The organism is Pseudomonas sp. CFBP13528 (assembly GCF_005233615.1).
In the GTDB taxonomy this organism is placed as follows: domain Bacteria; phylum Pseudomonadota; class Gammaproteobacteria; order Pseudomonadales; family Pseudomonadaceae; genus Aquipseudomonas; species Aquipseudomonas fluorescens_AM.
The window spans coordinates 115,344-170,558 of the sequence record NZ_QGAJ01000010.1; the positions used below are offsets into that span (position 1 = coordinate 115,344).

The following is a 55,215-nucleotide window of genomic DNA, read 5'->3' on the forward strand; positions in this document are numbered from 1 at the left end:
CGCTCAACGGTGCAGCGCATCGTAGGAGCGCTGGAAGAGCAGGTAATGATTCGGAGTGAAGGAGCCGGAGGAATCAGTCTCGGGGCGGGTTTGTTAAGGCTTGTCGCGAATGCCCATGTCGACCGCATGACTGTCGTTCGCCCTTGGCTGCATAAGCTGAGCGAGGTGGTTCAAGAGACGGTTGTATTTTCGAGGCCTGCCGGCATCCAACTGATCGTTGAAGACCGTGTTGTTGCTGATCGTGAGTTACAGGTGGTGCCACGTCTTGGCCAGTTGGATACCCCGTTGTATGGGACATCTGCTGGACGGGCGCTCTTGGCTCTAGACAAAAATGAGGACTTAAGGCTCTGTTTGCAGCTGAAATCGCTACGAAGCAGGAGACGGCGGTATTGCTGACGCTGCTGAAACAGTTGGACAATATTCGCAAAATCGGGATTTCAAGCGATCACGGTGAACTCATCGAGGGCATCACCACGACAGCTGTCGCGCTGGATACAGTGTTAGGCCGTTTTGCAATCTCAATGCCAATCCCTACATTTCGTTTCGAAAGGGCTCGCGATACCTACATTGAGGAGTTATTGCGTTCCAAGGCTGGAGTGTTCAAAGAGATCGGTATAGTCGGCTAGCGCACAAGCGGGACGATCCTGACAAGGTATAGTCCGTCTGAATCTGAGGCGATGAATGCTTAACTCGTTGCCGGCGCCATCAAATTGCTAGTGCGTTGATGATGAAGGCAAGGGCCCCATGGGGCCCCGCAAAGTCAAGTCGTCGCGCGGTTAGGCCGACAGGTACTCGTCCACCGATTTGACAGTGGCGTAGCCGAACTCAAAGGCTGCCATCATCGTTGCATGTGCATGAGCGGCTGGAACGTTTACACCACCAAATTTGAGATCCAGGGTCGCGCAGGCATCGTGCAGCACAGTAACCGGATAACCCATATCCGCTGCCGCACGTACTACGGCGTCTATGCACATGTGGCTCATCGCGCCTATGACCACGATTTCCTGTACGCCTGAGCCATCCAGCTGCTGCTTTAGATCAGTTTCTCTGAAGGCGTTGATGTGTTTTTTTACGATTACAGTTTCATTACCTTGGGGAGCTACATCTGGTTGAATTTCCGCACCTGTGGATCCCTTTGCAAAGATCGGAGCGCCTTCAGCGGACTCATGCCGTATGTGGAAAACAGGAAATCCCGTATCACGGGCGTGGCTGATCACTCGGATAGCATTCTCGACAGCGGTGTCGATCCCGGTCAAAGGTAGCTTGCCAGTGGGTAGGTATTCGTTTTGCAGATCAACTACTACAAGGCCACGTTTCATGAACGATCTCCGGTCAATTTATCCGAGCTTAGGGAATGGGTGGCGAAGGCTCAGATCGGCAGGTATAGCACCTGCCTTATTCCGAACCCAAAAGGTTTGAGTCAGAACTCCAGTGAAGCGCCATCTTCCGGAATATCGACCCGGCTCTCGATACCTTGCTTTTTGACGTATGTGCGCAGCTCTTCACGAGTCAGGGACATGTGGTTAATTGCGTCCATGTGCACTGCGACGATTTTCGCGTCCTTCGCAGCCTTTGAGGCGCGTAAAACGTCTTCCTCGCCCATGATGATCGATCCCTTATAGCCGGTCATCATTGCTTTCCCGGCATTCAGTACGATGACTTCGGGATGATATTTCTCAATGGTCTGGTCGACCTCTTTACGCCAGACAGTGTCACCGGCCAGGTAAAGGGTCTTGTAGCCTGGAGCTTGAAAAACAACGCCCATTGCTTCGCCAAGAGGCTTCGCTAAAGCGGGTACTGCATACATTTCGTCGGTGCCATGCTGACCACCGGTCTTGGTGATTTTGACGCCGCCGAATTTAGCTTCGTCAGTCAGTACGCGCACATTCTTGAAGCCTTGGGAGCGAATCAACTTCGCATCGTCCTCATGCTGCGTGAACAGAGGGATGTCTTTCGGCAGTGCTTTTTGTGCGGCATCGTCCCAGTGGTCAAGATGCGTATGAGTGACGATGACAGCGTCTACACCAGAGATCACTTTTTCGGGCGACTCAGTCAGATCAACCAAGGGATTGCGCAGGTCACTACGGTAGGTATTTTCAAATCCTGGGTAGGTACCCTTTTTGGACAGCATCGGGTCGATCAGAAAGGTCGTGCCGCCGTAGGAGATTTTTACCGTTGCGTTCCGAACTTGCTGCAAGTCGACTTTATGGGCCGCGTCCGGGGAATTGAGAGTCTCGGAGCTCGCAAATGCCGATGAGGTTGCGGCAGTGCAGGCAAGGCCAAGGGCGATTGGAAGTGTTTTAAAGTTCATCTCGTTAATCCTGTTATTGCATCAGTGACTCCATTCTTGCCCAATACTCTGGGACTCAACAGTGGCCTGAATGACAGATTGCGATATAATCGGGCCATAAAACCTGCGCTGTTCTCGAATGTGAGGCTGACTGATGCAATCCACACGCGTTGCTGTTCTGGCTTTTGACGGAGTCAGCCTGTTTCATCTTTCCGTCCCTGGAATGGTGCTTGGAACAGCTCAATCTGCACCCGGTGAACCTCATTACGAGGTCAGTTACTGTGCAGAGGCTCCGGGAATGGTGATAAGCGACCAGGGCATAGGCTTAGCGGTCGATCATGGCCTGGAACTGATGGAGGCATCCGACGTAATTGTCATTCCGGCGTGGGGTGATCATTCGGTCGCAGCGTCTGCAAAGCTTGTGCAAGCCTTACAACGTGCAAATTTCCAGGAAAAGCTCATCGTCGGGCTATGTCTGGGAGCATTCGTGCTCGGCGATGCCGGGCTTCTTGATGGCAAAGAAGCAACCACTCACTGGGCAGTCAGAGACGAGTTTGGGCGACGGTTCCCAGAAGTTCGTTTCAGGCCTGAAGTGCTCTATGTCAGTGATGGCAACATCATTACCTCTGCAGGAACCGTTGCGGCAATAGATTGTTGCCTTCACTTGGTACGGCAGCGGCTCGGCGCCGATGTAGCGAATCGCACCGCAAAAATGCTGGTGACACCGCCGCACAGGCAGGGCGGCCAAGCTCAATACGTTGAGCATCCTGTGCCGCAGCTATCCAGCGAGACTCACTTGTCTGATGTGCTGGTATGGGCTCGTATGAATTTGGCCAGTGATCTGTCGCTCGACGTAATGGCGGACATGGCGAAAATGAGTAGGCGCACCTTCACTCGTCGATTCAGGGAATCGACTGGCAGTACCGTCTCAAAGTGGTTGAATGCTCAACGCGTTGTCAGAGCGCAGGAGCTGTTAGAAACGACTGACCTGCCTATCGAATGTGTAGCCGGTGAGGCAGGATTTGGAACGCCTTTATCGTTGAGGCAGCAATTCGCTGTGCACCTCGGCACGTCGCCTTCTGAGTATCGGCGAATGTTTTTCCGTGAAAAAAAATTGGAAGAAAAAAATAGCGAACTAGATGTTTTTCCAAGAATCAAGCTCGATATTACGCTTAATATATAAATACTAAGTTAGTATAGTATTCAGTCCGCCGCTTAATGTGAAAAACCTTTCAGAGAAGCGGCTTAAACCGCTCTCGATATTCCTTGGGCGTGACGGAGTATTTTTTTGTAAAGTTACGAATAAACGTTGACTCGTCACCTAGCCCACACTTATTGGCGATTGCTTTGAGTGGCGAGTTTGACGTCACAAGTAAGTGGCAAGCCGTTTCTAGGCGAATCTGCTCGACCATTTTACTCGGCGTGCTACCTGTGACTTCACTATATTTACGTGCAAAAGTTCTTTCACTCATGTTCATAAAATTTGCTAGTGAAGATATCGATAAATCGCTATTAAGATTGCTATTTAGCCAAGCGTGAAGATCTGAGAATTGACTGCTTTTTGACTGTAACGTCAAAGATGAGCTGAACTGATCTTGATCTCCTGGCCGTTTTAAAAAAACAACCAGATGTCGTGCTACTTCGAGTGCAGCAGAATGCCCCAAGTCGGCTTCAACCATTGATAACGCCAAATCGATCCCGGAAGTAACACCCGCTGAAGTCCATAAGTCCCCGTCATTAATAAATATAGGGCCGCGCCTTACGTTTACAAATGGAAAGTCTGTTTCCAATTTGTCATAGGCAGACCAATGAGTAGTAACGTGTCGCCCGTTTAGTTTTCCAGCTCTCGCTAGCGCAAATACCCCCGTGCAAACGGAAACTAGACGCTTTGCATTTTCAGCATGTCTTACAAAATGTGTAAAAAACTTTGGATGATCACAAAATTTGTGGATGCCAGGCCCGCCTGGGACGATCAGCGTGTGCGCTCCCGGTGTTTCCGCTCCCAAAACCGCAGCGTTTAATGAGAAATTAGAGAAAATCTCAGTGGTTCCACTTAAAGAAAGGATCGATAAGGAGTAGGGGGGATGATCCGGGTCTGCAAAGTGGTTAGCCGCAATAAAAACATCCAAAGGGCCTGCTAAGTCGAGAAGGCTAACTTCGGGATAAGTCATGAACTGAACAGATCTTACAAGCATTTGTGTTACACCTTCCGGGAGAGCACCTTGTGGGTTCTGGTGATTTTGGCAGAAATCATCAATTTTTTGTCATGTTTTTAACTTATTTTCGTCTATCGTAACTTTAACCTAGAACGCTGCAGCATAGCCCAATCTCACCTAGGGATAAATTTAGTAACTTGAACATCCTTGTGCGGTGTATTGGTAATTCGCACGGCCTAATTATTTTTTCGATTTGGAGATTGGTTTTATGTCGGGGCTTATGAAGAGCGCTATGGGGTTCGAAGTGAACATGGATGATGAATTTGCAGATAAGATTTGTAATATTCTTGGGCTGTTGGAGATTGGTTCTTCAGGTGTTGCAGGATGTGAGTTGAGGAAGGTCGCCGAATCGAATAGTTGGATAATCGAATTTTTTTGGCGCGACGAACAATCTATGCATGCTCATTTTCGATCATGTCAACTGCAAGAACTGATTAAGCTGTTGGCTTCTAGATCGCGTAAGATTGTATTCGAATGCGACAGTGAATGAGCCTAATACATATAGATTTCTCAGCCGATTAGTTACCAACCAGCTTTCTCTTAGTTAATCGGATTGCGGTGAGGAAGACGCGCATTCCTTGGAGCTGATGAGGCCTAATAGGCCTCAACAGAATTCCTCCTCAGAAGTCCAAAGTCACTCCGGTGTAAAGCGCACGGCCATCACCCGGGGAATGTAGGGATGCCTGGGCACCGTCCGGGTCATACCAAGCATATTCATAATAACGATTTGTAAGGTTTTTCAGCTGTAAGTCGACACTAACTGATCGTGTCACTTTGTATGTTGCGCCGAGGTTCATCAGCACGTAACCGCCATACGTCCCTTTTTTATTCTCCCGTTCTAGGTAGTAATTGGTCTGGCCGTTCATCCAGGCCGTCAGATGTAATGCTGGTGTCGCGTCGTAGCTGATTCCCGCGTTGTAGAGGTGATGCGGGATGTGGTCGATTTCCTGACCTTTGCTGTTAGGCAACGTGGCACTCGGCTGGAGTATTTTCGAATATTGCCAAGAGTAGGCCATCCAGATATTGGTGCGTTCGTTCGGATACAGGTTCATCTGCAAGTCGTAACCCCAGCGCCGTGTTTCACCAACATTATCGGATTCGCCGCTTGGGTCGTTCAGCCTTCGACTAACTTCCCCCGAGGCCTCTTGCTGCCAATAAGCAACGCGCCCGTCTACCCAGTCATCCGGCGTGAACTTGATTCCGGTTTCCCAGCCCTCGTTGATCGAGGGTGCCAGATCGGTATCCCGGGGAGGTATCTTGTAAGCCGCCGCCCCGGTGCCCACTTGAAAGGTACGTCCCCAGTTCGCATAGAAGCTGGCAACGTCCCAGGGAGAATAGACAACGCTGATCTTCGGCTGCTTGATCAGCCCGTAGTCGTTGATGTCGTAATCTGTGCCGGTCATTTCATTAGTGAAGTCGCCCTGGATCTTGTCGACCCTGTAGGCGGGTACGATCTTCAGAGACTCGAAAGGTTTGATCTCTGCCTGGACATAAGCGCCGTAGGTGTCGAAGTCGAACTGTTGGTCGCGGGTGGTAGCTAGACGTGTGCGGTCTCTAGTGCGATAGCGCTCACTTTTATTTTGCTGCTGCTGTACGTCTGCGCCTCCTTCCAAGGCGAAGTCGTAAAGCCAGCTGACTTGCGGTCGCCAGGTCACGGAGGTTAGCGCGCCATATTGCGTCTCGTAAGCGTCGCGTTCCTGTTGAGCGCTGGTGCTCCAGTATTGCGTCCAACGCCTGTCATCGAAGGTGTTGACGTAGGTCTTCGCTGACCAAGCGAGGTTATCAGCCAGGTCTGTATCAAAATGCAGACTGACTTGGTTCATGCGACGCGTACCCTTGTCAGTAGCGTTGAAGCTGTTGGTCATTTCCGGGTGATGACGTGCATCGTCTTCTCTTAGATAACCTGGCTCCTGAGCTTCAGTTTCGTAGTGACGAGCAATAAGGCCGATACGGTAGCTGTCATCGTCCGGCGTGTAGAACCATTTGCCAGACATTGAAAACTTGTCGGCTTCGGCATGATCCCGGTAGCCATCAGATTTTTGATAGGCGAAAAAGTAATTCTGAGTCCAGTTGCTGCTCTCAATTCCCTTGGCCAGCTGTGCTTCTTGGGTATTGAAGCTTCCATAACGCAGCCGCGCCTTGTTGTAGTCGCCACCTGTGCGGGTGAGCATGTTGACGTTGCCGGCAATGTTGTTCAGACCATAACGCGCATCGCTGGTGCCACGCACCACCTCAATGCTGTCCAGCTCCATGGGGAAAATCATGTCCATGAACGGCATATTGCCGTCGTTGCTGTTGCTCGGAATGCCGTCGATCAAAAGCTTTACGGCATTCACTTCGCCTTCACCGTTAAAGCCACGGAAGGAAATTTTCCCTGAGGTCGTGCCTTGGTTGAATTCAGTGAGCATGACACCCGGTGCGCGACTGAACAGTTCCCAGCTGTAATTTACTGGCATTTTTTCGAGGATGTCTCCTCCGAGAATATCCACCGAGCTGAGAACGTTGCTGGTACTCAAAGGGCCGCTTGCCGAGCCCTGAATGCTGACCGCACCTAGGGTCAGGGTTGAATTTTCGATTCTGCTGGCTTCAGCTAATGCCACTGACAGCGGGCTCAACGCGAGCACGCCTATTGAAAGCAGGGGCCAAAGGGGGCGGGACACAGACAATGCCTTTGCAGGGCGCAAAGTGGTTGAAGCAGGCATAGCACGCACTTCCTGATGATCAAGAAACTTTAAGGGCGTTCAGCGTCCATCGCAGGCCGCTAGAAGGATTTAAAGAGAGCAGCACCGCATGAGGTCAGCGGTGTTGTGATCAGGCGAAAGGGGATGCGCGTGGACTTAGGCTTGGCCAACGAACTCTCGGATGTAGCGTGGGCAACTCAGGATTTTCGAGGGCGGTATTGGGGGTGTACGGCGGTAGGTAGTGCCGGTAGTAGTTGGACGGTAACGCTGCAAGTCCCGCATGACCACAACAGCAGTCGCCGTGCTGCATGACAGGTTTCGATTGCGGCAGCTGCAGGGCATCAATTACTTTGCCGAGGTCTGCAGGAAGGGCGCTCAAGTTCCCACCTGAACAAAAACCACCCCAAAGCATCAGGCGCACGTCTGGTGCCTGTATCGCACGACTCATCGGCATAGCGAACAGATTGAGCAGGACAGCCAGACAGGCAATCCAGGGACGGATACGTTTCAACGAGCTCATAAATGAAATCGCCGCGAAGGGGCAACTATTTAGCCCGCTTTAAAGAGTGAAGTAAATTTTTCCTGGGTGCGCTATTTCGCCACAGGTCATATTGGATCGCAGGGAAGATCTCTGCGTCCAAACAAGACGCCTGCACCAACTGGTAAGCTCGCTCATCAACTTGTTGGATGATGGCTATGTCTCTACGCGCACTTCGAACACTGCTTGCTATTGCCCAACACGGTTCTTTCGTCAGAGCAGCGGACGCCGTTCATCTCACCCAGTCAGCGGTCAGCCTTCATGTTCGGTCGTTGGAGGAGGATTTCAACGCGCTCCTGTTTGACCGTTCACGACGGTTGCCGGTACTGACGGATGCGGGCCATATCGCCGTGGAGCGCGCGAGAGAAATTCTAGCCTTGTATGACGGCATCTCCTCTGAGCTTGGCGGCGACAGCGAGTTACGGGGCAGGCTTAGAATCGGCGCCATCCAAACAGCACTGGCAGGCGTTTTGCCCCTCGCACTGTCTGCATTGCGCGCCCTGCATCCGCACCTGCGCATCACTGTTGCGTCGGGCATGTCTGCTGAGTTGGCCACGCGCGTAGAAGCGGGCGAACTAGATGTTGCGATCACCACAGAGCCGGTGAAACCACACCCTTATGGCCTGGTGAGCACGGTGCTTTACGAGGAAGGTTTCTGGATCATCGCGCCTGTGTCACTCGCGCATGAGGACTTGCAGCTTCTTCTCAAAAGTCAGCCGTTTATTCGCTTTGATCGTCGTGCCTGGGCGGGTCGAACCATTGAGCGGGAGCTTCGCACTATGCGGATGCGGGTGCAGACCAGCATGGAGCTTGATAGCCAAGATGCGATTATCCAGATGGTTTCAAGCGGACTTGGAGTATCCATCATTCCTCTCGCTCAGCAACAAGTCGAAAGCCTGACCACACTCGCCTTTGAGCCGTTCGGCACGCCTCAAAAAACCAGGCGCGTTGTATTACTGGAGCGCGAAGAGCGTCCGCTTAGGCGATTGGCTTCAGCCCTGGCGAACGCCGTGAAAGCTTATTCTCCGCACACCGACCCATGAGTGATACTTGTTGTTTGCTGAATTTTAAATCGTTTTTATTTTAGAGTCCGACTTCTTATCGTGGTGCCCATCCAGACGCATTCTTGAGGGCGACATGAGCACTCCACCTACCGCAGACAATATCCTGCAGTCTCCTATCCTGATCATGGCAAAGCGAGCGGCGTTGATGCGAGCGCAGGGCAGGGATGTCATCGACCTGACATTGGGCGAGCCAGACTTCAACGCGCCGCCACACGTTCTTGAAGCTGCGCACGCTGCGCTCAGCGGTCGCCTGACCTACTCACCGTCTAACGGTATTGAACCACTTCGTCGCGCGATCCGAATGCGCATGAAAGAAATTCGAAACCTCGATTACGCCGATGATCAAGTGGCCGTCGGCTGTGGCGCCAAACAAATCATCTACAACGCTTTTCAAGCGACCCTCAAAAGTGGCGACGAGGTGATCGTGCCCGCGCCCTATTGGGCGAGTTATCCCGCCATGATCAAGATGTGCGGCGCGCGACCGCTGATTGTTTCGACTACAAGAGAACAAGGTTTTCGCCTCACTGCAGAGCATTTGGATGCAGCGCTTAGCCGGGCAACGTCGCCCAAGTGGATCGTCTTGAATGCGCCGGGCAACCCGTCAGGAGCGCTCTACTCACGTGAGCAACTGTTGGCCATCGCCGAAGTGCTGCGTCGATATCCAGGGGTGATGGTGCTATCAGATGACATTTATTCAGAAATTCGTTACACGGATGATCCCTACCAAACGTTGGCGGCGGTGGCGCCTGATTTGAGAGACCGTATCCTGATCGTGGATGGCGTATCTAAAGTTTACGCAATGACCGGCTGGCGAGTGGGGTGGGGGTGTGGGCCAACGTCATTGATCACGACGATCAGCTCGGTTCAATCACAGAACTGTACTCAGACCAGCACCCTGAGCCAGTTGGCGGCGGTTTCCGCATTGACTGGGCCTCAAGCGTTGGTGGGCGAGCGAAATGCAATTTATCGACAGCGACGTGATGCCGCGCTCCAAATCCTGCGGGCCTGCGAAGCTATTGATGTCGCATGTCCAGAAGGCGCGTTTTATCTTATTCCTAGGATCAAAACGATCAATGATGATCAGGCCTTCGCGCTCAAGCTCCTTGAGGCGGGCATAGCAACTGTTCCAGGTAGCGCTTTTGGGATGCCAGGACATCTCAGGCTTTCCTTTGCTACCGATGAGTCCATCCTGACCGCGGGCTGTGAACGTTTGGTGCAAAAAATCAAGGCGGGCGCATGACCCTTTCTTTGTTGATTGCCTTGTTACCCATCGCTTTTTTGATCGCGCTGGGCGCATGGCTCAAGCATCGTCAATTTCTAGCGGATACCTTCTGGGCGCAGGCAGAGCGCTTGGCATATTACGTATTGCTTCCTTCACTTTTCTTTCACGGACTGGCGACCGCCAAGCTTGATGGAGTGCCCATTCAAAGCATGGTCTCGGTGCTTATATTGTCGACTGTAGTCGTGTCGCTAATGCTATTGGGAGCAAGAGCGTTGATCACTCGGGACAATGCGACATTCACGTCAGTTTTTCAGGGTGGCATACGCTTCAACAATTACGTTGGCGTTTCTGCCGCGGCGGGTTTGTTTGGTGTGCAAGGCGTAGCGCTGGCAGCCGTCGCGAACGCTGCGATAGTGCCTACAGTTAACATCCTGTGCGTACTTGTTTTCGCAAGGTTCGGATCTAGCGGCAGAATGACATTTAGCAAAGTGCTCAAGCAGTTGGCACTGAACCCACTTGTACTCGCTTGCTTCGCCGGCGGGTTGATCCAGGTCTTAGGCTGGGGGCTACCAGTTGGTATCGAGCCGATGCTCAAAGCCTTGGGTCAAGCGTCACTGCCGCTCGGTTTACTCTGCGTGGGTGCCGCGCTTGAGTTCGGGAGCATTAAGCAATGGCTACGCCCGGTCGGCTATTCGTCTCTGGTGAAGTTCTTAGTCATGCCGCTCGTCACGCTTGGAGCTTGTCATCTGTTCAGGCTTGAAGGGAAAGCTGCCATTGCAGCACTCCTGTTCCAGGCGCTGCCGACCGCTTCATCCTCCTACATCATGGCTCGTCAGTTGGGCGGAGATGCGCCACTAATGGCTGGGATCATCGCTTGCCAAACCCTTCTCGCAGGCGTCGCTCTTCCCATTGTCATAGTGGTAATGACCCAATGGATTGACTTCTAGGCATTTACGAAAAGCGTTCAACGATGCCGTCCTGATGCGGGATGTTTCGCGCACCACTTTTGAGCCGTATCCGTTTTTTTCTTCTATTACGCCGAGATTGTGGCAGTAGTACGAATTCAGATTCTATCTCGAGCTTGGAGTCATCCGGGTCGCCGAGGGGGCTTCAGGATCATGTCCGCGATAGGTCGATGCTGATCCGCCTCCAACCGCCTACGCCATCTCCCGAACTCAGCCACATGGCGCATATCGAGATTAAAGAGGTTGACTGTCCTCCTGACCTCTAGAGAAAAAACCTCCGATAACCCCTATTTACAGGCAATTCTAGCGTCTTCTAAATCCCCAGAAAGGAATCGATCAGATCAAAGGATGACTGATTGCCTAGGCCTGTCTGTACAAGTATGTATTTGCGCGCTAGAGTCGACCATGTGTCTCGACACGTTTGTCCGCAACCTGGGGGCTGTGTGTTCAGCGTAATGCCACACGCGCTCCATAACTGTACTCGTGCGCCCCAAGCGCTTCTGTTGGTTATTAGGAATAAAAACAATGAAAAAATCTATTTTGACCTTATCAGTATTGGCTCTGTGCGCGGCGGCTGGTATTGCCGTTGCCAAGGAGTACAAGGAGTTGCGCTTTGGAGTCGACCCATCCTATGCACCCTTCGAATCCAAGGCCGCCGACGGCAGCCTTGTGGGCTTTGATATTGATCTGGGTAACGCGATTTGCGCTGAACTGAAGGTCAAGTGCAAATGGGTAGAAAGTGATTTCGACGGGATGATTCCTGGCCTCAGGGCCAATAAATTCGACGGCGTGATTTCTGCCATGACCGTGACTTCTTCGCGGGAAAAAGTCATCGATTTCTCCAACGAATTGTTCTCGGTGCCAACATCCTTCGTCTTTAAGAAAGGCTCGGCCTTGAGCGAAGACATCACGACGCTGGCTGGCAAAACCGTTGGCTATGAACAAGGCACCACCGAGGAGGCCTACGCCAAGGCCGTGCTGAACAAGGCCGGGGTAAAAACCCAGGCCTACGCCAACCAGGATCAGGTTTATGCTGACCTGGTCACGGGTCGCCTCGATGCCTCGATTCAGAACATGCTGCAAGCTGAAATGGGTTTCCTGAAGTCCCCGCAAGGCGCTGACTTTGAAGTGAGCAAGCCAGTCCATCACGAACTGCTGCCAGCAAAAACGGCGATCGGTCTGCTCAAAGGCAATGCCGAGCTTAAAGCCCTAGTGAACAAAGGCATACAGGCGCTCCACGACGACGGCACCTACGTGGCCATCCAAAAGAAACACTTCGGTGATCAGAATATTTACAGCGGCAAATAACGACGCTGCGCCCATTCACGGATGGGCGTTTTCCTGATTGACGAAGGGCTTCCCCATGTTAGAAAACCTATTGCAGATGCTGGGGCTGTCGGGCTTCAGCCTCAAGGGCTTTGGCCCACTTTTGCTGCAAGGCACCTGGATGACGGTCAAGTTATCCTTCCTTTGCTTGCTGCTAAGCGTGATTTTCGGCCTGATCGGTGCCAGTGCCAAGCTTTCAACGTCGGCGCTGTTGCGCGTCCCTGCACAGGCCTACACCACGCTGATTCGTGGAGTGCCGGATCTGGTTCTGATGCTGCTGATCTTCTACAGCTTACAGACCTGGCTCACCCAGCTGACCTCAGCCTTAGGGTGGGATTACATCGAGATCAATCCATTCAGTGCCGGCGTGATCACGCTGGGCTTTATCTATGGTGCGTATTTCACTGAGACTTTCCGAGGCGCCATCCTCGCCGTGCCGCGTGGCCAGATGGAAGCGGCCACTGCTTACGGCCTTACCCGCGCGCAGCGTTTCCGCTACGTACTGTTCCCGCAGATGATGCGTTTTGCCTTACCGGGTATCGGCAACAACTGGATGGTCATCCTCAAAGCCACCGCGTTGGTCTCGATTATTGGGTTGGCCGACCTGGTGAAAGTGGCTCAAGACGCCGGCAAGACCACCTATCAACTGTTCTTTTTCCTGGTGCTGGCGGCCTTGATCTATCTGGTCATCACCACTGCATCGAACTACGTCTTGCGCCGGCTGGAAATCCTCTATGCCGCAGGCACCCGGGAGGCCGTGCGATGATCGAACTTCTGCAGGAATACTGGAAGCCTTTCCTCTACAGCGATGGCTATCACATCACCGGGTTAGCGATGACCCTGTGGCTACTAAGTGCTTCGCTTTTCCTGGGCTTTTTGATGGCACTCCCGCTGTCGATTGCCAGGGTCTCAAGCAACGTATGGGTGCGCTGGCCGGTACAGTTCTACACTTATCTGTTTCGCGGTACGCCACTGTATATACAGCTACTGATCTGCTACACCGGTATCTACAGCCTTGCAGCGGTGCGCGCGCAACCCATGCTCGACGCATTCTTCCGCGATGCAATCAACTGCACCATTCTTGCCTTCGCTTTGAGCACTTGCGCCTACACCACGGAAATTTTCGCCGGGGCGATCCGTAACATGAATCACGGCGAGGTCGAAGCGGCCAAGGCATTCGGACTGCGCGGCTGGAAGTTGTATGCCTACATCATCATGCCATCTGCGCTGCGCCGATCGCTGCCGAACTACAGCAACGAAGTCATACTGATGCTGCACTCGACCACAGTCGCGTTCACTGCGACTGTGCCGGACATTCTCAAGGTCGCCCGGGATGCCAATTCGGCAACGTTCCTGACATTCCAGTCGTTCGGTATCGCCGCCGCGATTTACCTCGCAGTCACTTTCTCTCTGGTTGGCCTGTTCCGTCTGGCTGAACGCCGCTGGCTGTCTTTCCTCGGCCCGGCTCATTAATTCAGGGTGTTTGAACATGTACAAATTGACCGTTGAAAACCTGCATAAAAGCTATGGCAGCCACGAAGTACTCAAAGGCGTTTCCCTAAACGCCAAGACCGGCGATGTGATTAGCCTGATTGGCGCCAGCGGGTCGGGCAAGAGCACCTTCTTGCGTTGTATCAACTTTTTGGAAACGCCCAACGACGGCGCCATGGGCCTGGATAACCAGCCGATTCGCATGATGCATGACCGCCACGGCATGCATGTGGCCGACGCTTCTGAACTGCAGCGGCTGCGCACACGGCTTGCGATGGTGTTCCAGCACTTCAACCTCTGGAGCCACATGACCGTGCTCGACAACATCACGATGGCTCCACGCCGCGTCCTGGGTATCAGCAAGAAAGATGCTGAGGAGCGTGCTCGGCGGTATCTGGACAAGGTAGGTTTGCCGTCTCGCGTTGCCGACCAGTATCCGGCTTTTCTCTCTGGCGGGCAGCAGCAGCGGGTCGCTATCGCTCGGGCTTTGGCCATGGAGCCTGAGATCATGTTGTTCGACGAGCCGACTTCGGCGCTTGATCCAGAATTGGTCGGCGAGGTGCTCAAGGTTATCCAGGGTCTGGCCGAAGAAGGTCGAACCATGATCATGGTGACTCATGAGATGAGCTTCGCGCGCAAGGTGTCGAGTCAGGTGTTGTTCCTCCACCAAGGACTCGTGGAAGAGCAGGGCTTACCTAAAGATGTCTTGGGTAACCCCAAGAGCGAGCGCCTGCAGCAGTTCCTTAGCGGCAACCTCAAGTAACCGCTATGCCTTCGAGCGACTCTTCGGTCGCTCATTAGCTCCAAATTACCTTGCCCTTCGTCAGTGACCATGCTCGAGTAAAATTCGCTTGATTATGGTTGTATATACATGATTATATTTATGCGTGACCTGTAGCGTTAAACCAATAAATAGGCTGAGAAAGTCATTTCGAGAGGATTACCGGTGAGCAAGCCATCCCATTTCCGTAATGTCGAAATCCGCGCCGCGCGTGGTAACACGCTGACCGCCAAAAGCTGGCTGACCGAAGCTCCACTGCGCATGTTAATGAACAACCTCGACCCGGAAGTGGCCGAGAACCCAAAAGAACTGGTGGTGTATGGTGGCATCGGTCGTGCGGCGCGTAATTGGGAATGCTACGACAAGATCGTCGAAAGCCTTACCAATCTAAACGACGACGAGACCCTGCTGGTGCAATCCGGCAAGCCGGTCGGCGTGTTCAAGACCCACAGCAGCGCCCCGCGCGTGCTGATCGCCAACTCCAACCTAGTGCCGCACTGGGCCACTTGGGAACACTTCAACGAACTCGACGCCAAAGGCCTGGCCATGTATGGCCAGATGACCGCCGGCAGCTGGATCTACATCGGCAGTCAGGGCATCGTCCAGGGCACCTACGAAACCTTCGTAGAAGCCGGTCGCCAGCATTACAACGATAATCTGAAGGGTCGTTGGGTGCTGACCGCAGGCCTCGGCGGTATGGGTGGCGCCCAGCCACTGGCGGCAACCCTGGCCGGCGCCTGCTCGCTGAATATCGAATGCCAGCAAGTCAGTATCGATTTCCGCCTGAACAGCCGTTACGTCGACGAGCAAGCCACAGACCTCGATGACGCACTGGCCCGCATCGCCAAATACACCAAAGAAGGCAAGGCTATCTCCATCGCCCTGCTGGGTAACGCGGCGGAAATCCTGCCTGAACTGGTCAAGCGCGGCGTACGCCCGGACATGGTCACCGACCAGACCAGCGCCCACGACCCACTAAACGGTTACCTCCCGGCCGGATGGACTTGGGAAGAGTATCGCGCTCGCGCCAAAACCGAGCCTACCGCTGTAGTGAAAGCCGCCAAGCAATCGATGGCCGTACACGTCAAAGCGATGCTTGAATTCCAGAAAATGGGCATTCCAACTTTCGACTACGGCAACAACATCCGTCAGATGGCTCAGGAAGAAGGCGTGGAAAACGCATTCGACTTCCCGGGCTTCGTACCGGCCTACATCCGTCCGCTGTTCTGCCGTGGCATCGGCCCGTTCCGCTGGGCTGCGCTGTCGGGTAACGCTGAAGACATCTACAAAACTGACGCCAAGGTCAAAGAGCTGATCCCGGACGACGCGCACCTGCATAACTGGCTGGACATGGCGCGCGAGCGCATCAGCTTCCAGGGCATGCCGGCACGAATCTGTTGGGTAGGGCTGGGTCTGCGCGCCAAGCTGGGCCTGGCATTCAACGAAATGGTGCGTAGCGGTGAGTTGTCGGCGCCGATCGTCATCGGTCGCGACCATTTGGACTCCGGTTCCGTGGCCAGCCCAAACCGCGAAACCGAATCAATGCAGGACGGTTCCGACGCCGTGTCCGACTGGCCACTGCTCAACGCACTGCTGAACACCGCGAGCGGCGCGACCTGGGTTTCCCTGCACCACGGCGGCGGCGTCGGCATGGGCTTCTCTCAGCACTCGGGCATGGTGATTGTCTGCGACGGTACCGACGAAGCGGCTGAGCGCATTGCACGCGTGCTGCACAACGACCCGGCGACCGGCGTGATGCGTCACGCCGACGCGGGTTACCAGATCGCAATAGATTGTGCCAAAGAACAAGGCTTGAACCTGCCAATGATCACCTCTGTTAAAGGAGCAAAAGCATGAACACACTCAACATCATCCCTGGCCAACTGAGCCTTGCCCAACTGCGCGACGTCTACCAGCATCCGATCAACATCTCCCTCGATGACAGTGCTTCGGCCCAGATTGAAGCCAGCGTTGCTTGCGTGGAACAAATCCTCGCCGAGAACCGCACCGCCTATGGGATCAATACCGGTTTCGGCCTGCTGGCCTCGACCCGCATCGCTACCGAAGACCTGGAGAACCTCCAGCGCTCACTGGTTCTGTCCCACGCTGCCGGTGTTGGCGAACCGATCAGTGACGCGCTGGTCAGGCTGGTCATGGTGCTCAAGGTCAATAGCTTGAGCCGTGGTTTCTCCGGCATCCGCCGCACCGTCATCGAAGCACTGATCGCTTTGATCAACGCCGAGGTTTATCCGCACATTCCGTTGAAAGGTTCGGTCGGTGCATCCGGCGACCTCGCACCCTTGGCCCACATGTCGCTGGTGCTGTTGGGTGAAGGTAAGGCTCGTTACAAGGGCGAATGGCTGGAAGCAACCGAGGCGCTGAAAGTCGCCGGCCTGACGCCACTGACACTGGCTGCCAAGGAAGGGCTGGCGTTGCTCAACGGCACGCAGGTATCCACCGCTTATGCACTGCGTGGTTTGTTCGAGGGCGAAGATCTGTTCGCTGGCGCACTGGCGATCGGTGCTCTGACTGTTGAAGCGGTTCTGGGGTCGCGCTCGCCGTTCGACGCACGCATCCACGCCGCGCGTGGCCAGAAAGGCCAGATCGACAGTGCTACCGCCTACCGAGACTTGCTCGGCGAGCGCAGTGAAGTCTCCGACTCCCACCAGAACTGCGGCAAGGTTCAGGATCCGTACTCCCTGCGTTGCCAGCCGCAAGTCATGGGCGCTTGCCTGACCCAGTTCCGTCAAGCTGCGGAGGTATTGGTCGTCGAAGCTAATGCCGTCTCCGATAACCCATTGGTCTTCGCTGTCGAAGGCGATGTGATCTCCGGTGGCAACTTCCACGCCGAGCCTGTGGCCATGGCTGCTGACAACATGGCATTGGCGATAGCGGAAATCGGCTCGCTAAGCGAACGGCGTATTTCCCTGATGATGGACAAGCACATGTCGCAATTGCCGCCATTCCTGGTGGCCAACGGCGGTGTGAACTCCGGCTTCATGATTTCCCAAGTTACCGCAGCGGCGCTGGCCAGTGAGAACAAGGCACTTGCGCATCCACATTCGGTGGATAGCCTGCCAACTTCCGCGAATCAGGAGGATCACGTGTCAATGGCTCCTGCAGCGGGCAAGCGTTTATGGGAAATGGCTGAAAACACTCGCGGCGTCCTCGCTGTTGAGTGGCTCGCTGCGTGTCAGGGCCTTGACTTGCGCGAAGGCTTGAAGACCTCGACGAAGCTGGAGCTTGCCCGCACCAGCCTGCGCAGCAAAGTGGCTTACTACGACAAAGATCGCTTCTTTGCGCCGGATATCAACGCAGCAAGCGAGCTGTTGGCTTCCCGGTGCTTGAACGAACTGGTGTTGCCAAAGTTGCTGCCTAGCTTGTAATCGGGGGGAAGGGGCGTTTGGCTCCTGTGTGAGCAAGCTGAATTGCTCGAGTCATCCCGCACGAGAGCTACAGTGTTTATGCAGTTTTTTTGCTCTACAGCTATCGGCGACAGGCAGTTGTCGTAGCTGTGGAGCTTTTTCACTTTTGTAGTGCAGGAAACTCACTGGTGAAATTCTGCGTCAAGAGGTTGTCCGGAAAGTAGAAGCAGCAATGGCATTTCGATCCCGGTTTATGATGGAACAGTTCATCAGATGCCTTCAGGCATCAACTGTCTCTATGCGCCCCGTTTACCGGCAGGCGACTGCCGAGTCGATAGCGTGAGGAGGGGTGAACCAAGCGCACGTAAGTCACAATTTTGCTTTGGCTCCAAGTGCGGCGGATAAGTGCTAAGCAAGGTTCGTTGGCGTCGATCTGCATATGTTTGCTTTCGTCAATGCTTGGGTGACAGGCTTCGACGATATGCTCCATTTCATCGGGTTTGACGACGCGCAACAGGTATTTGGCGGGTTGCAAGTGCTCCCCGAAGTCTTGCTTCAGAAATTCTGGCACCAGCTCGGGATTGACGTAACGATCCTCGAGTTGCACGGGCACGCCTTCTTCGCTGTGAACACAGACTAGATGAAAAACTGAAGAACCGGTGGTCAGGCCCAATGCGGAGGCCACCGGCATTGAGGCCGATTCGCGCCCCAAGTGCAGCACACGGCAGGTGTAACTGTGACCTCTGGCGAGGATTTCGTCGGCAATGTTCGTGATACGCAGCAAGTTTGATTGCGGTTTGCTTTCGGCTACGAACGTGCCAACGCCTGAAATCCTGACCAGATGACCTTCTTCGGTCAGTTCGCGTAAGGCCCGGTTGACGGTCATGCGCGAAATGCCCAGTTCTTGCACCAGTTGGTTTTCTGAAGAAATCAGGTCACCAGGTTTCCAAACGCCCGCGCGAAGTTGGTCTTGCACATAATCCTTTGCACGCCGGTAGAGCGCTTGTGGTGCATTTTTGATCATTAGTCAGTCCGTGTTTCAAGTGCGGCAAGGACGCTTGCCAGTGCTTGGAGGAAAAGGTCGTTATCCTCACAGCTTCCGACAGAGACGCGCAAGTACTCAGTGTATCCAACTTCGCGCCACGGTTTTATGATAACCCCTTCACGCAGCAGTGCTTGGTTGATTACTTCGGCCGGATAAGGCGTGCTAAAAAACAGGAAGTTGGCCAAGGACGGTGCGGTCGTAATGCCTTGCTCGTGCAGCGCTACTTCCAGCCGCTGGCGTTCGCTGGCGACATGGGATAGGCAGGCGTTTAGATGACCATCATCTGCCAGTGCCGCAATCGCTGCAGCTTGTGCCACGCTGTTGACGTTGAACGGGGTGCGCAGGCGGTTAATCAGATCTGCCAGCAGTGGATCGCTGACGATACCGTAGCCGATGCGCAAACCTGCCAGGGAATAAGCCTTGGAGAAAGTCCGCAGCAGGATAAACGGTTTGCCGCTGGCCTGAATCAAACCGAGGCAATCTGGGTACTCGGCCTCCCACTGCGCGTATTCGTAATAGGCCTCATCAAACACCAGCAGACACTTCGAGGGCAATGCGTCGAGCAGTTGCTGCAACTCGTCGGCGCTTAAGGTGCAGCCGACCGGATTTGACGGGCATGAAAACATCAGCACATGGGTGTGGGGGGTGAGTGCAGCGATCATTGCCGCTACATCGAAGGTGCCTCTGTCGGTCATGGGAACACCTACCACCCGGGCACCGGCTGCCATTGGGTATATGAAGTGCAACCCGAAAGATGGCACCACGGTAACTACTTCGTCATCGTGGTCTAAAAACACGCGGCTGATGACGCTCAGCAAATCTTCCGAGCCGTTGCCGAACACCAATTGATTCTCGGGTACGTCGAGCTTTTTCGAGAGTGCAGAGCGTAATGCCTGGCAGCCAGCATCGGGGTATAGCGCAATTTCGCTGCAAGCTCGAGCCGTTGCGGCGCTAACGGCGGGTGCTGTGCCCATCGGGTTTTCGTTGCTGCCTAGTTTGGCGACGCGAGTCAGGCCGAAACGCTTGCGCACAGCATCCGAGGCGAGGCCGGCGTTGTAACTGGCCAATTCGCGCACTTCTGCGCGGGCAAGCAGGTTCAAGTCATTGGCATTCATACAGGGTTAACCTCATTAGTGTCTTGCTGGTAGGCATTACGATCTAGGCAGTTCTGCAAGAGTTGCTGCAGACGCGGCTATTCGGCGTTATGGCTGATCTCGTACGGCTGGTCGTTGAATGGGGCTGAGCGGTATCAGTACATTCATGAGTAACATCCTTGGGGAGCAGGATGATCACGCAGCAGACATCTGTATGTGCCTGTATATACCGGTAAGGCAAGATGCAGGCCAATATGTCTGAGCTGCTTTTGATTCCGCAGTTCAGGCTTGTTTCTAGCGAAGTTGACCAGGCTGATGATCGCTACTTTTTAGCCTTATGTAACCGCTGGTTGCGCTTGGAGTGTTACCCATGATGCCTGGTGGGAAAAAACGAAACCTTTAGTGTCGGGGCACCTAAAGCGTTCTAATCGCGAGAGGAGGGTAAGTCGCTCTACCTTAGGCTTATGGCGCATTTTTTGATCGAGCGGCATGATAAATGCTTAATCTTGTATATACATGATTGGTGTTTCAGGCTAAAACACATGTTTCACCCCTCCTGAACCTATTAAGCAACGAGTCGACATGATCTCAAGCCGCTGTTCGCTCCTGATCTATGTGTCCGGTGTCCGCGAGGGGGAACACGTGCTCAAGCGTATGCATGACTCAATGGCCTACCGTAAAAACCGCTGAAGTCGAATCGATGATTCACAACCGGTGCTCGTTGATGGGCGCCTCCTTGAATTACCCAAGAGAGAACTGCCATGACCGTTAGTAATCTGCCCTTTTCCAAAGTCCGCCACAGCCAGGGCCTGGTTTTTTTGTCTGGCGAATTGCCTTTTGGTGAGGACGGTAGCTTTCCTGAAGGTATCGAAGCGCAAACACGTTTGACCTTGATGCGTATTGCCCAGACGCTGGAAGCCGAATCGCTGTCGCTGGACGATGTTGTCAGCGTTACCGTGTACCTGACCGACCGGAGTAATTTCGCCGAATTCAATCGGGCTTATGCATCATTCTTCACGGCCAACCTGCCAGTGCGCGCGACCGTCTGCGCCGGCCTTGTGGTCGATGCATTGGTCGAGATCAGTGTCATCGCGCAACAGCGTGCTTGATTCGGAGGCAGCGTGAACGAAAAACAAGTGGTGGTACTGGGTGCCGGCATTGTCGGCGTATGCACGGCGTTGCATTTGCAACGCCGTGGCTGCGCGGTGACGCTGGTGGACAAAGGTTTGCCGGGGCGTGAAACGTCGTTCGGCAACGCAGGCATCATTCAGCGTGAGGCCATTGAGCCTTATGCGTTCCCGAGGGATCTTGCCAGCCTGATAAACGTGGCAGCCAAGCGTGACATTGGCGTCAATTACCATTTGCGCGCGATGCCTGAATACGTGCCTGCCTTGGTCAGGTATTGGGCCAACTCCGCGCCTAGGCATTACCAGGCCATTGCAGATGCCTTTCGCACGCTGATTGAGCACTCGATCAGCGAGCATTCGGAGTTGATTGATCAAAGCGGTTCGCAAAACCTGATCGTGCGCAAAGGGTGGATCCAGGCTTTTCGTAGCCCACAGCAATTCGATGAGGCGGTGGAGCGCGCGGTACGCGTGAGTGCACACGGCGTGTTGTCTGAGCATCTGGACGGTGTCGCGCTCAGAACGGCGGAACCAGCGTTGAGCGATGCATTGGTGGGGGGCATTCATTGGCTGCAACCCTGGACGTGCATTGAGCCGGGTGAGTTGGTGCAGCGTTATGCCGATCTGTTCGTTCGTGAAGGTGGGGATATTTTGCGTGGCGATGCGCGATCGTTGCGTCAGTCGGGAGCCGGTTGGAGCGTAGACACCGATTCTGGATCAGTCGGCGCGTCGCAGGTGGTCGTGGCGTTGGGCCCTTGGGCTCACGAACTGCTTGGCGAGTTGGGCTACCGCATTCCGTTGTTCGTTAAGCGTGGTTACCACGCTCACTTTGCCGATGGCGCGACATTGAGCCGCCCGGTGCTGGATACCGAACAAGGCTACATGCTGGCGCCGATGAAGCGCGGTATTCGCCTGTCAACGGGGGCGGAATTCGCCAGCTTGAGTGCACCTCCAACACCGGTGCAACTGGGCAAGGCCGAGCGGGCCGCACGGCAGGTATTAGCCTTAGGCCCCCAGGTGGAGCGCACGCCTTGGAGCGGCGCCAGACCCTGCACTGTAGACATGAAGCCGGTGATCGGCGCGGCGCCCTTGCATAAAGGGCTCTGGTTCAATTTCGGCCACGCCCATCAAGGATTTACGCTAGGCCCGGTCAGCGGTCGACTGCTCGCAGAAGTGATGATGGGCGAGGCGCCTGTGGTCGATCCGGCACCCTTTGCTCCCGGACGTTTCTGAGCTGAGCAGCAGTGCATGAACTTTCTCGCCCATCTCCGTCGGACTGGTTGTCGGAGACGGCGTTAGCTTCGACGACTAACACTTCGGCGGTTTGACGGAACTGGGTCAGACACGCTCCCATGACTTGCGGCTGGCAACGCAGGGAGTACGGATCCTGAACCTTGCCGCAGTTCTGGTGCGAATCAGAAACTTCACTGCGTTCGCCCAGCAAGTCACGGTAAGCGCTAGCGGTGTCGATCTGGCTTTTTTGTCCACGAGCGGCATGGATGCGAGCGTCGAACGGCGAGCGCGAGCCCAAGACTGCTTCAACTGTCAAACCACCAATGACCAGTGCGCCAGCGAACAGATCTTCGCCCTCGAACAAACCACGCAATGCGTATGCGGTAGACACCTGTGTGCCATTGAATTTGCCGCCATCGCCTGCCTTCCGGTGATTCTGGTTGCGGTGCTTGTCGTATTGAACTTGCGGAGCGCGGCACAGGCCAATTTCCTGGATAGCAGCGGTCGTGAAATTCGCCAGATCGATAACGGTATGAAGCAGTTCTTTGAAAGCATCCGCCAAAACGTCGAATACCTGGCCAAGGATCCTCGAATCGCCACCGTCAAGGGATTGAAAAACTATACCGCGGCCAATGCTGAGCAAACGCCTGTGACCGAAGCGGATCAGCGACTCCAGGCTATTTTCGATAGATTTGCCGAGACCCATCCGACCACTGCGTCTATTTCCCTGGGGCTCGAAGACGGCGGCTTTGCCGGTTGGCCCGACGACCCGAAAATGGCCAGCTACGACCCCCGAGTACGTCCTTGGTACAAGACCGCCGTGGCGGCCGCGCCAGGCTCAACCGTGCGCACGAGCGCTTACTATTGGGCACCGGATGACATGGTGCTGGTCAGCACGGTTCGCGCTTTCGCCGACCCCAGCGGCAACCCTGTGGGTGTCGTCGGCGTGGACGTCTCGCTCAAGCAACTGACTGAACTGGTTAAAACCATCAAGCTGGGCGACAGCGGGTACCTGATGATGGTCGAAGCCAACGGCAACGTTCTGGTCGATCCGGCGAATGCCAAAAATAGTTTCAAGCCCCTAGCCGATCTGGGCCCCGGCTATACCGAGCTGGCAAAGAGTGGCGATGGCGTGACCCAGGTTGAGATCGATGGCGTGCCCTACATGGTCAATGTGGTCAGTTCTGAAAGCCTGGGCTGGCGCTTCATCGGGCTGATCAAACGCGACGAAGTCATGGCTCAGGCCACCAATCTGACAGGGTTGACTGACTTTAGTGTAATTCCAGGTTAATACCCTTTTGAAAGGTCTCCGTAGCTTAGCTCTATTTCGCCGGCGCTCTCCCAATCCGCTAGTTCTGGGTGCGCTCCATCGTAATAGAGGTAGTTATTTTGCCACCCCAAGTCCCCATACCAAGCGTTAACCCGTGTGACCAATTCGTCGAGAACTTCAATTAAGACGTCGTCGACCATTTTTTGGGCGTTTCGCTCATATGGGTACCGCGCGGCAGTGAAGATGTGCCGGTATGTCTCGATTACGCCCTCATACTGATCAATGCGAAGCTGCTGCCGAATTTGAGCAGGTACCGAATGAAACAAGGTCAACAGGTCATGCTTGTCAGGATTTTTGCGGTCACTTGGAACCTTGTTAAGGTTTTGCAAATGACCATGTGCGGTCTTGAGGGCCGCATTGTCCAATTCGTAGGTTTCGTTAATCTGGCCAAGGTTTCCACTGGGCTTGGAGCAAAAGCTTTTCAGGATGATTTCTATACCGATGGCAGCGTTTATCTGCGCCACATCGACCATGTCAAAGCCTCTTTGCATATGTTGAGCGGCCTTCAAGTAGCGATAGGCTGTTTCGACCATCCAGGCCGTTGAATGCTGCTGCGTCATTGTTGCTCCTTCGAAAGTCTGTCTGTGCAGGCCTGATATTTCCTTGAATTCAGACGCGTGCTTAATCAAGTTGCCCTTACCTGTATAAAGCTGCCCCAAAGGCATTCGATGAATTAGCGTGCAAACGGAACGTCACGTGGGTTTCTCGCTTGCGCTTCCTTCAGTCATTCCGAGATTTGGGCGATGCCCCAGAATTTTGGTTTGTCCGAATTTTGTATGCGATGAAGGCCGTCACTCCGTAAATACACCAGTAAACGGGCGCTGCCGCTAAGCTTGATAGAAAACATAAAGCAGCGCAGACGATGAGCATGATGATGTAGAGGTTAAAAAGCGGTCGATCGTCTCTTTTTCGGATGTGATTGAGACCCATGCAGACCCCTATCATGTAGAGAGTAGTAGCGAAACTCTAAATCCTGAAGGTGACCGAAATTGCCCTATCACCTCTGCCATGATCCTGTTGAAAGAAGATCGGGCCAAGCAGCCAGAAAATGCAGATCGACAGTGCAACTGTCCCCAGTAGCCCCCATCCGAAATAGGTTTTCGCAAAACTGTATTGTCCTTTGCAAAGGCGGCTTTGCAGAAAAGGATAGGTCAGGAGCGCGAGTAAGATTGGCACGAGAAAGGACATCGAAACGTTCCGTCGTTGTATGGAGTGATGTTTTGATTGATTGAAACCTGTACCAGCTTTACTACCTGCAACAACTGATGATCCGAGGAAAACTATCAATTTCAATAGTATCACATAGCCATCAAGCCATCGCCGCCAGCAGCTCGAAAAGTGGTGGGAGGGTAGGTTAGCGGCGCTCATTCTGCTGACGAGGGAGTACAATTAAGCTAATAAATCGACCCATCGGCAAACACTCCGGAGTACCGATCCAAAATGAAGCAGGCGCTTTTACGCCTCCCCAAAAACTACCTTGGTCGTGACTTTGTAGTCGGTGATATCCACTTCAAAACCACCGAGCTCCACAAGGGGCTTCGTGCGCTCGGCTTTGACAGTGCGATTGATCGGGTCATCGCTGTCGGTGATCTGATCGACCGTGGGCCCGGGATGCTAGATGGCCTAAAGCTGCTCGGCGAACCTTGGTTCTTTTGTGTCCAAGGCAATCACGAGCAGATGCTGATAAACGCTTACCGTGAGAACCCACAAGCACGCTACAGCTCCCACGGCGCGGGATGGTGGTCAACTATCGCGGATGAGTCGAAAGGAATGGTGATCGAGAAGCTGGAACAGCTTCCCACCGCCATAGAAATTCAGTCCGCACGTGGCTTGGTCGGTGTCGTTCACGCCGATGTGCCAGCAGGGATTTCTTGGCAGGAGTTCGTTGGGAGCCTAGACAATACTCAGATCGAAGAGATCGCTCTGTGGGGCAGAGAACGGATCATCAAGCATTATCGTGATGGTGTTCCAGGCATCTGGAGAGTTTGTACGGGACATACGTGGATTCCGAAACCGCTGAGACTGGGAAATTTTCTCGCGCTTGACTGCACGGGAGGAGGGGACGGCCCATTGGCAATCTACTGTGTCCAAGAAGATACTATTTATGTTGATGGGCATCCTGCGTCGCTTGATAGTAACCGTCCGGTAGACACGTCTTGACGGAATCATCTTAGGCCGATGGCGCGAGCAAGACGCCCCTGTTGACGGTTGCGGTGGAGCATTTATGAGCTTTTGGTGTCCGGGAGGGGGCCTTTGGCCCAGTGATCAGATGCTTCGCCGCTCAGGTAAGGCTGAACCTCGCGGGCCGTATCTGCGAACCGAGTAGTACTGTTTCCTTTATTGTCATATCTGAACCAGTGATCGCCTCCCATAACCGCCCCTAAACGGATACGCTTATTCGGATGCAGGTGTGCCGCGACCACTTTTGTTGGCGGGATCTGTTCACCCCACGACATAGTCACTCCCTCTGCGGGGCTAACAGCTACCTCAATGGCAAATCCCCCTCCATGCCTATCAAATTGAAACGTGATCAGATCAATTTGCTGTCCTGTATTGCGGCGAAAATGGGGAGGCGATCCCTTAAACCCCATGCTGCGAAGGATAGGGATGACATGCTCCTTTAATGCTGCATCGATTTTTTCACGTTCCATTGCATTACTCTATTTGGCAAAAGAGGAAGGTGTTCGGTAATACGCTCAGCGATTAGGTGGACGTCCACTTATGCGGCAGAAGCTCAGTAATCTCGCTCGCCCGCTGTGTAGGCAGGCGTGTAAGAACATCCTTCAAGTAAGCATACGGATCATGCCCGTTGAGCCGCGCCGACTGGATCAAACTCATGATCGCCGCCGCACGTTTACCGCTGCGTAACGAGCCCGCGAACAGCCAGTTCGAGCGCCCAAGAGCCCACGGCCGGATTTGATTCTCGCACCAGTTATTATCTATGGGCACAGCACCGTCATCGAGATAGCGCATCAGCGCTATCCAGCGCTTGAGGCTGTAATCCAGCGCCTTGGCGATGGCCGAACCCTCAGGCACAAGCTGTCTTTGGGCGGTCATCCAGGTATGAAGTGCGTCGGCGATTGGCGCTGCTTTTTCCTGCCGTATTCGCTGCCGATCACCCGGCTCCAGCTCTCGGACTTCTCGTTCAACGTCGTACAAGGCCGCGATGTAGTGCAGCGCTTTTTCGGCGACCTGGCTCTTGTTGGTCGCGTGCAAGTCGAAGAACTTCCGGCGGGCATGGGCCATGCAGCCGATCTCCGTAACGCCCAGTTCAAAGCCTGCCTTGTAGCCGGCAAAGTCATCGCAGACCAGCTTGCCGTTCCAACTGCCCAAGAAGGCTCGGGCATGTTCGCCAGCGCGGCTCGGGCTGAAGTCGTAAACGACCGCCGCCAGGCCGGAGAACTGACTGGTGGCATAGGCCCAGACGTAAGCGCGATGAGTTTTTTTCGCGCCAGGCGTCAGCATTTGTACCGGCGTCTCGTCGGCGTGAACGACGCCGTGCGTCAGCACGGCTTCGCGCAGCGCATCAACCAGCGGCTGTAATTGCACGCCGCAGTTGCCCACCCACTGCGCCAAGGTCGAACGGGCGATGGGCAGCCCGGCGCGGCCAAAGATTTTCTCTTGGCGATACAGCGGCAGATGGTCGGCGAACTTGGCCACCATGATGTGGGCCAGCAGGCCAGCTGTCGGGATGCCTTTGTCGATGACCTGCGCCGGTACCGGCGCCTGGATCAGCGTTTCGCACTGTTCGCAGGCCCACTTTCCACGGATGTGACGCTCGACGGTGAATACGCCGGGCGTGTAGTCGAGCTTTTCGCTGGCGTCTTCGCCGATGCGCTTGAGGGCGCAGCCGCACTGGCAGTGGCTGTTGTCCGGTTCGTGATGGATCAGTGTGCGAGGAAACTGCGGTGGCAGCGGTGCGCGCTTGGGTTGCTGGCGCACTTTGGCTTCGACAGGTGCCGGTTGCAGCGCCTCAAGTTCGGCTTCGATAGCGGCGATATCCATATCGGTCAAGTCGTCGAGCAGGCTGGCTTGATCCGGGCTCAACTGCTCGCTGCGCTTGGCAAACTTGAAGCGCTTGAGCAGCGCGATCTCGTGGGCCAGTTTCTCGTTGACCGACTTGTGATGAGTGATTTGCTTGTCCATCGTCTCGACGCGCTGGATCAACTGCGCCGCCAAGGCACGCAGTTCTTCAGGGTTTAATTGATCGAGATTCGGATGCGAAGTCATGCCGCCGATTTTGCCAGAGAGGGCTAGTGGCGGCGATAGACTGATGGGCCAATTGCGCTGGCAAGCAGGCCATGGCAGGCGAGCTAGAGCATCGTGATGGCTCCTCCGGAACCGACGCTTTGCCAAGGTAAGCCGAGCACCAAGGCTTGAAGTTGCTCTGCATCCAACTCGACTTCAGAGCCGTGCCGCACGCCCGGCCAAAAGAAACGCCCTTGATTCAAGCGCCGGGCTGCAAGCCAAATCCCCAAGCCATCATGCACCAGCACCTTCATGCGATTGGCACGACGGTTGGCAAACAGATAAGCACAGTGCGGCTTCGCCGCACCGAACACCGCCACGACCCGCGCCAGCGCAGTTTCAGTGCCGGCGCGCATGTCCATGGGCTCGGTGGCGAGCCAGATGGAGTCGATGCGGATCATCGCAGCAGGTCTCGCAGGAAAGCAGAACACGCCGCTGCATTTTCTGCCGGCCAACTCACCACGACTACGCCTTTTGAATGCGGCACTTCGATTCGGATCGTGGCAGGAAGGGCCTGATGCATCGGCACCGGCGGCGATGTCTTGACCGGGATGAAGGCGGTTTGAAGTGTCAGGTTTTTCTGCGCATGCACGCGTATCCATTTATGGACGAGGTTGGCGTTGAGATTGTGGGTCAAGGCGACATTGGCAATCGAGGTGTCAGCCTGCGCACACTCGGCGATTACCTGGGCCTTAAAGGACTTGGAATAGGAACGGCGTTCTTGTGGCATGGGCGTCCGCTTAAAAAGGCTAGAAATGGTGTCCACTTAAATTTAGGTGGACACCATCGCCTCAAGCGACGGTGTCAGGAAGGTGTGTTGCCCGGACGGTTACGCTTGATAGCGCAGAGAGCATTTCAGAGCAGCTACAGGAGCTGGAGCACGTCATCAGTCAGCTTAAGACAGAAGTAAATGGCAACAGGTTGATTGAATCGCAGAGCCTTAGCGGTAAGGCTGAAGCCTTGGCCAAGCAAGTGAACTCAGCGTGGATCACCATGAGAGGTGAGGACGCTGAATCTGAGAAGCTCATTAACGCGTTGCACGGGCTTAGCTTACTTGCTGGCGAGCGTAGAGGTGCCAAGCTTGATGAGCTGAAGGCAAGGTACAGTGGAACGCAGACGGAGCAGCTGCTTCAGCGGCTTTTCGGCGCCTGATTTACTGCTCTAGACTTCACAAAATGGTTCTTCAAGACGCTTTCGCCACACAAACCGAAAATATATTTTCCCCGCCCCCTTGAAAGTAAAATTTCAAACCGGAGGCCTTATATTTGAAAACAAACAAAAAGCGACGTTCTCCAAAAATCCCCCTTTTTTTCGGCCTGCCTTGAGCTGTGGGGCAATCGACCCGATTGCCTTGATGTTGCTCTATGGGTTTGCGCTCCTTGTGCTTTTCATCTTTTGGCTTCTGATTTCCGGTTTCTCTGCGTTGGAATGCTTGATGGAGGGCGGCGAAGCCAGTGTTGTGTATGCTGATCGCACCTTTGCGACGTCAGTCGCGGCTACTTTTTGATTCCAAAAGACATCAATTTTTGTCGAAAAAAACCGGCCATGTGCCATCTCCAATGTGTAAGTGATGATCCCGCTTTTCAAAGCGACTTAGTTCGCCGACGTCTCAAAGACTTTAGCCCAGTCGCGACTCGCTAGTTCCGAGCAAACATTGGGCGCACCCCCGAAGCATCGTTGGCAAACCTTCAGCATTTCTACCTCAGTACGGTATTGAATGGGATCACCGTATTCGTCGACCAAAACGCCTTTGGCACCAATCAGCAATGCGTGCCCCGCGACTACGTCATGGGCTGACACCGGATATAGAGACAGTCCGCAAACTCCATCCCCAGCAGCGACCTTAGCCAGTCTGTACGCAATCGATGGCATGGGGTAAAAACCTGCCGGCGCACAGAGCTCGCGATTGGTCTGCGATTTGTTGCCAGCAGCAGCGCTCACCATCACCATGCACTCCTTCGAAAGCACCTGTTTCGAAAGGTCGACATAGATCGGGGCTCCATTCCTAACCAAGTGATCCATACCTGCGGCCCAGCTGATGCTATCTGCCTTCCCATCCGGAGTTAATGGCGCATGCACCACACCCAAGACAGGTTGAAGGTCATGAAGTAGTCCTACCGAGACAGCCGAGCCCGACAGTCCCTTCAGAAAATCACTTGTACCGTCATTCGGGTCAACTACCCAGCAGAAGGAGTTGCCGGAAAGTACGTGGCCGGTCTCTTCACCCCACCAATCGCATTGCAAAATTTTTAGCAACTTCTCACGGAGAAATACCTCAATTTCGACGTCGATTTCAGCTTTATCACCGTAACCCCTACGGCCTTCCGGACGTACACATTCCTCTGCCAATAACAAACCCGCCCGCTCCACAACTTCGATCACCTGGGGAAGAATCTGCTGCAGTTGTTTATTGATCATGGCGACCTGACGAGCTAACGGGCGGAGGAGTGAAGGGTGATGCCTTGTCCCTAAACAAATAGACAAAGCTCCTACCATCTTACAGGAGCTGCGAACCAAGCCATCGACTGAGACGATCACCTTGAACGTTTTCCAGTTTGTTGATGGCACCTTTGAGCATTCCGACCATGGCATCTAAATCATGATCGTCCGGAAACCATTCTGACAGCTCGACGTTGCAAAACTCTGAACGGCCTAGCCCCCACTTGAGAACCATATCTCCGGTCGCGCGGAAGTGATCGGCCATATAGATCTGGTGATCGGTCTTCCACCCCCTCCGCTCTAGTTCATCGGTGGCGTTCAAGATGCCCGTGTCACCAAAGCAAAATGCCGTGTCGGGGTAGTGGATACCAGCAAGCGACACCTTCGCCTCACCGACCTCGCTGTTCCAATATGCTAGGTAGTGCCATCCACCCGAAGTGATGTGAGGCCTCGGGAAATTTATGGCTGCCTTGCCGGTGATGAAGTGCTCGTAGGTAACCCTACTAAGGTCAAGATCGAAATTACGCATTACTCGACCTCTTGGATTTTCCAAAGTAGGCCACGACCGCAGCCGTGTCTGCCGTCTGATTAGATGGCAATGAAAAGCGTCTATTCAGCGAAACAAAATTCAACTTGCTGGGAGTTCGTCACTGAGCGATGACTTTGGGGCTTTCGAGAGCGAGGTCGCGCTGGCAACTCGTCACACGACGAAATCGCCAGATTTTTGAGAACTCCCTCATGGCCTAGGCTCGCCAATTCCTCTTGGGTGCGACGCAGCAAAGCGTCAACGGACTCTCCCGACTCAGCGCACAGAGTAATGGCGACCAGGGTCATAGGACTTACTCTGAGCGGGCCGCTCAAAGCCATTATCATCTCCAGCGTGGGGCTTGACTGGGCGCGCTCTAGTTTCGAAACGTATGTTCGACTGCTGACTTCCGCAAGATTTTTCTGGGTCAATCCTTTGCCCGCGCGCATCGCTTTTAGCACGGCAGCAAAAGCAATTTTGAGCGTCATAAACACGTTCCTGATTAGCCAGTCCCTTTTAGCGTGGTTACGCTGTATGAGCCATTTTAGCCATGTGAAGCCAATCACGGTATGGGGATTGGAGTGGCTTCACTCACCAGACTAGGTTGGGATTTTCGCGCCGCCTCTCTAGCGTCTCGCAGTCTTTGCTCAGCGTACATCGCTGAGTCATCCTCAGGCAGCGGGTAGCCGGCCGCTGATAGCGCCTTTGCTCGCTCTTCGATCAGCACCCGCTCAGGATCCCGAGCGGATTGGTAAGTCCTCTCTTTTACCCAATGAGTTTCATCCATTTGCGACTCCTCAGAGGTTGAGTTGAAAACAGAGCAAGTTTTATCAAAGATAGGCTAAGAGAAGTATCAAATTCTTCGGGGCCGTGACACCAAAAATCAGCTGGGAGTGTGGTGGCAAGCGGAGCGCGCAGGCCGAGAGGCCGAGGCGCGAGAATGGAAGCCCTACGGGCCAAGACGCCGCCCTGGCGGGGGGCTTGGTTTACGACAGCCGTCCCCGGCAGGGGCGCGCACCAAAACTAATGTCAATCAATCGCCGATCCACTGCTGCATTCGGATCGTAAGACATAGCGCTCCCAACGAGGCTTGATTGCAGTACCGGTACATACCAACATCAGGGCTTCAGCTTCCTAGTTTGGAGGACTTATGAGTCGTGATGACAAAGACACGGTGTACTGCAATGTTCAAATGCCGATGGCCAAGGGGAGGGAGCTTTCTCGGTTAGTAGGGGAGCTTAGAAAGTCAGGTGCTCATCCCGAGCTAGACTCAGTCTTTGAAGAAATACAGCACGAGCTGAGCTCGTCAATCGAGTTCGTGGAAGAGCAACTCTCCGGCGCAGGCGGATTTGGCCGGCGGTCACACTGAAATAGCTCAGCCACGAAGCCCGCGACCTTAAAAAGAGGTCAGGTGTCCGCATTAAGGAGGAGAACCTAATGTCTAGCGGTGCTGTTGATCAGAATCTGCGTGAGCGAGAGAAGATCAGGAGGAAAGCTTTGTGGGCGCTATCTGATCTTCTGCCAGGCGATCCCAAGGCCACTCCAGTCGTGTCTATGCTCGACGAAATCGCACGCCAGGATGAAGCCGACAGATTGCTGAGAGATGTAGCGAAAGTAGAGGATCTTCGCGACCTTGTCGTTACCGAACCTAGCTCGAGCGGCGTTCAAATTGTTCGTGAAGGGAGCATTCCGGAACCGTGGCGAGAGCGATTCCTCCAAGCGAGCATCGGATCGACTCGGGTTGAAACAGGCCCTTTCCTTGATGATTTTGAAAAATTTATTAATCTTTGGAAGCAGGAAAATCAGTGCTTAGAAGCGTACCGATTAGCTATCGGCAAAAAAATCTAGGAAAGCATCTCAAGTTTCTCGAAACGCATCCGTTTGTATTCACAAGAGCAAATATATAAGGCGTTTCCATGAAGCTTCATGCGACCTCAAAAGCATCTTCTGATTTTCGTCTTTGTAGAGAGTTCGAATGCTGGCGCGGACTAGATTTTGACGAGAAATACACATGCGCAATCGAAGTGCTACCGTCGGCGCGGATCATGATCGAGCTAGACATCGTGAAGCTCAGTGTCACTCCTGACGTCGCACAAGAGATTTCATCATGCCTGAGAGAAGCACTGGCTACTGGTGGTGAGGCAGGTGATCAAGCCGTAGGCGAAAATCGTCCGACTGGATTGTTCAAGGTTCGCAGATTGATTGGAATACGCGGCCATCAATACTCGGCTTCTAGCGAGATTGCGTTTGAAGATGCGAGCGAAGACGTCTGTGAGGAGTCACCCTCAGGCACCACGTCAATCGTGGTCTGCACAATTGAGGGCGGGGGTTATGAGTTGGTATTTCCTTTTATGTGTTACTCGTTCACTGAAGATGATGCGTTTTGGCTGAGCGAGGTCTTGCTTAGCGCCTGCCAAAAAATCACGAAGCCTTAAATCGAAAGATTTCCGCACAGAATGACTGCAATGACAACGTCACGAGGTTGAACAGCCAGGAACAAACTTCATCCATGCTGCCCGTACGCAATCAAGGCAGGTAGTATGCGCCCGGCGCAGCGGTTAAGAAAATGCTCAGCAGTTGTTATGGAGCCTCCATTTCATGGAAGTCGGCGCGAGCTACATAGAGGTGTTCGACTGCCACGTACGCCAGAGGGTCAGCTCGTGAGGTAAATACGAGCCTCGCTGGCGTCTGTTCGGTGGCGCAGGCGAGGATGAAAAGCAGGTCAGCCTACTCTCGATGAGGCTCCAAACTGGCTGGCCACCCGGTATCCCTATTTCTGAACCAGATCTTTGTACTTTTCTCGAGAGGCGAGAATCTGGTCTCTGAGCTCTTCAGGATCAATCCTCATCCCACCGCGAGGTGTTGTCTTGAGAGTTTTCAAACCGTTGGCTGCCTTGATGAAGGCTCGCTCCTCTGCCTGAATCCATTCAGGACGTTTGTCTTTCCAAAATGACCATGCCATTCGCTGAGCCTCGTTCCTGAGCGGATGAGACCAGTATGTGGCAGCAGAAAGAAATGTCCAAGCTAGGTGGTGACCTTGGTCATTATGTAAGCGGAGCGCGCAGACCTGGAAGGTCGAAGGCATGAGGATGGAAGCCCGCAGGGCCAAGACCCATCGATAGACGGGGCTTGGTTTACGACAGCCATCCCCCAGAGGGGCATGCCCCAAAAATAGGATCTAACGGTTATCGAACCGCGCGCTGATCGTTCTTACGAGAAGCTACACCCATGGCGTAAAGGTCATAAGTCTTTCGCAACAACAATTCGTCATCAGACGATACATGCGCATGAATGAAGACTGTCGACAAGAAACGCTTCCGTTCGCCATTGCCAATCTCAGACCAAACCCTCGGTTGCCCTTGAGCATCTGGGACTGCCAAGCGATCAAGAAGGTACTCTTCAAGGCTATGCAACCGCTGCAAGCCATCGATCAAAATATCGCTGCTCTCAGCCATCGCTCGCCCCGCACCCGAATCACACCACTCATTAGTGAGATAGCTTCCGAGATCCCCTCCAGACCACACAGAAACGATGAACCGAGCCTTTTGACCCAGATTCCATACTACTGGGCGATGCCAAGACGGAACTGGAATGCCCATTACGAACCCCGCAGCCCAAGGGTACTTCTCGTGAGCAACAGATGGCTCGACCAAGTGTTTTTCCCAGCGAGAAACGAGGACATCAATCGGATATTGGTTGGTGCTGGTTGCCAAAATTTGACGTGGCATTCGGAGGCTGGGATCTGAAATTTCGTCGTCCGCGTAGCGCTGAAATTTGGAAGTCATAAATGTCCCTGGAGGAGGGGAGTGCTAAAGGTGGACGAACCATTGGTGCGAATGAAATGACGCCGCCACTCATCAACGATTGAGATGATTAGTAAGTCACGCTCTATTGAGATTTCGATTTGCTCACCGTCGACCAGCGCTTGCGCATAGCCCTCAGCGAAGGCTGCAGCTCTGTCAAAGTCGGAAGGGGAGTCAGAGGACGCGATGTAGCTGACCAAGCGCTCCCACGCCCTGCGTTGACGATGCCCCTGGATGGTCTCGGCAAACGGCACGGCGCCTTTCAGGGAGCGTGAAAATGCGATCGTTGGTAGGTTCAAAACCGGTTTCTCTAGATGTCATAGATATGAAAAACGGTTCGTTTTGAGAAACCTTGAGCCCGATCGGAATATTTTTTCGAAAGCTTCCCCATCCATGATGTAGAGCTTCTGTTTCACATCGCCGCTTCTCCAAAGGGAAGGCGGAAAGTCATCCTTCAGCTCTCGATAATTCAGTGAGTGCTGAGGCTAGCGCCGTCGCCTGCTGAGGGGTGAACCTAAAGCGCGACTCATCGATTTTGATAGAAATTACGCCATTGGATTCTGTATCCAGAAGAACTGCGTAGCTGTTGTCATCGTCTATGACTTCACCCTCTGCAGCGCCGGGCCGAGTGAAGACGGCGAGCCTAATTTCGTCTGAGTCACCTTCGGGCGAACCATCCTTGAACGTGAAGAATCTGTTCGGCGGCATTTTTGTACTCATGGTCTCGATAGTCCTCAGAAAATATGTCGCATGATTATTTAAACGGAGGCGAAATTCGAAACTTGAGTGGTGGGATTAAAAAGACGTCTGCCTGAAAAGTAATTTTGCACAGCGCTAAAGTTTTGCTCGAAAAAATCCGTTTAAGTTTGTATTTCACGGAAAAGGGCTGAGTGGGCAATGTTGAAAGAGCATGATTCTGCAGAAATTGTTAGATTCAGGGCCGAACGCGCATTTTTATCTCATGAAAATGAGGGTGAGGGTGAGGAAGCTAGGTGGTTCGAGGCATCTGTTGAACTCGCAAATAGCCACATAAGGCTCGTCCTAGACGGGTCTGAATATGACTTCACTGCTCAGCAATGCGGGGCGCTAGCTGATGGGCTGTCGACCTTGGTAAAAACGCTCTATCAACGGAGCGCAATCCTCAGTGGTATCCCTAATCCGCAGAAATTGGATTTTGGTAAGCTATTTCACCAACTGATTCTTTCTCGTACTCAGTCCACACAGCAGGATTGGTTGTGCAACCACGGGTACGACTTGGACGGAATGTTCTTTGGAGCATCTGGATCGTTTCGCTATCCAGATTCGCAAAGCTATTTTCAGCTTTTCCTAGGGGTGAACGACGAGCTACTCGTACCGATTTTGGGCATCGAAGACAGAGTATTCACGTTCAGCGTGGAAGACGCTTCGTGGTTGGTTGAGCAGCTGTGCGTGGGAGGATACTTGCTAGTTCGTATTGAGAGGCCGTAAGAGAAGTAGCCTGCATCTGCATCGATAACTGAGCATGGCAAGCTCACGCTTGAAAAAACTCAACCCTTGCATGGAGTTGAAACTAATCGTGACACCGTCCAAGTTCGACGGATCCATGACTCGACCACAGGAAACGAACACGTCATTGACGACGGAGATGAATTTATCTTTCCATTCAACACTCTCAGGAATATCCCGAAAACTTGCACGGTGCAGGAATGGAGCAGGGTGGTAACGGCTGCTCTGCAGCTTGGGTGTCTTCTGTCACGTTGATGCCTCCGTTTTCACTCCGGAGATTCCGCCGGAGCAGGAAGCCCTTTATGGTGAAAGCGCCCACGACTGATGGGCGCTTATTCCTATGAGATGATAATTCAGAGAGCCAGCTTACGAGTCCATCCATGCACGGCGTAATCGAAGGTCACGATGGCTGCCGCTTCAGAAGCGACCTTGTGGAAGGTGTTGTCCTTGCTCGTGTCCCCGTAATCGCTGATGCCGCGTACCACCAAGACAGGCACATTCTGCTTTTCGCAGGCATCGAAAACGCCAAATGCTTCCATCTCGGCCACCACTGCTTTGTCGTGAAGCTCTTGGAAACTCTCGAAAAGATTTGGGTCTCGAATGAGTAATTCTCCAGAAGCAATGGTTGCTGGGGATACCTGCAGGCGGGCCGCAACCTCGCCGGCAGTGGATTCAGTCGGCATCGCGAACCCAAGTTCACTTGCACGTTGCTGCAGTCGATCAGGTAGGGAAGCGGTTGCGAAGTAAGCGTTTAGATCTTGCTGGGTGGAAAGCCCAGGTCGCGGCATGTCCGGTCGCGCCGCGATCTTGCCACCGGCGAGCGCCGCTGCCCCTTCGTAGTACACGACGCGCTCGGACAAAATGACCTCACCGAGGCACAGCTTTTTACGCCGGCCCGCTGCAATCCCCATCATCAGAACTTTTTTGGGCTTCAGCTCCGACAGGAGAAGAGTTGTAATGGCGGTTGCATTGACGTTACCAGCATTGCCCAGAGAAGCGATGGCGCAAGACAGTGGGCCATCTGCGCGCTGGATCGTAGCCGGCCAATAATGCACGCCGTGAGCGGTAAAGCGCGCTGGAACATCTTCGCCAATACCGAATACTTTTTTTGCAGCTGCCAATTCAATGGCAATGGCGGTGATGACCAGAAGGTCTGGAGACCGTGCCGCCTCCCGCGACTTGATTTCGTCTTGAAGCAGGCCAGTGGCAAGCTCGGCAATTTTATCCACGCCATAAATGGGCTCTTGGAGAGACATACTGTCGAGGCGTCTTTTTACCTGCTCGCCGGTAAAGGGGAACATAGAAAGGGGCTCTTTGAAGAAATTGGCTCGTAGGCCGAGCGCCCCTTCGCCATCTTCGCTAAAGCCACCGAGCTGCAAGTCAAAAGGCAGAATAGGTTGCTTGCGCTTGCGCATTTTGCGAGCACGGTCTGAAACACCCTTGCCTCCACCCAGCGCAATCATCGCCGTGGCGACTTCGACTTGTTCATCGCCGATGTTGCCGCCGGTAACCAAGTCGTCTTCGACGTAAAAGACTTCCGCGAAATCTTCAGCCGAGAGTCGGCGGATGAGCGTGCGCTGCTCTAGCGTCATCTTTTCCTGCATGGCCAATTGAGAGGTAACAATTTTCAACTGGCGGGCAGGGGGGCAACCAGCCAACAGCTTTTCCGCCTCGTACACAACCGTCCAATCGAAGGTCAGCGGGTCACCAGCCTCATTGATAGGTAGGCCAGCCAGGTAGACTACTAGGCCTCCTTTTGCGGCCAATACGCCTTTTGTCACCGCGCGAGTGAAGTCGTGCGCAAGGTCGATCGAGGCCTTCTCTGTCTTTTTCGAGATACTGCCCGCAATCAGAATGAATTCATTTTCAAGGTTTGCCATGGTGACAATTCCGGTAGCTGAGGTGTTAAGTGTTGGCTAATTTTTTATGGGTTAATACTGGAGCAGTGCCCTAATCTCGTCCCTGCTTTTGAGGGCGAGCTGAATGACTTCGGGCTTCTGGCCAGCCTGATCGTCATTCAGGTTAAGCTGGAACAGCAGGTACAAAAGCAGCGCTCGACGGCATTTGACATGCATCTCACCCTGCTCCATGAGGAAGTCGGCCTCAATCAGTTGGCGCTGCGCGGGGCTAAGACCAGGGTGTGGGACAAGAACCACATCTACAATGGTATTCCAGGCGTGGTCTTCATCAGAGCGATCCTGATCTTGCCCACCATATTTGCAATGCTTGATACGGGTCAGAGAGAAGTCCCGGAAGGCCTGACGTTTGTGGCAATAAGCCCGGACGTGCCAGCGGTTTCCGTCATGTACCAAGGCATGAGGAGATAGTCGCCGCTCTCCACCTTTAGGGTCTGTAAGTGACTGATAGAAGACCTCTACGTAACCCTTTTCGCGAATCGCGCGCAGGATCTCCCCAACAACGTCTGCGTTGAGGCGACGGCCCAGTTTGGGTACGGCGGCTACAGGGGACTGCCAACCCAGAAAGTTTCCATATGGGATTTCTGGCTGCACGGCCACGCGAAGCAAATCATCCAGGTAGCGCTCGACCGAGGTAGATCGGAAAACCGCTTTGAATGTATCGGTGGCCCTATAAACCCTCGCTCGGGTGTCGTACTCCAGGTTGTTCTCGGCAAGCTTGCCGTACTCAGTGATATCCAATGATGCCTGTGGCACCGATATTCCGAAGAAGTCAGTGAGGCTGCTTCGGTTGATCTGACCATCCCACCGCAGTCGATAGTCGATAAATTCCAACCGGCGTTCCTGTCCCCAACGTGCTCCTTGCCGTCCCTTGCTGCTGGGTTGGTCGTCCGTGGGTATGGATTCGTTTGTCATGATCGAACCTTGATAGCGTATAAAAACTAGACTGCATATAAAAACTATGCGTATAGTAATCATACGCTAGCGTCCTGGAGTTCGCAATTTTCCTGGCCGTATCTTTCGGAGGGTGCAGGACGTTCGAGCCGCAGGAAGCCGTAGGGGCAATTTGGGCATAGCGCGCGAGTTGCTGCGCCATCTCGTCCGTCGGCATGTGGTTGAGCCGCTGGTAGGGAGGCTTTGCGATTAACACATTTCCATGAGGGAGCGGCAGATGCCACTTACCAACACTCAGATCAAGTATTACGACAGTAACGTGCTGCGCCTGCCAAAGGACAAGCGGGAGACCTACAACGCTCAGGTCGACCGCCTAATCGCAGCGCTGAAGGACAGCCTGAAAAACCAGGACAAAATCACCATCAAGAAGGTGGTGAAGGCCGGATCTTTTGCCAAGCACACTATCCTGCGGCCTAACTCCCAGTTTCCAGCCGACGTTGACGTGGTCTTCTACATCAGCGGGCAGAAGGTCGATGAGGAAACCTTCGGGACACTGAGCCAGAAAATCTACGATGCGCTGATCAAGCTGTACCCGAACAAATCTGTTGAAGACTTCGAAATCCAGCGTAAGGCAGCCAAGGTCACCTTCGTAGGTACGGGACTTGAGGTCGACATCGTTCCGGTCATCGAAAACCCAAACAAGGAGGGCTACGGCTGGCAGTTCGACCGTGTCGATGGCACGAAAACCGAGACCTGCGCGCCATGCCAAGTGAAGTTCGTAAAGGATCGAAAGGATGAGGATCCGGACTTCCGCACCCTTGTGCGTATGGCCAAGCAGTGGCGCAGCTGGAAGGGCGTTCCTCTGAAGTCTTTCCACATTGAGCTGATTATGGCCCACGTGCTTGAAGTGAACGGGAAGGCTGGCCTGCTTGAGAAACGCTTCCGTGACTTCCTTCTGTACATCGCGGAGTCCGGGCTGAAGGAGGTCATCAAGTTCCCCGAGAACGGATGGGTCTCTCAATTCTCTGATACGGTCGTGATCATCGACCCGGTTTGCGATACGAACAACGTCGCGAGCCGTATTACAGAGGAAGAGCGAAAAGAGATCGTTCAGCTCGCTCAGGAGTCCTGGGAAACCGCGCACTTTGCATCGATTGAAGATGATATTGAGGTGTGGAAAGAGCTGTTCGGCAAGGGCCTCAAGGTGGAGGGCGCAGCATGAGCTCTACCTCTACCCAAACCAGCACCTTCACCACGACTGATATTGAAGCGGTCATGCGGCGTATCACGGCTGACCTCGTGATGATCGCTTCCAGCAGCGGCGCGATCACCGAAGCCGAGGCTCGTGAGTGGGGACATGACATTGAGGTTTTGGCCAAGTACGGCTACCTCGAGTATGTCGATGTCACCCTGTTGAGCTACGGAGTCGAGTACAAGGCTGCGCGTTTCTACGTCAATGAGTCAGGCTCGCTTGCGAACCAGCGGCCAGGAAATGCCCTCTGGCCAAGACTCTCGAGCCCAAAGCTGCGGATCGTTCTCGGCACCACTGACGCCTACGATTCAAAAGCTCAAGAAAATATGGCCAGCAAAATGAAAGGCAGTTGGTCGACCAATTACGCGGATATTTCTCACTTCCAGCTGACCCAGAGTGGTGGGCGTGAATACTCTAGCAATGGCTTTGGCATGGAACGTAAGGACTACACCCGATGAGCACAACCTCCGTTTTTGACTCGGCCATTGAGCTGCCGGACATCCAGCTGACTGATCGCGAGAAAAGGTTGCTCGGGTTTTCTGGCCGCTATGAACGTGTGCAGAACCAGCTCCAGCTGCTGCTGAACCAGGGCCAGTTGTCCGAGTGGAGCAAGCAGCATCATAAAAATGTGCTGCCGATCTGCAACCTCGTAGCCGATCAGTATCCCCTGGTGATCTTCCATGGCGACGTTGGTACCGGGAAAACCGCAACAGCGGAGTGCATTGCTAACCGTATAGTCCTGGATTCGCGCGCTGAGGACTCGGTTCTGTTCAAGCTGAGCAACCGCGTTCGTGGTTCCGGTAAGGTCGGCGAGATGGGCACTCTCTTGACCCAGGCTTTCGCGGAAGTCGCCGAGGCAGCGGGTAAGAAGCGCCGGGCAATTCTGATTATTGACGAGGGTGACTCGATCGCAGCCTCCCGGTCGCAAAGCCATAGCCACCACGAAGACAAGGTGGCAGTGAACACCTTGATCCAAGGCGTAGATGAATTGCGCAAGTACGGCGGCCGAATCGTGGTGATCTTGTGCACCAACCGGCTCTCCGTTCTTGACGCAGCGCTTCGTCGTCGTGCAGCTATCGTTGAAGAGTTTACTCGGCCCGATATCGCTGAGCGGAAGGAGCTGTTCAGCATGGACTTGGCAGGCATGGGCCTTTCTGACAAGCAACTGGCTGAGCTGGCTACTGTCACTGGTGAGCGCAACGGTCAGCCCGTATGGACTTATTCAGATATTCGGACTCGTTTGTATCCTACTGCGATGGCAAAGGCTTTCCCGAATAGGCCGCTGACCTTCCAAGATCTGACTGACTCGATTCTGTCTATGCGGCCGTCTCCAGTGATGGAAGATAAGTAATCGACCAAGACCATGGTCGGTGAATGGTTCGATGGGGCAGGGGCGAGCTGCCTTCTCTCCCATCGAATTTGCCTGCCGATCATTTCCAGCATTTTGGTGTCTGGTAATGGACGCTGTGGTTGCCAGCCTGGCAACTGCTCAAACGGGGTAACTATGAACGCCGACAAAGAAATTTTCGTTTCCGTAGATATTGAGGCTTCAGGCCCAATTCCCGGGAAGTACAGCATGCTGTCAATCGGGGCGTGCTTGACCGCAAACCCGGAGGAGCAGTTTTCTTGCTGCCTGAAACCGATCTCTGAAGAATTCGTTCCTGCAGCTCTGGAGGTGACGGGCTTGTCCTTGGATAAGCTGCGTAAAGAGGGCTTGGAGCCCACTGAGGCGATGTCACAGTTCAAGGCTTGGGTTGAGTCTCTTGCCGGTGCAGACCAGTCGGTAGTCTTCGTGGGCTTCAATGCATCCTTCGATTGGAGCTTCGTGAATTACTACTTCCACCAGTACCTCGGTGAGAACCCATTTGGCATTGCAGCGTTGGACATCAAATCGATGTTCTTCGGTACTGCCCAGTGCACCTGGAAATCAACTCGGTCGAGTGAGATTGAAAAGGTCGTTAGCCCTGAAACGTCTGGCAATCACGATGCGCTGGACGATGCCGTGTATCAGGCAGAGCTATTCAATTTGATTCGAGAAAAGCTGGTCGCTAGCAAATGCTCGTAGATCTTTGTGGGTGGATTGCCAAGCACCTTACCGTTACCACCTTGGCTTGAGGGTTTAGCCGGTGATCAGGATGCGCCATGGTGGTTGCTGAAGTTGGGATTAACACTGAAATAGTGTATCTCTGGAAAATGGATGGACGAGTGGAAATAGCAGTGGGTGTGATTGAGCCGTTAGACGGTGTGCGTTTGTTGGCCGCTTACCGTTGAATAGGTGGTATCACTGCAAAAGAGGGTTCCATGTGCACAATCGACAGTACCAATATCGCGGTATACAACCACCTCATCAAGGTCGCTAAGGAGATTGCGCTGACCAATCCAAAAGGCCTTCCAGATTTAATCCGCGCAATCCTGAGGCCGCTTCAGTCCGAACATCTGCTAGCTGTGGCTGAACGTGGCCAAGACGCGCTACCAAACCTTGATGGTGCTTGGTTCTTTGGATCAGCCGTGCGCGACAGATTGTTTTCCACCTCTGGATCTCGCTGGCTTGGCCGATCACTTCCCCCAAATCAGTACATCCTCAAGCTTTCCCGGGATATCGTGCTTCCATGGCCATGGAGTCTCCGAGGTTACGTTTCAGCTCTGGCGACTATTGGTTCCGCCAAAGCACCCGTCGTCATGAGCCAGACATCTACTAGGCCCTACAGCCGTGACTATCAAGGCCCATGGGTTCAGGACGATAATCATCGTGTGCATCTTTGGTTACCTTGGGGTATCGGCTTTGTATACGGAGGGAATCACTCGATCGCTGCAGGGATTTTGGCTGGAGAGGGTGAGGTCATCCCCGAAAAGGTGTACGACATGAGTCACCTCCTGGACTGCCTTCATTGCGACGGGGCGTATTTCTACCAAACTGACACTGGAGAGAAGGTCGAGGCTGTTACCGACGCAAGGCGCGCCGCAGTTTTTGAGATCGGTAGGCTTATTGGTGCACAACACTCGTGAAGGATGCATTGAAACCATCGAGAATCACCGCGTGGGCTTGATCGCCTACCGCTGTAGACATCACGATGAAAGTAATAAAAGATTGCCCTGTCCAGATTCTGCTTAGCATGCCAATGGGCAGGATTCCTGAAATACGTAGTGCTGAGCCACTGGCCTGGAAGCATCCATCCAAGATGGAGTACTGCTCAAATATGACCTTGAAAAGTGTGGCGAAACAGCTCTGGGGGGGGGCGACGCCTCGTTCATTAACGAACGCAAACGGCCTGACATTGTGGTGCTGCCAGACCGATCCACTTTGCAACTGGTGGGCATCGAACAGTTCGCCCCCCAAGATACGTTAGTCGTCCAGATGCAAAATATTCTGCTGATCGAGCTCAAGAAAGGTGGCTTCAAACTCAATCGGCAGGAGGTCAGCCAGGCAGACGGGTATGTTCAGGACATCGCAGGCTCTGGCTTCGTTAATGGCTCTCCGTTCATTACGGCTTGGGTCGTGGGACAGTCGATCGCGGCCGGGGTGGGTACGTCCAAAACTGTGGGTGATGAATCCCGTAAGTATGGCCAAGTGCGGGCCACCACTTATGGCGCCTCAGTGAGTACGGCTAATCTTCGCCTGATGCGCTTAAGGAAAACTCCGGAGGACAGGTACGACAATCTCACCACGGACACGCTACTGGCCAAGATATTATCGACGCAGGAGCAGGGCAACCTCGACTTGGTCACATGCAACTCTGATGGCGCAACGGATGAGGCAATAAATGAAGCTGTTTGATCAGAAGCTCAGGCCATTTGCATGGCCGTGAGCCTTGTGAGCAGCCGGAAAAGTTGAGCCGCTGTGAAGCCATGGAATGTGGGTTTATCCAGTAAGGAGTTTCCATGCTACAAGCTGCGACCGGAAAGTTGTTCACGAATCGCGAAAACCCACGCCGGCAAGATCTCAAAGGTGTGATTTATAGCAACCTAGATCTTGGTGCGATTGATCGATTAAGTACAAGGGTTGGAACCTTGGTCAATCTGGAGTCATCCCGTACCCCTGCGGCATTAGGTTATGAGATGACCGAGTATATGGAGGCGGCTGATCCCGCCCCAGGAGTACTCGTTTCCCGCGCAATGGCTGCTTACATTGATGACTTCGCGGACGTAGCCTCTTTCAGCCTGCAGGTGATCTTCTCACCAGATGTTCATATTGCCGAGCGCTTACTGTACCAGCGGCAAAGGCCTGGAAACCGTTCTCCCAGTGAACGGCTAGCACGATTTTATGATAAATCAGTCAGGGCTACTGAATCCGAAATGCAGGCATTCGAACAGTTTGCGGATCAGTTGATTGACTTGCCGCGCGCCAACTACCTTGCTGTGATCCAGGCAATCCGAACGTACGTGGCCGCAGTCCACCGAATGGGTGATGACCTCAACCTGGCCTACACCCTGTTGGTTATGTGCGTTGAATCACTGGCTCAGAAATTCGATGGCCACGAACCGAAATGGGTCGATCTTCCTGATCAAAAGCGAGCCGGGGTGGATGAGGCACTCCTCAGCGTCAGCGAAGAAGACTCGCAAAAGGTCAGGGACGCAGTACTGGAAGTCATACATCCGCGACTTGGGTTTAGATTTGTGCAATTCATCCTGGCTCACCTGCCAGCGGACTACTTCTCGGTTCAGGCCGACGCACAGAAACATCCAATAGGTCGTCGCGACTTGGAGGCGGCCTTGCAAAACCTCTACGGTGTCCGCTCCAGCTACGTTCATACGCTCAAACCTCTCACTAAAGAATTCATCCATTTCGCTAGCCACAGAGAAACCTGGGAGGACGACGGGAAGCTCACCTTCACATTTCAGGGATTGTTCCGGTTAGTACGGGCAGTGATCATTGAGTTTGTGCGCAAAGCTCCAAAGATCGAGCATGAGCCATGCAATTACGAGTGGGACAACCCCAACCTCATAAGGCTCAGGGTCGCCCCCCAGTATTGGGTCTACGACCCTTCCGGATTTGAAGCTCAATCGTCGCGGCGATACCTTCAAGGTTTGGTGGAGCTGCTCGACGAGTGTCTGGTCGAATACCCCAATCGCAAACTCCACGGGCTGAGCCACATTATCGACAAGGGGCTGAGCATTCAGCCCCAAATGAATGAAGCGCAGAATGTGCCGTTTCTTGCCCTATGGTGGTTGTCCAACGTCTACCTGGGACACGACCCTGCGAGGAGGACGCATACCTCGAAGGAGGTGGAGATGTTGAACAAACCGAGTGTGGATTCCCTGATCACCCAGGCCCTGTTGGGCAGTGACTCGGAATGGAAACCCGCTATTCATCAGCTACAGCTGGATCGCTATTACAAGCAGCGTTACAAGAGCAGTGGCATCAGGGTGCCGGCGAATGTAGAAGCCTGCATGGCCCTTACATTGGCCGAACGGCATAGGAAAGCGGGTCACATATCCTCAGCTCATGGCGCGCTGACTTCGGCCGTTGAGAACTTTCCGCATCTCATCCAGCTTCGTACTTTGGCGGCCGATTTCGATCCAAGCACCCCCATCGCGTGGCTTTCGATCATCTATCCCGGCATCACCATGCAGCGGGCAACTCTCGAATGCATTGGCTTGTGAAAAGCGAGTAAGCAGGGAGCTGCGAGTATTCGTTTGCCCACACAGTGGCCCCTCGCGCGAAGCTTAAACAGTTGCCTTCCTCAGCTATCTCTCGTAGGTCTCACCGCCGGTGCTGATCTTGTAGATAGTTTCCGAGTAAGGCAGGCGAGCGAGGATAGTAGTAGCCTGCACCACTCCCGCCATAGTCATCCCTCTACACATGAGGCTCACATAGCCCTGGATGCGAACGCACATGGCATCAGCACTATCAATGAAATTCGTTTTGTTGAGGCGGAGCATGATGACTGTCCTGCCCTCGGGTACTGCTCCAATCGGGGGCACGGCGAATATCGTAATCTGGGTGTACACGAGCAAACAGAGAAGCGCGATGCCCGCTGTAATTAAGACCTTCTTCATATGGGAGACTCCTGTCTCGGATTCAGTCTATGCGCTTAACGATGCCGAACCGGCCGTCTTTAAAATCGCCGGCACGGAGGACATTGGGGGCAGATTGGTCGCAGCTGTACGTCGAGTAGCTCACAGGGGGGTTACCAAATCGATCTGAGCTACGATCCGCGCAACCTGAAGATGACGCAACAATGTATAGCGGCTTGGTTATCGCCTCATTTGGGACTTGGAGTCCCAAGGAGAACCTAATACTTGCCTTGTGAGCAAAATCATTCGCGTCGTCGTGGTAATTACCCAGGAACGTCGCATAGCTGCTCCAACTGACGAATTCGAAACCCATGACGCCCAACCGTTTGAGCTCGCCGCCGTTTGATGCGTAAACAACGAGAGGCGCCAGCCGAGGGTCTTTGCTCTTAGACGAGTATGTCACTTTCGCCGTGATGTACTTGGAGCCGCGTTCGGCAGATCGGTACTCATACTCATCACCGTGATTGTTAAAGCTCCACTGCTCGGTAATTTGGGCTGACTGGAGCGAGACAGAGCTGTCATCGGCTGCGAATGAGGCTTTCACCGGAATAGCTTTCATGCCGAGCGCCGCCAGCCGATGCGCCTCTTGTTCCTTGGCCTCACGATCCTTGACCATTTTCTGCAGGAAACTGCTTCCGGTTTCTGCTTCAGCGGAGTCTGGGTAGCGCGACGTCAACGACGCCAAGGCTACTCTAGTGGCAGCTTCGTCTTCGCTGTCGGAAGCCCTTCTTACCTGAGCCAGCAATACGGCGGGTGTTTCTTTAAGGGCCGTATTTTCCTGCTCAAGCTTCGCGATTTTGCCTTTAGCGGCGGTAATTTCTGCCTGCAAGGATTTGACGTCCGAGCGAAGGCCTTCAGCCTCCTTCTTGTATACCTCACCGCCATCTCCACATCCCGTAAGCGAAAGGGCCAGGCAGCTGAACAGTAAATCCTTTCTCAAAATGCACTCCTTTTGACCAATAGCCCGTTTCCGTTAGCGAGAATGGCAATCTACCATCATGCCTTAATCACTGAAATGGGGGGGCAGGCCTAGTTTGAGCTTTTCACGAAGAAGTATAAGTGACAGGCCGCCGCTAACGACTATGCCCGGCCGACTTGCGCCACTCTTGGCTAGCAGGGGAAACCAGCTCGCCACCAGCTCGGAAGACTGCTAGGGCGAAATTCCGAATGAATACTAACGGCGACCCGGCGAGGGCGCGAGATGATGGTGTGGGTTTCTGCCGGCTTTCGTGGCGTGCAGCTAGCACATTCAGGGAGGGAGGGGCCGGCGAGGATCGCACTGCAATAACTCGCTCTCTACACTGAACCAGGATGGGGGTACCGCTGTGTACCTTTCGGCAATGCAAGTCGAAAACCTTCGCCAGTTGGCGCTGCCGATCATGATTAAACATCCGGTTCAACGACGGCCGTAGGTGGTTCAGGCGGTCAACAGAGACAGGTTGAGAAAGGAGTAGGGGTGCTTTTTCGCATGCGGGGTAATGGCTGAACCTGAGCTGATCAGTGTGAAAGATCCATGGATAACCTGTTTTGCTGATAGATACATCAAGGGGCTGCGAAGTCAGCCCCTTGGGCGAATCGCCTACTTCGCGTAGCCTTTCTCTTCTGCAACACCATACTTGTAGGTCACTTGGCGCTGAATCGCCAAGCGGTCGCCGACCTGGACAATGTAGTTGATGCGCTCGATGTCCAGATCTTTTGCGCACTGCTTTAGTGTCTTGGCGATGTTGTAATGAATTTTCCTGACGTCGTCCGAATAATTGTAATTATATTCTGGATAGTCGATTACCCAAACAGTATCGACGCTATCCAATTTAACCCATTCTTCTTCGGCCAAAAACTTGTAAGCCTTTTTGCGAACAGCATTCGCATTTTCAAAGTCAAGCGACAGTGTTACATGAGTCATTTTGATTTCCCTGACGACCTTACTACCGGGCTGCAGCAAGTTCGAAAAGATCATGTCAGATACTTCATTTCTCTTTCTACCAATGATGAGGACTTCAGCTCACAATGTCCTCCGTGTGCTACAAAGTGCATACGCGTTGTGGAATGTCCGCATCAGAGGACATTCGTGCTGGACAGGTGGAAAGTCGACGATATCATTGCGCCACCAGAAAGGACGTGGCCGCATGACAACAGATGCTATCGCACCAGGAAGCGAAATCCTCAAGAAGACCCAGCGCGGGCTAAGTGCAAACCTTCTCCGTGCCATGCAAGTTTCAGGCATCACAGACAGTGGCGAGCCTAAAAAGCTGACGCAGCAGCACCTATCCAAAGACTCAGGCGTTGCGCGATCAACGATCAGTAAATATTTGACACAGCACACCGAGGCCAACCCTGACCTTGAGACGCTTTGCCGCCTGGCTTCCGCACTCAACATTTCTCCAGCATTGCTTTTGATGAGTGAGGAAGACTGGCTGCAGCTTGCACGTGCACTGCTTGAAGTCGGTCACGTGCGGAACAACGAGTCCATAAGCTCAATGATTGAGGTGCTGAGCAATGAGCAGAACAATCGTCCTTTGACCCGGGCTGCCACAGTGCTACGTATGGCCAAGTACGTGGGCGTCGAAAATCGCTCAGATTCGGCGCTGGGAAGAAAGGTGCAGCAAGGCATTCTCGCCACTGCTGCTATGCCGGCGCATCCGGACTTCGAACAAGGCATTTACACGCATCTTTTACCTCTATGCATCGTGATGGGCGCACGAATCATTGACCCAGGAGCAACCCATGAATCTTGATGAAGTCCTATCTACCTCCAACATCGAGGCGATTATATCGGTCTCTGATATCGAGGACATCAGCGCAGTTGTGAATTACCTCACCGACAACGGGGAAGGCCGCTTGGCCTTGGATGGCGACGTCTGTAAGCGTCTCGTGGCTGCCCGGGACGCCGGCCGCTACACAGACGCCGATCATCAGCTAATCGCAAAAGAAATTCGCCTGTTTGGTGGCAACTCGTTGCTGAACTTGTTCCGCAAGGACGGCGTCGCGTATGACGAGATCGTCAAAGATGTGGCCAAACACCTGAAGGTCAACTTTGCGGATGATCCGGTGAACGTGATTGAGCAGGAGATTCTCGGAAAAATTCTGTCTCGTGCATTCGAGCAAATGACTGATGCGGAACGTAAAGAGATTTTGGATGATTTGGGCGTCGCGAGCTACTCCACTGCAGGCCCAGCAGCAGCGATCGCAACCATTTGCGCCGCGAAAGCTGGAGGCTTTGCGACCTACAAGATCGCAGCGATTGTGGCGAATGCCATTGCCAAGGCCATTCTCGGCAAAGGGCTTTCGTTTGTAGCAACGGGCCAGCTTATGAGGAGCATAAGTGTTGCGATTGGGCCAATCGGATGGGCGATTACTGCACTGTGGACAGCCGCTGACCTAGCCAGTCCTGCTTACAGGGTTACGGTTCCATGCGTTGTCCAACTTGCCTACATGCGCCAGAAAGCGATCATGGCGCGTACCGTCAAAAGCTGCAGCCATTGCCAGCATCCAGTCGCGCACTCGGCACGCTACTGCTCAGAGTGTGGCAACGCTGCGGCTGCTTAATTACTAAGCCTTCCTCTGGTCAAGAGACAGTACATGCTAGGAACAATCACGATAACGACATACTGACTTCGGGTCGACTCATTCGAAATGAGACGAGACGACCTTGAACGGTTCAGAGCTAAAATCGTCCCAGAAGCGGATGAGCCTAATCGCCTTGTAGCACTACGCATACCATGGATCAAACACCTACAGACTTAACTGTGCATTAGAAGGGAAGACCAATGCTGATCACTTCCGCAACTCCGCAGGAGCTCATTGACTGGTTCCACGTCAAGCAAGAAAAACAAAGAATCATGTGCGTCATGCTGGCGCCGGAATTGGAAGACCAGCAAAAGTTGAAGGACTTGATCCTGGGCTTTTCAGCTGCAGACGCGGTGCTCGGTGGCGAGGTAGCCTTCATCCTGCTCGACCCCACTGGAAGTTCAGCGGTAGGACTTGACCGGGGTCTTGGTGAGGTAGGGGCGTTTTCAGGAGTGGCTTTACCCTTACGGGACACAACGAGCTTTCGAGATCTCACTGATGAGTGGGAGCACCACCGTGATCATGTAGCAAAGACGTCAGCAAGAGGAATGGCCCGGTTCGTTCCGGACTTCATGCAGATTTTCAACGTGGAACCCGTCGACCTCCCATGCCTCTGCTTGGTCGTGCATGGAGTGGATGAGTCCATTGTCCTTTCCTTAGACAAAGAGTGGACAACAGAGCATCTCAAAGAGCTCCTGCAGAAAATCCGCATAATTGTGGATGGCACGCCTAATTTCAAAAAAGAAATTTCGAGTATTGCAGGCCTGCTGCCTAAGTCCTTGGAGCGAATCCAAGATCTCGTCAACAGCATCGGTGCAAAGACGAGTCAGATCTCTAAAATCTTGGATCAGATGCTTCGACGGTATGATGGCAGTGCTGAAGATCGTCGGATGGTGGTGTCTTACGTGGCTCAAGGATGCCAAGGCCGAAAGATACTCGAAGATGTCCTAGCGCGATTCTCCTTCAAAGAATCTGAGAAATTTCACAGAGACGAGCAAATCTTGCGCCTGTTGAGGCTGGCGGATGAGCTGGACAGCCGTCGAGCACCACTGATTGAGCTACAACGTGGTGGGCTCTTTATCCCATCGGTGACGGAACAGGCTCAGCATTGGATTGAAAGCCGCGACAAACTGTTCGGAGAACTTGAAAGCCTTTTGCCGGGCAAACAAATAGCGACTACCCGGATCAACCGAAATCAGCTGACCCTCATCAAATCGGCTCTAGAACTGGTGAACACCTCGGGTGAGGTAGTGGGCAAAGCGGTTGCGGCGTATGAGTGGATCATTAAGCTGGTGGGTAAGGGTGGATAGGGGAGGTGCGCCTCCCTCTGATCAAGAGGAAGTACATGCTAGCAACAATCAAGTTAACGACATACTGGTTTAGGGTCGACTCATTCGAAATGACGCGAGACGACCTTGAGCGGTTCAGGACTTATATCGTCTCAGAATCAGATGAGCCTATCCGAATTGGAGTCACGGTTTTTAGGTGCTCAAGGGGTTTCATGTGCTTCGCAGATAGCGGAGTACCTGAAGAATTACACTTCAATGAGTCTCCCGCCCAAATCATCTACTTGATTGACGCTGCGTTGAGCAACTTATCGTCGCGGTAATCTGCAGAGCGTGCGACTTAGGGCGTCTGTGAGAAAAGATGTGGGCTCGTCCCGGCTCTAAAGCATTTTCTCAAGCGTTTCTGATCTAGTCCTTCGCTTGTTGCGCAGTGGTCTCACGCCCGCATCCGCCAGAGTTCTAATCGATCAAGATCCACCAGGCGGTCTTTGAAGAAGATGAGCTGGTGTACATTTATGACCAAGAGATGAATGAGTTTTTCGAGAGGCAGGAGCGAGAGAGTTTTTCTTGCCAGTGTGCAGAAGCATATGCTGACCGACCTCGATAGGATTCGCACATGGCACACCGAAGCTTCTGGATACGATTAGGATCCTGAACCCTTCCTCTCCGATTTCATAGAGCAGTTAGATGGCATTCTTGAGGCTTGCCCTGGAGGATGCGGTTGCCACACAGATGCAGCGTATCGACGACTGGATCGCCGAGGTATCACGGGCGCGTGGATGTGAGCCAGCAGTGGGCCGAAGTTATCTGATTCAGCCGACGGCTCAGCATTCTGGTCACGATATTTTCGATGATGTAGATCTCTGATCGATCGCTTCTAGAGCCTCAACGAGGAGAGCATATGCCAGCTTTTGCTGATCGCGACCTAGAGCAGCGTATTCAGAACGCTCAACGAGACATCAAGTCATGGGCAGAAGGAAGCGACTTGTGGCGCGATAGTGGCTTCACATCATACGCAGAGCGCGTGCAAGGTGAGCCTGGTGAAGAGGCTGTGGTTTTCATCCTTTACAGCGATGGGCACCTTGCTCGCCTGCTGGATGAAGATCTTGACCCTCGATCGCGAGCTGAGCTCGATCAGATTTGTGGGGCACACGGTTTCTGGTTTGAAAACTATGACGGCTGCTCCTACTACTTCTTTGCGACGACGGAAGAAATGCAGGCGGCCTACGATGAGTACTTCCATTGGAAATGGGTATGTAGCCTAATTGTTGAGGATTTCGGAGATGTGTACGCTGAGCTGTATAGGTATTTCCAAGCGCGTCCTGAGCGCCTGTACAACCTGCACCACCGCGAATTCGAGATCTTGCTTTATCGGGTCTTCCAGAGCCTAGGGTATGAGTCTGAAGTCGGGCCCGGAATTGGTGATGGAGGTGTAGATGTTCGGTTGCTCCAGCGAGGGCCGTTAGGGGACACGCTTACCTATGTGCAGGCAAAACGTTACGCGCCCCACAGGCCCATACGCCTCGACGCTGTTCAGGCGCTCCGTGGTGCCGTCGCTAACGATGGCGCGCACCATGGCATCTTTGTCACAACATCTCGGTACCTCCCCGGTGCGGCGGATTTTGCGCGCCGTTCAAATGGAGTGCTTCAGCTTAAGACTTCCGATGACGTTGCTGAGTGGTGTAAGCAGGCTCAGGAAGGAATTATCCAGGATAAGTCGCTACTGATTTCAGACGCACATCTACTGTCAGTTTTACGGCGTGTTGATCACGGAGAACATGCATTGGTGACCCACGCTCACACCGGCTACCGCACGATCACTAACTCGTTCGCGCTGGTTCTCAAGGAAACCAAACATGCGGCTTTGCTCATGCGTCTCCCTAGGCGGAACCTCTCACAAGATTCTTATGGGCTTGAGGGCCATGAGGCGCCTGTCCTCGATCCCCAGATCCTGGGGATGAAGCAAATGGAAACTGTCTTTCGTGCCAAACGGTCGGTGAGTAGTGATGGATGCGTGAGCTACTGGGATGGTAGAAACCTCTACTCGACCTGGAATCGCCAATCCTGTTTCTTCAGCTACATTGATTAGTCAAATCACCTTCATCCAGGCGTGTTCGCCAAACCGGCGCATCTAGGGCGAGGAAGTGGGTTGGAGCCGCGGCAGTTCGGAGCCGATGTTTTCGGCGATGTGGCGCACAAGATCTCTCGGGTTCTTGCTTTCAATGGTCTCCCATTTGATGTCACGCTTGTTGCAATGCAGCTTCTTGACAACATTTTTGGCGGCTTTGCAAATGGCCGCATCTGTTCCGGAAATGCGCTCTGCGGGCAGAGCTACTAAAACTGCGTGTGACAATGTCATGCAATCAGCCACGCATCTTTCTCACCTGACTCGACCTGCCTCCAGGAGTAGGGCAACTGGTTGGTCGAAACGGAGCATCACATTCTCGGCATGCTGCAGCGTGTGATCCCCTTTGTCCTGGATCAACTTCACAGTACCGCTGGTAAAATCACCCACGTTGGCCACAAAGCCAAGCCGACGCGTTCCCTGCGCGTGGAGTTCGTAAGCGATACCACGGTCGTCCACACACGATGCACCGACGATGTCGATGTACCCTCCGTTTTTGTCTTGAGAAATCCCCCTCCCTTTTCCGAGGAATCTGCAGCCGTCGCCTCGGAAGATCGTATTCATTCCGGTAGGTTTGAACGGACTCACCAGCGAAAACAGAAAAGGCATGTCAGCGCCTGAGTTTGCATCATCCAAGCTAGCGCGGGTAATCACCTTGGCCACTAGGGTCTCACTGGTGGGCGCCGTTGTGTAGTTGCCCCCCTCAACCACAGCAGACTTGATCGCATCTGGTAGCGATACCTGAGGAGGATTGATCAAGCCCGCGAGGTCACGTGGCATGATCGATAGCCAGCCCAGAACAGAGGTGGCATTGCCTGCGAAATTTAAAGCCCCCCAGATGATTAGCGGGATTGCCAATAGACCCATCAGTCGATGCTCAGCACAAAACAGCCACCAATTTCCAGATCTTTTGCATCTGGTTCCGTTGCGCGTCCTTCCAAAGCATTGTCTCATCATGCCGTCTCGTTTCTGGATCCATGGCCGTATGATATTCAGAATTAGGAATAGCTCTAGTCAAAATACAGCTTCTAAATTCAGAGCGTGCCTCAACACTTATCCTGGCCGTCGGGGGTGAGGGAAACGATGAGTTCGGATTTTCGCTCGCCGGCGTACCAAGCGGTAACAGCTGGCACATAGGTCGTGATCTTTTGGTTTGCGTGGAAACGGGTCAAGCCGTTGCTTTCTTGATCGCTGCCTCAGCCGCCGACCACCCTCTTATGAATGAGCGGGTGCAAGATTTCGAGGATTGGATGGCGAGTAAAATCAGATCGCCGAATCCTTCAATGGAGCCCCCATCAAGTATGTCGGGCCAATGTACTCATCCGTTCGGCCCCCGACTTCAAAGGACGATCTGCTCTTTGTCAGGCAAGGGGCACGAGCTTGGGGCTTGTATTGCGCAACGCCAAGCCACCAAACGACATGCCCGCATCGACATAACGCAGCGCCGACTTCATATCCTTCCAGCCCACATAGCTCATGAGCCCCTTGATGTCCCACCCATTGGCGGAGGCCCACGTTGCAAAACCTCGCCTCATCGAGTGGCTGCTATACAACTCCGCAGGCAATCCTGCCTCTTTGAAAATGCGACGGAGCACGGGGATCAAACTATGCGGCTGCATAGCTTTGCCTGAAAGATTGCCCCACCGATCTATCCGCTGGAACACCGGGCCTTTAGCGATCCCGGCAACCGTTAACCAATTGATATAGGCCTCCACGGGGCAAAGCATTGTGAGCGCCGGCGTCTGGAACGTAGTTCCTTCATGCTGTCGGTCACCCTTGGTGTAGGGTAGGAAAAAGGTAATGCCTTCTCCACTTATGGCTTGGGTATCCTCGACCGTTAGCCTGGCCAACTCATCGCCACGAAAGCCACGCCAAAACCCGATCAAGATAATCG

At 53.7% G+C, this 55,215-nt stretch carries 56 protein-coding genes and 2 pseudogenes (1 of these 58 cut by a window edge); 30 read left to right on the forward strand and 28 right to left on the reverse strand.

The annotated features are described in order from the left end of the window. The first annotated feature begins 389 nt into the window (after positions 1–389). Positions 390–626, forward strand: coding sequence for an IclR family transcriptional regulator C-terminal domain-containing protein (locus PspCFBP13528_RS18580; protein WP_157829727.1), 237 nt, complete (start codon positions 390–392; stop codon positions 624–626). A 150-nt stretch (positions 627–776) separates the two neighbouring features. Here PspCFBP13528_RS18580 and PspCFBP13528_RS18585 read toward each other — a convergent pair whose 3' ends face one another. Continuing rightward, positions 777–1,319 (reverse strand): cysteine hydrolase family protein, encoded by a 543-nt coding sequence (locus tag PspCFBP13528_RS18585; protein ID WP_137201183.1) that lies wholly within the window; start codon positions 1,317–1,319, stop codon positions 777–779. A gap of 101 nt (positions 1,320–1,420) precedes the next feature. Continuing rightward, positions 1,421–2,311 carry an MBL fold metallo-hydrolase gene (locus tag PspCFBP13528_RS18590; protein WP_065945826.1) on the reverse strand — a complete coding sequence of 297 codons (891 nt, stop codon included), beginning with the start codon at positions 2,309–2,311 and terminating at the stop codon, positions 1,421–1,423. Positions 2,312–2,444: 133 nt separating this feature from the next. Here PspCFBP13528_RS18590 and PspCFBP13528_RS18595 point away from each other — a divergent pair, with 133 nt between their 5' ends. Beyond that, positions 2,445–3,473, forward strand: a complete 1,029-nt coding sequence (locus tag PspCFBP13528_RS18595; protein WP_122461178.1) for a helix-turn-helix domain-containing protein — start codon at positions 2,445–2,447, stop codon at positions 3,471–3,473. A gap of 49 nt (positions 3,474–3,522) precedes the next feature. Here PspCFBP13528_RS18595 and PspCFBP13528_RS18600 read toward each other — a convergent pair whose 3' ends face one another. From PspCFBP13528_RS18600 to PspCFBP13528_RS18615, 3 genes are all read right to left on the reverse strand, one after another. Then, the gene (locus tag PspCFBP13528_RS18600; RefSeq protein WP_224265958.1) at positions 3,523–4,461 is read right to left on the reverse strand and encodes a helix-turn-helix domain-containing protein; all 939 of its coding nucleotides are present in this window, start codon (positions 4,459–4,461) and stop codon (positions 3,523–3,525) included. Between the two features lie 665 nt (positions 4,462–5,126). Continuing rightward, positions 5,127–7,208: a TonB-dependent receptor gene (locus PspCFBP13528_RS18610; RefSeq protein ID WP_122461176.1), complete on the reverse strand. Its 2,082-nt coding sequence runs from the start codon at positions 7,206–7,208 to the stop codon at positions 5,127–5,129. A 109-nt stretch (positions 7,209–7,317) separates the two neighbouring features. After that, on the reverse strand, positions 7,318–7,707 hold the full coding sequence (locus PspCFBP13528_RS18615) for a DUF2946 domain-containing protein (protein ID WP_122461174.1): 390 nt from the start codon (positions 7,705–7,707) through the stop codon (positions 7,318–7,320). A 176-nt stretch (positions 7,708–7,883) separates the two neighbouring features. Here PspCFBP13528_RS18615 and PspCFBP13528_RS18620 point away from each other — a divergent pair, with 176 nt between their 5' ends. The 9 genes from PspCFBP13528_RS18620 (at position 7,884) to hutH (ending at position 17,960) form a co-directional block, all read left to right on the forward strand. Further along, complete coding sequence (locus PspCFBP13528_RS18620) at positions 7,884–8,768, forward strand: LysR family transcriptional regulator (RefSeq protein ID WP_122461172.1); 885 nt, start codon at positions 7,884–7,886, stop codon at positions 8,766–8,768. Positions 8,769–8,862: 94 nt separating this feature from the next. After that, positions 8,863–10,029 (forward strand): pyridoxal phosphate-dependent aminotransferase, encoded by a 1,167-nt coding sequence (locus tag PspCFBP13528_RS18625; protein ID WP_137201184.1) that lies wholly within the window; start codon positions 8,863–8,865, stop codon positions 10,027–10,029. Continuing rightward, a complete protein-coding gene (locus PspCFBP13528_RS18630) occupies positions 10,026–10,958 on the forward strand; it encodes an AEC family transporter (RefSeq protein WP_101220337.1) in 933 nt (310 codons plus the stop codon). Before PspCFBP13528_RS18625 ends, PspCFBP13528_RS18630 begins: the two co-directional genes overlap by 4 nt. A gap of 543 nt (positions 10,959–11,501) precedes the next feature. Further along, positions 11,502–12,284: a transporter substrate-binding domain-containing protein gene (locus tag PspCFBP13528_RS18635; RefSeq protein WP_101220338.1), complete on the forward strand. Its 783-nt coding sequence runs from the start codon at positions 11,502–11,504 to the stop codon at positions 12,282–12,284. Positions 12,285–12,339: 55 nt separating this feature from the next. After that, positions 12,340–13,068 carry an ABC transporter permease gene (locus PspCFBP13528_RS18640; protein ID WP_137201185.1) on the forward strand — a complete coding sequence of 243 codons (729 nt, stop codon included), beginning with the start codon at positions 12,340–12,342 and terminating at the stop codon, positions 13,066–13,068. Beyond that, positions 13,065–13,775 carry an ABC transporter permease gene (locus tag PspCFBP13528_RS18645; protein WP_068933319.1) on the forward strand — a complete coding sequence of 237 codons (711 nt, stop codon included), beginning with the start codon at positions 13,065–13,067 and terminating at the stop codon, positions 13,773–13,775. The genes PspCFBP13528_RS18640 and PspCFBP13528_RS18645 overlap by 4 nt, the downstream gene beginning before the upstream one ends. A gap of 16 nt (positions 13,776–13,791) precedes the next feature. Continuing rightward, positions 13,792–14,556, forward strand: a complete 765-nt coding sequence (locus PspCFBP13528_RS18650; RefSeq protein WP_137201186.1) for an ATP-binding cassette domain-containing protein — start codon at positions 13,792–13,794, stop codon at positions 14,554–14,556. Positions 14,557–14,739: 183 nt separating this feature from the next. Beyond that, entirely contained in the window at positions 14,740–16,431 is a 1,692-nt protein-coding gene (gene hutU, locus PspCFBP13528_RS18655; RefSeq protein ID WP_137201187.1) for a urocanate hydratase, read from the forward strand. Continuing rightward, entirely contained in the window at positions 16,428–17,960 is a 1,533-nt protein-coding gene (gene hutH / locus PspCFBP13528_RS18660) for a histidine ammonia-lyase (protein ID WP_137201188.1), read from the forward strand. Before hutU ends, hutH begins: the two co-directional genes overlap by 4 nt. 265 nt (positions 17,961–18,225) lie before the next feature. Here hutH and hutC read toward each other — a convergent pair whose 3' ends face one another. Then, a complete protein-coding gene (gene hutC / locus PspCFBP13528_RS18665; RefSeq protein ID WP_137201189.1) occupies positions 18,226–18,963 on the reverse strand; it encodes a histidine utilization repressor in 738 nt (245 codons plus the stop codon). Then, positions 18,963–20,099: a histidinol-phosphate transaminase gene (hisC, locus tag PspCFBP13528_RS18670; protein ID WP_137201190.1), complete on the reverse strand. Its 1,137-nt coding sequence runs from the start codon at positions 20,097–20,099 to the stop codon at positions 18,963–18,965. Before hisC ends, hutC begins: the two co-directional genes overlap by 1 nt. 740 nt (positions 20,100–20,839) lie before the next feature. Between hisC and PspCFBP13528_RS18675 the strand changes: the two genes are divergently transcribed. Next, on the forward strand, positions 20,840–21,187 hold the full coding sequence (locus tag PspCFBP13528_RS18675; RefSeq protein WP_137201191.1) for a RidA family protein: 348 nt from the start codon (positions 20,840–20,842) through the stop codon (positions 21,185–21,187). A 12-nt stretch (positions 21,188–21,199) separates the two neighbouring features. Further along, positions 21,200–22,435 carry an FAD-binding oxidoreductase gene (locus PspCFBP13528_RS18680; RefSeq protein ID WP_137201192.1) on the forward strand — a complete coding sequence of 412 codons (1,236 nt, stop codon included), beginning with the start codon at positions 21,200–21,202 and terminating at the stop codon, positions 22,433–22,435. A 46-nt stretch (positions 22,436–22,481) separates the two neighbouring features. On the opposite strand, the pseudogene PspCFBP13528_RS18685 reads toward PspCFBP13528_RS18680, so the two are convergent. Continuing rightward, positions 22,482–22,838, reverse strand: a pseudogene (locus tag PspCFBP13528_RS18685) (aromatic amino acid lyase); the annotation flags it as partial. Between PspCFBP13528_RS18685 and PspCFBP13528_RS18690 the strand changes: the two are divergent. Next, positions 22,827–23,699: pseudogene (locus tag PspCFBP13528_RS18690) on the forward strand (cache domain-containing protein); the annotation flags it as partial. The pseudogenes PspCFBP13528_RS18685 and PspCFBP13528_RS18690 overlap by 12 nt on opposite strands. Before the next feature lie 23 nt (positions 23,700–23,722). Here the strand turns inward: PspCFBP13528_RS18690 and PspCFBP13528_RS18695 are convergent. Then, positions 23,723–24,325, reverse strand: a complete 603-nt coding sequence (locus tag PspCFBP13528_RS18695) for a hypothetical protein (RefSeq protein WP_241669118.1) — start codon at positions 24,323–24,325, stop codon at positions 23,723–23,725. 880 nt (positions 24,326–25,205) lie between these two features. Here PspCFBP13528_RS18695 and PspCFBP13528_RS18700 point away from each other — a divergent pair. Further along, positions 25,206–25,925: a metallophosphoesterase gene (locus PspCFBP13528_RS18700; RefSeq protein ID WP_241669119.1), complete on the forward strand. Its 720-nt coding sequence runs from the start codon at positions 25,206–25,208 to the stop codon at positions 25,923–25,925. Positions 25,926–25,987: 62 nt separating this feature from the next. Here the strand turns inward: PspCFBP13528_RS18700 and PspCFBP13528_RS18705 are convergent, their stop codons facing one another. The 7 genes from PspCFBP13528_RS18705 to PspCFBP13528_RS18735 all read right to left on the reverse strand — a co-directional run bounded on the left by PspCFBP13528_RS18705 (position 25,988) and on the right by PspCFBP13528_RS18735 (position 31,466). Beyond that, entirely contained in the window at positions 25,988–26,416 is a 429-nt protein-coding gene (locus tag PspCFBP13528_RS18705; RefSeq protein ID WP_130903563.1) for a DUF4304 domain-containing protein, read from the reverse strand. 52 nt (positions 26,417–26,468) lie between these two features. Beyond that, positions 26,469–27,995: an IS66 family transposase gene (locus PspCFBP13528_RS18710; RefSeq protein WP_137201195.1), complete on the reverse strand. Its 1,527-nt coding sequence runs from the start codon at positions 27,993–27,995 to the stop codon at positions 26,469–26,471. An 83-nt stretch (positions 27,996–28,078) separates the two neighbouring features. Further along, positions 28,079–28,414 carry an IS66 family insertion sequence element accessory protein TnpB gene (gene tnpB / locus PspCFBP13528_RS27920; RefSeq protein ID WP_137201196.1) on the reverse strand — a complete coding sequence of 112 codons (336 nt, stop codon included), beginning with the start codon at positions 28,412–28,414 and terminating at the stop codon, positions 28,079–28,081. After that, positions 28,411–28,743, reverse strand: a complete 333-nt coding sequence (locus tag PspCFBP13528_RS18720) for a transposase (protein WP_137201197.1) — start codon at positions 28,741–28,743, stop codon at positions 28,411–28,413. Before PspCFBP13528_RS18720 ends, tnpB begins: the two co-directional genes overlap by 4 nt. 863 nt (positions 28,744–29,606) lie before the next feature. Next, a complete protein-coding gene (locus PspCFBP13528_RS18725; RefSeq protein WP_137201198.1) occupies positions 29,607–30,431 on the reverse strand; it encodes an inositol monophosphatase family protein in 825 nt (274 codons plus the stop codon). Positions 30,432–30,510: 79 nt separating this feature from the next. Continuing rightward, positions 30,511–30,981, reverse strand: a complete 471-nt coding sequence (locus PspCFBP13528_RS18730; RefSeq protein ID WP_137201199.1) for a hypothetical protein — start codon at positions 30,979–30,981, stop codon at positions 30,511–30,513. 80 nt (positions 30,982–31,061) lie between these two features. After that, a complete protein-coding gene (locus PspCFBP13528_RS18735) occupies positions 31,062–31,466 on the reverse strand; it encodes a helix-turn-helix transcriptional regulator (protein ID WP_137201200.1) in 405 nt (134 codons plus the stop codon). Positions 31,467–32,128: 662 nt separating this feature from the next. Here PspCFBP13528_RS18735 and PspCFBP13528_RS27925 point away from each other — a divergent pair. The 3 genes from PspCFBP13528_RS27925 to PspCFBP13528_RS18755 all read left to right on the forward strand — a co-directional run bounded on the left by PspCFBP13528_RS27925 (position 32,129) and on the right by PspCFBP13528_RS18755 (position 33,413). Next, positions 32,129–32,347: a hypothetical protein gene (locus PspCFBP13528_RS27925; RefSeq protein WP_137201201.1), complete on the forward strand. Its 219-nt coding sequence runs from the start codon at positions 32,129–32,131 to the stop codon at positions 32,345–32,347. Positions 32,348–32,415: 68 nt separating this feature from the next. Continuing rightward, complete coding sequence (locus PspCFBP13528_RS18750; RefSeq protein ID WP_137201202.1) at positions 32,416–32,826, forward strand: hypothetical protein; 411 nt, start codon at positions 32,416–32,418, stop codon at positions 32,824–32,826. Between the two features lie 68 nt (positions 32,827–32,894). Further along, entirely contained in the window at positions 32,895–33,413 is a 519-nt protein-coding gene (locus tag PspCFBP13528_RS18755; RefSeq protein WP_137201203.1) for a hypothetical protein, read from the forward strand. 335 nt (positions 33,414–33,748) lie between these two features. On the opposite strand, the gene PspCFBP13528_RS18760 is transcribed toward PspCFBP13528_RS18755, so the two are convergent. The 4 genes from PspCFBP13528_RS18760 to PspCFBP13528_RS18775 all read right to left on the reverse strand — a co-directional run bounded on the left by PspCFBP13528_RS18760 (position 33,749) and on the right by PspCFBP13528_RS18775 (position 35,501). Next, on the reverse strand, positions 33,749–33,940 hold the full coding sequence (locus tag PspCFBP13528_RS18760) for a hypothetical protein (RefSeq protein ID WP_137201204.1): 192 nt from the start codon (positions 33,938–33,940) through the stop codon (positions 33,749–33,751). Between the two features lie 223 nt (positions 33,941–34,163). Next, on the reverse strand, positions 34,164–34,763 hold the full coding sequence (locus tag PspCFBP13528_RS18765) for a hypothetical protein (protein WP_137201205.1): 600 nt from the start codon (positions 34,761–34,763) through the stop codon (positions 34,164–34,166). After that, entirely contained in the window at positions 34,760–35,080 is a 321-nt protein-coding gene (locus PspCFBP13528_RS18770; RefSeq protein WP_178084444.1) for a hypothetical protein, read from the reverse strand. The genes PspCFBP13528_RS18765 and PspCFBP13528_RS18770 overlap by 4 nt, the downstream gene beginning before the upstream one ends. 148 nt (positions 35,081–35,228) lie before the next feature. Continuing rightward, the gene (locus tag PspCFBP13528_RS18775; RefSeq protein ID WP_137201206.1) at positions 35,229–35,501 is read right to left on the reverse strand and encodes a hypothetical protein; all 273 of its coding nucleotides are present in this window, start codon (positions 35,499–35,501) and stop codon (positions 35,229–35,231) included. 177 nt (positions 35,502–35,678) lie between these two features. Between PspCFBP13528_RS18775 and PspCFBP13528_RS18780 the strand changes: the two genes are divergently transcribed. Continuing rightward, positions 35,679–36,248: a hypothetical protein gene (locus PspCFBP13528_RS18780; protein WP_137201207.1), complete on the forward strand. Its 570-nt coding sequence runs from the start codon at positions 35,679–35,681 to the stop codon at positions 36,246–36,248. A 371-nt stretch (positions 36,249–36,619) separates the two neighbouring features. Here PspCFBP13528_RS18780 and PspCFBP13528_RS18785 read toward each other — a convergent pair whose 3' ends face one another. Together PspCFBP13528_RS18785 and PspCFBP13528_RS18790 are read right to left on the reverse strand one after the other, a co-directional pair. Further along, complete coding sequence (locus PspCFBP13528_RS18785) at positions 36,620–38,146, reverse strand: 5'-methylthioadenosine/S-adenosylhomocysteine nucleosidase (RefSeq protein WP_137201208.1); 1,527 nt, start codon at positions 38,144–38,146, stop codon at positions 36,620–36,622. Between the two features lie 51 nt (positions 38,147–38,197). Continuing rightward, complete coding sequence (locus PspCFBP13528_RS18790; RefSeq protein ID WP_137201209.1) at positions 38,198–39,016, reverse strand: WYL domain-containing protein; 819 nt, start codon at positions 39,014–39,016, stop codon at positions 38,198–38,200. Positions 39,017–39,353: 337 nt separating this feature from the next. Between PspCFBP13528_RS18790 and PspCFBP13528_RS18795 the strand changes: the two genes are divergently transcribed. From PspCFBP13528_RS18795 to PspCFBP13528_RS18825, 7 genes are all read left to right on the forward strand, one after another. Then, complete coding sequence (locus PspCFBP13528_RS18795) at positions 39,354–40,298, forward strand: CBASS oligonucleotide cyclase (RefSeq protein WP_137201210.1); 945 nt, start codon at positions 39,354–39,356, stop codon at positions 40,296–40,298. After that, positions 40,295–40,786 carry a hypothetical protein gene (locus PspCFBP13528_RS18800; protein ID WP_137201211.1) on the forward strand — a complete coding sequence of 164 codons (492 nt, stop codon included), beginning with the start codon at positions 40,295–40,297 and terminating at the stop codon, positions 40,784–40,786. Before PspCFBP13528_RS18795 ends, PspCFBP13528_RS18800 begins: the two co-directional genes overlap by 4 nt. Next, positions 40,783–41,679 carry an ATP-binding protein gene (locus PspCFBP13528_RS18805; RefSeq protein WP_137201212.1) on the forward strand — a complete coding sequence of 299 codons (897 nt, stop codon included), beginning with the start codon at positions 40,783–40,785 and terminating at the stop codon, positions 41,677–41,679. Before PspCFBP13528_RS18800 ends, PspCFBP13528_RS18805 begins: the two co-directional genes overlap by 4 nt. A 153-nt stretch (positions 41,680–41,832) precedes the next feature. Beyond that, entirely contained in the window at positions 41,833–42,393 is a 561-nt protein-coding gene (locus PspCFBP13528_RS18810) for a 3'-5' exonuclease (RefSeq protein ID WP_137201213.1), read from the forward strand. A 236-nt stretch (positions 42,394–42,629) separates the two neighbouring features. Beyond that, positions 42,630–43,334, forward strand: coding sequence for a DUF6710 family protein (locus PspCFBP13528_RS18815; RefSeq protein WP_137201214.1), 705 nt, complete (start codon positions 42,630–42,632; stop codon positions 43,332–43,334). A 271-nt stretch (positions 43,335–43,605) separates the two neighbouring features. After that, positions 43,606–44,103, forward strand: a complete 498-nt coding sequence (locus tag PspCFBP13528_RS18820) for a hypothetical protein (RefSeq protein WP_241669120.1) — start codon at positions 43,606–43,608, stop codon at positions 44,101–44,103. A gap of 104 nt (positions 44,104–44,207) precedes the next feature. After that, entirely contained in the window at positions 44,208–45,929 is a 1,722-nt protein-coding gene (locus PspCFBP13528_RS18825) for a hypothetical protein (RefSeq protein WP_137201215.1), read from the forward strand. 84 nt (positions 45,930–46,013) lie between these two features. Here PspCFBP13528_RS18825 and PspCFBP13528_RS18830 read toward each other — a convergent pair whose 3' ends face one another. The 3 genes from PspCFBP13528_RS18830 to PspCFBP13528_RS18840 form a co-directional block, all read right to left on the reverse strand. Beyond that, complete coding sequence (locus PspCFBP13528_RS18830; protein ID WP_137201216.1) at positions 46,014–46,325, reverse strand: hypothetical protein; 312 nt, start codon at positions 46,323–46,325, stop codon at positions 46,014–46,016. Between the two features lie 22 nt (positions 46,326–46,347). After that, the gene (locus PspCFBP13528_RS18835; protein WP_137201217.1) at positions 46,348–47,283 is read right to left on the reverse strand and encodes a hypothetical protein; all 936 of its coding nucleotides are present in this window, start codon (positions 47,281–47,283) and stop codon (positions 46,348–46,350) included. A gap of 639 nt (positions 47,284–47,922) precedes the next feature. After that, a complete protein-coding gene (locus PspCFBP13528_RS18840) occupies positions 47,923–48,300 on the reverse strand; it encodes a hypothetical protein (protein ID WP_122416969.1) in 378 nt (125 codons plus the stop codon). Between the two features lie 169 nt (positions 48,301–48,469). Between PspCFBP13528_RS18840 and PspCFBP13528_RS18845 the strand changes: the two genes are divergently transcribed. The 4 genes from PspCFBP13528_RS18845 (at position 48,470) to PspCFBP13528_RS18860 (ending at position 53,285) form a co-directional block, all read left to right on the forward strand. Next, on the forward strand, positions 48,470–49,078 hold the full coding sequence (locus PspCFBP13528_RS18845) for a helix-turn-helix transcriptional regulator (RefSeq protein WP_137201218.1): 609 nt from the start codon (positions 48,470–48,472) through the stop codon (positions 49,076–49,078). After that, positions 49,068–49,889, forward strand: coding sequence for a ubiquinol-cytochrome C chaperone family protein (locus tag PspCFBP13528_RS18850; RefSeq protein ID WP_137201219.1), 822 nt, complete (start codon positions 49,068–49,070; stop codon positions 49,887–49,889). Before PspCFBP13528_RS18845 ends, PspCFBP13528_RS18850 begins: the two co-directional genes overlap by 11 nt. Positions 49,890–50,110: 221 nt before the next feature. Next, positions 50,111–51,220 (forward strand): hypothetical protein, encoded by a 1,110-nt coding sequence (locus tag PspCFBP13528_RS18855; protein WP_137201220.1) that lies wholly within the window; start codon positions 50,111–50,113, stop codon positions 51,218–51,220. Positions 51,221–52,097: 877 nt separating this feature from the next. Continuing rightward, positions 52,098–53,285, forward strand: a complete 1,188-nt coding sequence (locus PspCFBP13528_RS18860) for a restriction endonuclease (protein WP_137201221.1) — start codon at positions 52,098–52,100, stop codon at positions 53,283–53,285. 42 nt (positions 53,286–53,327) lie between these two features. On the opposite strand, the gene PspCFBP13528_RS18865 is transcribed toward PspCFBP13528_RS18860, so the two are convergent. From PspCFBP13528_RS18865 to PspCFBP13528_RS18875, 3 genes are all read right to left on the reverse strand, one after another. After that, entirely contained in the window at positions 53,328–53,555 is a 228-nt protein-coding gene (locus PspCFBP13528_RS18865) for a hypothetical protein (protein ID WP_137201222.1), read from the reverse strand. Positions 53,556–53,576: 21 nt separating this feature from the next. Further along, positions 53,577–54,188: a hypothetical protein gene (locus PspCFBP13528_RS18870; protein WP_137201223.1), complete on the reverse strand. Its 612-nt coding sequence runs from the start codon at positions 54,186–54,188 to the stop codon at positions 53,577–53,579. A 494-nt stretch (positions 54,189–54,682) separates the two neighbouring features. Then, positions 54,683–55,215, reverse strand: partial view of a site-specific integrase gene (locus PspCFBP13528_RS18875; RefSeq protein ID WP_137201224.1) — the 3' portion only. Its footprint extends 418 nt past the window's final position; 533 of the gene's 951 nt are visible here — the last part of the coding sequence; its start codon lies off the right edge, out of view — the gene reads right to left on this strand; its stop codon occupies positions 54,683–54,685.

What these genes read in the sequence shown, in the direction of transcription:
- PspCFBP13528_RS18590 (WP_065945826.1), bottom strand. Translation starts at nt 2,311, where the DNA reads ATGAACTTTAAAACACTTCCAATCGCCCTTGGCCTTGCCTGCACTGCC.
- tnpB (WP_137201196.1), bottom strand. Translation starts at nt 28,414, where the DNA reads ATGATCCGCATCGACTCCATCTGGCTCGCCACCGAGCCCATGGACATG.
- PspCFBP13528_RS18600 (WP_224265958.1), bottom strand. Translation starts at nt 4,461, where the DNA reads ATGACTTATCCCGAAGTTAGCCTTCTCGACTTAGCAGGCCCTTTGGAT.
- PspCFBP13528_RS18870 (WP_137201223.1), bottom strand. Translation starts at nt 54,188, where the DNA reads ATGGGTCTATTGGCAATCCCGCTAATCATCTGGGGGGCTTTAAATTTC.
- PspCFBP13528_RS18825 (WP_137201215.1), top strand. Translation starts at nt 44,208, where the DNA reads ATGCTACAAGCTGCGACCGGAAAGTTGTTCACGAATCGCGAAAACCCA.
- PspCFBP13528_RS18700 (WP_241669119.1), top strand. Translation starts at nt 25,206, where the DNA reads ATGAAGCAGGCGCTTTTACGCCTCCCCAAAAACTACCTTGGTCGTGAC.
- PspCFBP13528_RS18850 (WP_137201219.1), top strand. Translation starts at nt 49,068, where the DNA reads ATGAATCTTGATGAAGTCCTATCTACCTCCAACATCGAGGCGATTATA.
- PspCFBP13528_RS18695 (WP_241669118.1), bottom strand. Translation starts at nt 24,325, where the DNA reads ATGACGCAGCAGCATTCAACGGCCTGGATGGTCGAAACAGCCTATCGC.
- PspCFBP13528_RS18595 (WP_122461178.1), top strand. Translation starts at nt 2,445, where the DNA reads ATGCAATCCACACGCGTTGCTGTTCTGGCTTTTGACGGAGTCAGCCTG.
- hisC (WP_137201190.1), bottom strand. Translation starts at nt 20,099, where the DNA reads ATGAATGCCAATGACTTGAACCTGCTTGCCCGCGCAGAAGTGCGCGAA.
- PspCFBP13528_RS18635 (WP_101220338.1), top strand. Translation starts at nt 11,502, where the DNA reads ATGAAAAAATCTATTTTGACCTTATCAGTATTGGCTCTGTGCGCGGCG.
- PspCFBP13528_RS18675 (WP_137201191.1), top strand. Translation starts at nt 20,840, where the DNA reads ATGACCGTTAGTAATCTGCCCTTTTCCAAAGTCCGCCACAGCCAGGGC.
- PspCFBP13528_RS18620 (WP_122461172.1), top strand. Translation starts at nt 7,884, where the DNA reads ATGTCTCTACGCGCACTTCGAACACTGCTTGCTATTGCCCAACACGGT.
- hutH (WP_137201188.1), top strand. Translation starts at nt 16,428, where the DNA reads ATGAACACACTCAACATCATCCCTGGCCAACTGAGCCTTGCCCAACTG.
- PspCFBP13528_RS18610 (WP_122461176.1), bottom strand. Translation starts at nt 7,208, where the DNA reads ATGCCTGCTTCAACCACTTTGCGCCCTGCAAAGGCATTGTCTGTGTCC.
- PspCFBP13528_RS18585 (WP_137201183.1), bottom strand. Translation starts at nt 1,319, where the DNA reads ATGAAACGTGGCCTTGTAGTAGTTGATCTGCAAAACGAATACCTACCC.
- PspCFBP13528_RS18625 (WP_137201184.1), top strand. Translation starts at nt 8,863, where the DNA reads ATGAGCACTCCACCTACCGCAGACAATATCCTGCAGTCTCCTATCCTG.
- PspCFBP13528_RS18785 (WP_137201208.1), bottom strand. Translation starts at nt 38,146, where the DNA reads ATGGCAAACCTTGAAAATGAATTCATTCTGATTGCGGGCAGTATCTCG.
- PspCFBP13528_RS18805 (WP_137201212.1), top strand. Translation starts at nt 40,783, where the DNA reads ATGAGCACAACCTCCGTTTTTGACTCGGCCATTGAGCTGCCGGACATC.
- PspCFBP13528_RS18730 (WP_137201199.1), bottom strand. Translation starts at nt 30,981, where the DNA reads ATGCGTAATTTCGATCTTGACCTTAGTAGGGTTACCTACGAGCACTTC.
- PspCFBP13528_RS18760 (WP_137201204.1), bottom strand. Translation starts at nt 33,940, where the DNA reads ATGGCATGGTCATTTTGGAAAGACAAACGTCCTGAATGGATTCAGGCA.
- PspCFBP13528_RS18845 (WP_137201218.1), top strand. Translation starts at nt 48,470, where the DNA reads ATGACAACAGATGCTATCGCACCAGGAAGCGAAATCCTCAAGAAGACC.
- PspCFBP13528_RS18780 (WP_137201207.1), top strand. Translation starts at nt 35,679, where the DNA reads ATGTTGAAAGAGCATGATTCTGCAGAAATTGTTAGATTCAGGGCCGAA.
- PspCFBP13528_RS18840 (WP_122416969.1), bottom strand. Translation starts at nt 48,300, where the DNA reads ATGATCTTTTCGAACTTGCTGCAGCCCGGTAGTAAGGTCGTCAGGGAA.
- PspCFBP13528_RS18705 (WP_130903563.1), bottom strand. Translation starts at nt 26,416, where the DNA reads ATGGAACGTGAAAAAATCGATGCAGCATTAAAGGAGCATGTCATCCCT.
- PspCFBP13528_RS18645 (WP_068933319.1), top strand. Translation starts at nt 13,065, where the DNA reads ATGATCGAACTTCTGCAGGAATACTGGAAGCCTTTCCTCTACAGCGAT.
- PspCFBP13528_RS18725 (WP_137201198.1), bottom strand. Translation starts at nt 30,431, where the DNA reads ATGATCAATAAACAACTGCAGCAGATTCTTCCCCAGGTGATCGAAGTT.
- PspCFBP13528_RS18615 (WP_122461174.1), bottom strand. Translation starts at nt 7,707, where the DNA reads ATGAGCTCGTTGAAACGTATCCGTCCCTGGATTGCCTGTCTGGCTGTC.
- PspCFBP13528_RS18855 (WP_137201220.1), top strand. Translation starts at nt 50,111, where the DNA reads ATGCTGATCACTTCCGCAACTCCGCAGGAGCTCATTGACTGGTTCCAC.
- PspCFBP13528_RS18640 (WP_137201185.1), top strand. Translation starts at nt 12,340, where the DNA reads ATGTTAGAAAACCTATTGCAGATGCTGGGGCTGTCGGGCTTCAGCCTC.
- PspCFBP13528_RS18755 (WP_137201203.1), top strand. Translation starts at nt 32,895, where the DNA reads ATGAAGCTTCATGCGACCTCAAAAGCATCTTCTGATTTTCGTCTTTGT.
- PspCFBP13528_RS18775 (WP_137201206.1), bottom strand. Translation starts at nt 35,501, where the DNA reads ATGAGTACAAAAATGCCGCCGAACAGATTCTTCACGTTCAAGGATGGT.
- PspCFBP13528_RS18815 (WP_137201214.1), top strand. Translation starts at nt 42,630, where the DNA reads ATGTGCACAATCGACAGTACCAATATCGCGGTATACAACCACCTCATC.
- PspCFBP13528_RS18765 (WP_137201205.1), bottom strand. Translation starts at nt 34,763, where the DNA reads ATGACTTCCAAATTTCAGCGCTACGCGGACGACGAAATTTCAGATCCC.
- PspCFBP13528_RS18630 (WP_101220337.1), top strand. Translation starts at nt 10,026, where the DNA reads ATGACCCTTTCTTTGTTGATTGCCTTGTTACCCATCGCTTTTTTGATC.
- PspCFBP13528_RS18710 (WP_137201195.1), bottom strand. Translation starts at nt 27,995, where the DNA reads ATGACTTCGCATCCGAATCTCGATCAATTAAACCCTGAAGAACTGCGT.
- PspCFBP13528_RS18865 (WP_137201222.1), bottom strand. Translation starts at nt 53,555, where the DNA reads ATGACATTGTCACACGCAGTTTTAGTAGCTCTGCCCGCAGAGCGCATT.
- PspCFBP13528_RS18795 (WP_137201210.1), top strand. Translation starts at nt 39,354, where the DNA reads ATGCCACTTACCAACACTCAGATCAAGTATTACGACAGTAACGTGCTG.
- hutC (WP_137201189.1), bottom strand. Translation starts at nt 18,963, where the DNA reads ATGATCAAAAATGCACCACAAGCGCTCTACCGGCGTGCAAAGGATTAT.
- PspCFBP13528_RS18800 (WP_137201211.1), top strand. Translation starts at nt 40,295, where the DNA reads ATGAGCTCTACCTCTACCCAAACCAGCACCTTCACCACGACTGATATT.
- PspCFBP13528_RS27925 (WP_137201201.1), top strand. Translation starts at nt 32,129, where the DNA reads ATGAGTCGTGATGACAAAGACACGGTGTACTGCAATGTTCAAATGCCG.
- PspCFBP13528_RS18810 (WP_137201213.1), top strand. Translation starts at nt 41,833, where the DNA reads ATGAACGCCGACAAAGAAATTTTCGTTTCCGTAGATATTGAGGCTTCA.
- PspCFBP13528_RS18735 (WP_137201200.1), bottom strand. Translation starts at nt 31,466, where the DNA reads ATGACGCTCAAAATTGCTTTTGCTGCCGTGCTAAAAGCGATGCGCGCG.
- PspCFBP13528_RS18750 (WP_137201202.1), top strand. Translation starts at nt 32,416, where the DNA reads ATGTCTAGCGGTGCTGTTGATCAGAATCTGCGTGAGCGAGAGAAGATC.
- PspCFBP13528_RS18860 (WP_137201221.1), top strand. Translation starts at nt 52,098, where the DNA reads ATGCCAGCTTTTGCTGATCGCGACCTAGAGCAGCGTATTCAGAACGCT.
- PspCFBP13528_RS18830 (WP_137201216.1), bottom strand. Translation starts at nt 46,325, where the DNA reads ATGAAGAAGGTCTTAATTACAGCGGGCATCGCGCTTCTCTGTTTGCTC.
- PspCFBP13528_RS18720 (WP_137201197.1), bottom strand. Translation starts at nt 28,743, where the DNA reads ATGCCACAAGAACGCCGTTCCTATTCCAAGTCCTTTAAGGCCCAGGTA.
- PspCFBP13528_RS18650 (WP_137201186.1), top strand. Translation starts at nt 13,792, where the DNA reads ATGTACAAATTGACCGTTGAAAACCTGCATAAAAGCTATGGCAGCCAC.